Source organism: Pedobacter sp. GSP4 (assembly GCF_051857575.1).
GTDB lineage: Bacteria > Bacteroidota > Bacteroidia > Sphingobacteriales > Sphingobacteriaceae > Pedobacter.
Genome location: NZ_JBPZIR010000003.1, coordinates 461,372 through 518,891, shown reverse-complemented (window position 1 = coordinate 518,891; position 57,520 = coordinate 461,372). Strand labels below are relative to the sequence as shown.

The 57,520-nt window shown below is 41.0% G+C and carries 57 protein-coding genes (2 of these 57 cut by a window edge); 28 read left to right on the top strand and 29 right to left on the bottom strand.

Features of this window, described 5'->3' with window-relative positions:
- The 6 genes from ACS5PU_RS09455 to miaB form a co-directional block, all read right to left on the bottom strand.
- On the bottom strand, nt 1–933 hold the 5' portion of the coding sequence (locus tag ACS5PU_RS09455) for a sensor histidine kinase (protein WP_439459041.1). The gene continues 93 nt to the left of window position 1, outside the view; 933 of the gene's 1,026 nt are visible here — the first part of the coding sequence; its start codon is at nt 931–933; the stop codon falls past the left edge of the window.
- A 146-nt stretch (nt 934–1,079) separates the two neighbouring features.
- Complete coding sequence (gene secG / locus ACS5PU_RS09450) at nt 1,080–1,442, bottom strand: preprotein translocase subunit SecG (protein ID WP_439459040.1); 363 nt, start codon at nt 1,440–1,442, stop codon at nt 1,080–1,082.
- Nucleotides 1,443–1,456: 14 nt separating this feature from the next.
- Nucleotides 1,457–2,509 carry a hypothetical protein gene (locus ACS5PU_RS09445; protein WP_439459039.1) on the bottom strand — a complete coding sequence of 351 codons (1,053 nt, stop codon included), beginning with the start codon at nt 2,507–2,509 and terminating at the stop codon, nt 1,457–1,459.
- A gap of 70 nt (nt 2,510–2,579) precedes the next feature.
- On the bottom strand, nt 2,580–3,092 hold the full coding sequence (locus ACS5PU_RS09440; protein ID WP_439459038.1) for an LptE family protein: 513 nt from the start codon (nt 3,090–3,092) through the stop codon (nt 2,580–2,582).
- Nucleotides 3,093–3,138: 46 nt separating this feature from the next.
- On the bottom strand, nt 3,139–4,386 hold the full coding sequence (locus ACS5PU_RS09435; protein WP_439459037.1) for a sigma 54-interacting transcriptional regulator: 1,248 nt from the start codon (nt 4,384–4,386) through the stop codon (nt 3,139–3,141).
- 110 nt (nt 4,387–4,496) lie between these two features.
- Nucleotides 4,497–5,912, bottom strand: coding sequence for a tRNA (N6-isopentenyl adenosine(37)-C2)-methylthiotransferase MiaB (gene miaB / locus ACS5PU_RS09430; RefSeq protein ID WP_439459036.1), 1,416 nt, complete (start codon nt 5,910–5,912; stop codon nt 4,497–4,499).
- Between the two features lie 389 nt (nt 5,913–6,301).
- On the opposite strand from miaB, the gene ACS5PU_RS09425 reads away from it, so the two are divergent.
- The 4 genes from ACS5PU_RS09425 (at nt 6,302) to ACS5PU_RS09410 (ending at nt 11,534) form a co-directional block, all read left to right on the top strand.
- Nucleotides 6,302–8,089 (top strand): hypothetical protein, encoded by a 1,788-nt coding sequence (locus ACS5PU_RS09425; protein WP_439459035.1) that lies wholly within the window; start codon nt 6,302–6,304, stop codon nt 8,087–8,089.
- Nucleotides 8,090–8,199: 110 nt separating this feature from the next.
- The gene (locus ACS5PU_RS09420) at nt 8,200–9,972 is read left to right on the top strand and encodes a hypothetical protein (protein ID WP_439459034.1); all 1,773 of its coding nucleotides are present in this window, start codon (nt 8,200–8,202) and stop codon (nt 9,970–9,972) included.
- Between the two features lie 48 nt (nt 9,973–10,020).
- Nucleotides 10,021–10,578 (top strand): LemA family protein, encoded by a 558-nt coding sequence (locus ACS5PU_RS09415; protein WP_439459033.1) that lies wholly within the window; start codon nt 10,021–10,023, stop codon nt 10,576–10,578.
- Nucleotides 10,578–11,534 carry a DUF3137 domain-containing protein gene (locus ACS5PU_RS09410; protein WP_439459032.1) on the top strand — a complete coding sequence of 319 codons (957 nt, stop codon included), beginning with the start codon at nt 10,578–10,580 and terminating at the stop codon, nt 11,532–11,534. The genes ACS5PU_RS09415 and ACS5PU_RS09410 overlap by 1 nt, the downstream gene beginning before the upstream one ends.
- Nucleotides 11,535–11,748: 214 nt before the next feature.
- On the opposite strand, the gene ACS5PU_RS09405 is transcribed toward ACS5PU_RS09410, so the two are convergent.
- From ACS5PU_RS09405 to gltX, 8 genes are all read right to left on the bottom strand, one after another.
- A complete protein-coding gene (locus ACS5PU_RS09405; protein WP_439459031.1) occupies nt 11,749–12,111 on the bottom strand; it encodes a response regulator in 363 nt (120 codons plus the stop codon).
- 21 nt (nt 12,112–12,132) lie between these two features.
- A complete protein-coding gene (locus tag ACS5PU_RS09400) occupies nt 12,133–12,717 on the bottom strand; it encodes a chemotaxis protein CheB (protein WP_439459030.1) in 585 nt (194 codons plus the stop codon).
- The gene (locus ACS5PU_RS09395; RefSeq protein ID WP_439459029.1) at nt 12,702–13,520 is read right to left on the bottom strand and encodes a CheR family methyltransferase; all 819 of its coding nucleotides are present in this window, start codon (nt 13,518–13,520) and stop codon (nt 12,702–12,704) included. The genes ACS5PU_RS09400 and ACS5PU_RS09395 overlap by 16 nt, the downstream gene beginning before the upstream one ends.
- Nucleotides 13,521–13,523: 3 nt before the next feature.
- On the bottom strand, nt 13,524–13,895 hold the full coding sequence (locus ACS5PU_RS09390; RefSeq protein ID WP_439459028.1) for a response regulator: 372 nt from the start codon (nt 13,893–13,895) through the stop codon (nt 13,524–13,526).
- Nucleotides 13,896–13,909: 14 nt separating this feature from the next.
- Nucleotides 13,910–17,497, bottom strand: a complete 3,588-nt coding sequence (locus ACS5PU_RS09385) for a response regulator (protein WP_439459027.1) — start codon at nt 17,495–17,497, stop codon at nt 13,910–13,912.
- A gap of 19 nt (nt 17,498–17,516) precedes the next feature.
- Nucleotides 17,517–18,650: a sensor histidine kinase gene (locus tag ACS5PU_RS09380; protein ID WP_439459026.1), complete on the bottom strand. Its 1,134-nt coding sequence runs from the start codon at nt 18,648–18,650 to the stop codon at nt 17,517–17,519.
- A gap of 103 nt (nt 18,651–18,753) precedes the next feature.
- Nucleotides 18,754–19,596, bottom strand: a complete 843-nt coding sequence (ypfJ, locus tag ACS5PU_RS09375) for a KPN_02809 family neutral zinc metallopeptidase (protein ID WP_439459025.1) — start codon at nt 19,594–19,596, stop codon at nt 18,754–18,756.
- Between the two features lie 391 nt (nt 19,597–19,987).
- Nucleotides 19,988–21,496, bottom strand: a complete 1,509-nt coding sequence (gene gltX / locus ACS5PU_RS09370; RefSeq protein WP_439459024.1) for a glutamate--tRNA ligase — start codon at nt 21,494–21,496, stop codon at nt 19,988–19,990.
- A gap of 226 nt (nt 21,497–21,722) precedes the next feature.
- Between gltX and ACS5PU_RS09365 the strand changes: the two genes are divergently transcribed.
- The 3 genes from ACS5PU_RS09365 to ACS5PU_RS09355 are packed head-to-tail and all read left to right on the top strand — an operon-like array spanning nt 21,723 to nt 23,833.
- Nucleotides 21,723–22,931, top strand: coding sequence for a sensor histidine kinase (locus ACS5PU_RS09365; protein ID WP_439459023.1), 1,209 nt, complete (start codon nt 21,723–21,725; stop codon nt 22,929–22,931).
- Complete coding sequence (locus ACS5PU_RS09360; RefSeq protein WP_439459022.1) at nt 22,912–23,421, top strand: DinB family protein; 510 nt, start codon at nt 22,912–22,914, stop codon at nt 23,419–23,421. The genes ACS5PU_RS09365 and ACS5PU_RS09360 overlap by 20 nt, the downstream gene beginning before the upstream one ends.
- A complete protein-coding gene (locus ACS5PU_RS09355) occupies nt 23,411–23,833 on the top strand; it encodes a hotdog fold thioesterase (protein WP_439459021.1) in 423 nt (140 codons plus the stop codon). The genes ACS5PU_RS09360 and ACS5PU_RS09355 overlap by 11 nt, the downstream gene beginning before the upstream one ends.
- A gap of 57 nt (nt 23,834–23,890) precedes the next feature.
- Here the strand turns inward: ACS5PU_RS09355 and ACS5PU_RS09350 are convergent, their stop codons facing one another.
- Complete coding sequence (locus ACS5PU_RS09350) at nt 23,891–24,253, bottom strand: DUF6249 domain-containing protein (protein ID WP_439459020.1); 363 nt, start codon at nt 24,251–24,253, stop codon at nt 23,891–23,893.
- Nucleotides 24,254–24,388: 135 nt separating this feature from the next.
- Between ACS5PU_RS09350 and ACS5PU_RS09345 the strand changes: the two genes are divergently transcribed.
- The 5 genes from ACS5PU_RS09345 (at nt 24,389) to ACS5PU_RS09325 (ending at nt 27,303) form a co-directional block, all read left to right on the top strand.
- The gene (locus ACS5PU_RS09345; RefSeq protein ID WP_439459019.1) at nt 24,389–24,952 is read left to right on the top strand and encodes a Crp/Fnr family transcriptional regulator; all 564 of its coding nucleotides are present in this window, start codon (nt 24,389–24,391) and stop codon (nt 24,950–24,952) included.
- A gap of 64 nt (nt 24,953–25,016) precedes the next feature.
- The gene (locus ACS5PU_RS09340; RefSeq protein WP_439459018.1) at nt 25,017–25,337 is read left to right on the top strand and encodes a DMT family transporter; all 321 of its coding nucleotides are present in this window, start codon (nt 25,017–25,019) and stop codon (nt 25,335–25,337) included.
- Between the two features lie 36 nt (nt 25,338–25,373).
- Complete coding sequence (locus tag ACS5PU_RS09335; RefSeq protein ID WP_439459017.1) at nt 25,374–25,781, top strand: hypothetical protein; 408 nt, start codon at nt 25,374–25,376, stop codon at nt 25,779–25,781.
- Nucleotides 25,782–26,245: 464 nt separating this feature from the next.
- Nucleotides 26,246–26,827, top strand: a complete 582-nt coding sequence (locus ACS5PU_RS09330; RefSeq protein WP_439459016.1) for an RNA polymerase sigma factor — start codon at nt 26,246–26,248, stop codon at nt 26,825–26,827.
- Complete coding sequence (locus ACS5PU_RS09325) at nt 26,824–27,303, top strand: anti-sigma factor family protein (protein ID WP_439459015.1); 480 nt, start codon at nt 26,824–26,826, stop codon at nt 27,301–27,303. The genes ACS5PU_RS09330 and ACS5PU_RS09325 overlap by 4 nt, the downstream gene beginning before the upstream one ends.
- A gap of 114 nt (nt 27,304–27,417) precedes the next feature.
- On the opposite strand, the gene ACS5PU_RS09320 is transcribed toward ACS5PU_RS09325, so the two are convergent.
- The 6 genes from ACS5PU_RS09320 to ACS5PU_RS09295 form a co-directional block, all read right to left on the bottom strand.
- Nucleotides 27,418–27,945, bottom strand: a complete 528-nt coding sequence (locus ACS5PU_RS09320; protein WP_439459014.1) for an RBBP9/YdeN family alpha/beta hydrolase — start codon at nt 27,943–27,945, stop codon at nt 27,418–27,420.
- A 103-nt stretch (nt 27,946–28,048) separates the two neighbouring features.
- Complete coding sequence (locus ACS5PU_RS09315) at nt 28,049–28,240, bottom strand: cold-shock protein (protein WP_010599196.1); 192 nt, start codon at nt 28,238–28,240, stop codon at nt 28,049–28,051.
- 104 nt (nt 28,241–28,344) lie between these two features.
- Nucleotides 28,345–29,271, bottom strand: a complete 927-nt coding sequence (locus ACS5PU_RS09310; RefSeq protein WP_439459013.1) for a hypothetical protein — start codon at nt 29,269–29,271, stop codon at nt 28,345–28,347.
- Between the two features lie 71 nt (nt 29,272–29,342).
- The gene (locus tag ACS5PU_RS09305; RefSeq protein ID WP_439459012.1) at nt 29,343–30,209 is read right to left on the bottom strand and encodes a phosphodiester glycosidase family protein; all 867 of its coding nucleotides are present in this window, start codon (nt 30,207–30,209) and stop codon (nt 29,343–29,345) included.
- A 405-nt stretch (nt 30,210–30,614) separates the two neighbouring features.
- Nucleotides 30,615–33,131, bottom strand: coding sequence for a zinc-dependent metalloprotease (locus tag ACS5PU_RS09300; RefSeq protein WP_439459011.1), 2,517 nt, complete (start codon nt 33,129–33,131; stop codon nt 30,615–30,617).
- 92 nt (nt 33,132–33,223) lie between these two features.
- Entirely contained in the window at nt 33,224–34,471 is a 1,248-nt protein-coding gene (locus ACS5PU_RS09295) for an aspartyl protease family protein (RefSeq protein ID WP_439459010.1), read from the bottom strand.
- A gap of 51 nt (nt 34,472–34,522) precedes the next feature.
- Here ACS5PU_RS09295 and ACS5PU_RS09290 point away from each other — a divergent pair, with 51 nt between their 5' ends.
- The 4 genes from ACS5PU_RS09290 (at nt 34,523) to ACS5PU_RS09275 (ending at nt 38,554) form a co-directional block, all read left to right on the top strand.
- On the top strand, nt 34,523–35,851 hold the full coding sequence (locus ACS5PU_RS09290; RefSeq protein WP_439459009.1) for a D-alanyl-D-alanine carboxypeptidase: 1,329 nt from the start codon (nt 34,523–34,525) through the stop codon (nt 35,849–35,851).
- Nucleotides 35,852–35,943: 92 nt separating this feature from the next.
- Entirely contained in the window at nt 35,944–36,969 is a 1,026-nt protein-coding gene (locus tag ACS5PU_RS09285; protein ID WP_439459008.1) for a glycoside hydrolase family 18 protein, read from the top strand.
- A 3-nt stretch (nt 36,970–36,972) separates the two neighbouring features.
- Nucleotides 36,973–38,016 (top strand): aminotransferase class I/II-fold pyridoxal phosphate-dependent enzyme, encoded by a 1,044-nt coding sequence (locus ACS5PU_RS09280; RefSeq protein WP_439459007.1) that lies wholly within the window; start codon nt 36,973–36,975, stop codon nt 38,014–38,016.
- A 37-nt stretch (nt 38,017–38,053) separates the two neighbouring features.
- A complete protein-coding gene (locus ACS5PU_RS09275; RefSeq protein WP_439459006.1) occupies nt 38,054–38,554 on the top strand; it encodes a phosphoglycerate mutase family protein in 501 nt (166 codons plus the stop codon).
- A gap of 102 nt (nt 38,555–38,656) precedes the next feature.
- On the opposite strand, the gene ACS5PU_RS09270 is transcribed toward ACS5PU_RS09275, so the two are convergent.
- The 3 genes from ACS5PU_RS09270 to tsaE form a co-directional block, all read right to left on the bottom strand.
- The gene (locus ACS5PU_RS09270) at nt 38,657–39,340 is read right to left on the bottom strand and encodes a M15 family metallopeptidase (protein WP_439459005.1); all 684 of its coding nucleotides are present in this window, start codon (nt 39,338–39,340) and stop codon (nt 38,657–38,659) included.
- A gap of 136 nt (nt 39,341–39,476) precedes the next feature.
- On the bottom strand, nt 39,477–40,703 hold the full coding sequence (locus tag ACS5PU_RS09265) for an alanine dehydrogenase (RefSeq protein ID WP_439459004.1): 1,227 nt from the start codon (nt 40,701–40,703) through the stop codon (nt 39,477–39,479).
- A 75-nt stretch (nt 40,704–40,778) separates the two neighbouring features.
- Nucleotides 40,779–41,195, bottom strand: a complete 417-nt coding sequence (gene tsaE / locus ACS5PU_RS09260; RefSeq protein WP_439459003.1) for a tRNA (adenosine(37)-N6)-threonylcarbamoyltransferase complex ATPase subunit type 1 TsaE — start codon at nt 41,193–41,195, stop codon at nt 40,779–40,781.
- A 103-nt stretch (nt 41,196–41,298) separates the two neighbouring features.
- Between tsaE and ACS5PU_RS09255 the strand changes: the two genes are divergently transcribed.
- Nucleotides 41,299–42,351, top strand: coding sequence for a C39 family peptidase (locus ACS5PU_RS09255; RefSeq protein WP_439459002.1), 1,053 nt, complete (start codon nt 41,299–41,301; stop codon nt 42,349–42,351).
- A gap of 280 nt (nt 42,352–42,631) precedes the next feature.
- On the opposite strand, the gene ACS5PU_RS09250 is transcribed toward ACS5PU_RS09255, so the two are convergent.
- Nucleotides 42,632–44,185 carry a PglZ domain-containing protein gene (locus ACS5PU_RS09250; RefSeq protein ID WP_439459001.1) on the bottom strand — a complete coding sequence of 518 codons (1,554 nt, stop codon included), beginning with the start codon at nt 44,183–44,185 and terminating at the stop codon, nt 42,632–42,634.
- Nucleotides 44,186–44,296: 111 nt separating this feature from the next.
- On the opposite strand from ACS5PU_RS09250, the gene ACS5PU_RS09245 reads away from it, so the two are divergent.
- The 10 genes from ACS5PU_RS09245 (at nt 44,297) to ACS5PU_RS09200 (ending at nt 52,635) form a co-directional block, all read left to right on the top strand.
- Nucleotides 44,297–45,520, top strand: a complete 1,224-nt coding sequence (locus ACS5PU_RS09245) for an HD domain-containing protein (RefSeq protein WP_439459000.1) — start codon at nt 44,297–44,299, stop codon at nt 45,518–45,520.
- Nucleotides 45,521–45,642: 122 nt separating this feature from the next.
- Nucleotides 45,643–46,719, top strand: coding sequence for a UDP-3-O-(3-hydroxymyristoyl)glucosamine N-acyltransferase (lpxD, locus tag ACS5PU_RS09240; protein WP_439458999.1), 1,077 nt, complete (start codon nt 45,643–45,645; stop codon nt 46,717–46,719).
- On the top strand, nt 46,709–48,121 hold the full coding sequence (locus ACS5PU_RS09235) for a bifunctional UDP-3-O-[3-hydroxymyristoyl] N-acetylglucosamine deacetylase/3-hydroxyacyl-ACP dehydratase (RefSeq protein WP_439458998.1): 1,413 nt from the start codon (nt 46,709–46,711) through the stop codon (nt 48,119–48,121). The genes lpxD and ACS5PU_RS09235 overlap by 11 nt, the downstream gene beginning before the upstream one ends.
- On the top strand, nt 48,121–48,906 hold the full coding sequence (gene lpxA / locus ACS5PU_RS09230) for an acyl-ACP--UDP-N-acetylglucosamine O-acyltransferase (RefSeq protein WP_010599175.1): 786 nt from the start codon (nt 48,121–48,123) through the stop codon (nt 48,904–48,906). Before ACS5PU_RS09235 ends, lpxA begins: the two co-directional genes overlap by 1 nt.
- 70 nt (nt 48,907–48,976) lie before the next feature.
- Nucleotides 48,977–49,435, top strand: a complete 459-nt coding sequence (locus ACS5PU_RS09225; RefSeq protein WP_439458997.1) for a GNAT family N-acetyltransferase — start codon at nt 48,977–48,979, stop codon at nt 49,433–49,435.
- A gap of 26 nt (nt 49,436–49,461) precedes the next feature.
- Nucleotides 49,462–50,076 (top strand): ABC transporter ATP-binding protein, encoded by a 615-nt coding sequence (locus ACS5PU_RS09220; protein ID WP_439458996.1) that lies wholly within the window; start codon nt 49,462–49,464, stop codon nt 50,074–50,076.
- Between the two features lie 453 nt (nt 50,077–50,529).
- Nucleotides 50,530–51,090: an elongation factor P gene (gene efp, locus ACS5PU_RS09215; RefSeq protein WP_439458995.1), complete on the top strand. Its 561-nt coding sequence runs from the start codon at nt 50,530–50,532 to the stop codon at nt 51,088–51,090.
- 132 nt (nt 51,091–51,222) lie between these two features.
- Nucleotides 51,223–51,783: an elongation factor P gene (gene efp, locus ACS5PU_RS09210; protein ID WP_205057464.1), complete on the top strand. Its 561-nt coding sequence runs from the start codon at nt 51,223–51,225 to the stop codon at nt 51,781–51,783.
- Between the two features lie 122 nt (nt 51,784–51,905).
- Nucleotides 51,906–52,466 (top strand): 5-formyltetrahydrofolate cyclo-ligase, encoded by a 561-nt coding sequence (locus ACS5PU_RS09205; RefSeq protein WP_439458994.1) that lies wholly within the window; start codon nt 51,906–51,908, stop codon nt 52,464–52,466.
- 10 nt (nt 52,467–52,476) lie between these two features.
- Nucleotides 52,477–52,635, top strand: a complete 159-nt coding sequence (locus ACS5PU_RS09200) for a hypothetical protein (protein WP_157255332.1) — start codon at nt 52,477–52,479, stop codon at nt 52,633–52,635.
- Nucleotides 52,636–53,133: 498 nt separating this feature from the next.
- Here ACS5PU_RS09200 and ACS5PU_RS09195 read toward each other — a convergent pair whose 3' ends face one another.
- From ACS5PU_RS09195 to ACS5PU_RS09180, 4 genes are all read right to left on the bottom strand, one after another.
- Nucleotides 53,134–54,114 carry a formimidoylglutamase gene (locus tag ACS5PU_RS09195; RefSeq protein ID WP_439458993.1) on the bottom strand — a complete coding sequence of 327 codons (981 nt, stop codon included), beginning with the start codon at nt 54,112–54,114 and terminating at the stop codon, nt 53,134–53,136.
- Complete coding sequence (hutI, locus tag ACS5PU_RS09190) at nt 54,107–55,345, bottom strand: imidazolonepropionase (RefSeq protein ID WP_439458992.1); 1,239 nt, start codon at nt 55,343–55,345, stop codon at nt 54,107–54,109. The genes ACS5PU_RS09195 and hutI overlap by 8 nt, the downstream gene beginning before the upstream one ends.
- Before the next feature lie 78 nt (nt 55,346–55,423).
- Nucleotides 55,424–56,191 (bottom strand): exodeoxyribonuclease III, encoded by a 768-nt coding sequence (locus ACS5PU_RS09185; protein WP_439458991.1) that lies wholly within the window; start codon nt 56,189–56,191, stop codon nt 55,424–55,426.
- 328 nt (nt 56,192–56,519) lie between these two features.
- Entirely contained in the window at nt 56,520–57,218 is a 699-nt protein-coding gene (locus ACS5PU_RS09180) for a peptidylprolyl isomerase (protein WP_439458990.1), read from the bottom strand.
- Between the two features lie 94 nt (nt 57,219–57,312).
- Here ACS5PU_RS09180 and ACS5PU_RS09175 point away from each other — a divergent pair, with 94 nt between their 5' ends.
- A protein-coding gene (locus ACS5PU_RS09175) for an HYC_CC_PP family protein (protein ID WP_439458989.1) crosses the window boundary here: on the top strand, nt 57,313–57,520 show its 5' portion. The gene runs 194 nt beyond the window's last position; only the first 208 of its 402 coding nucleotides appear in the window; the start codon lies at nt 57,313–57,315; its stop codon lies beyond the right edge, outside the window.

The following is a 57,520-nucleotide window of genomic DNA, read 5'->3' as shown; positions in this document are numbered from 1 at the left end:
TTTAACAATGGCTAAACCCAATCCGGTACCACCTACTTCGCGGGCACGATGGGTATCAATGCGGTAAAAGCGCTCAAACAGCCTCAGTAAATGTTTTTCTTCAATACCGATTCCATTGTCGGTAACTTCAATCAAGAACTGATCGTGCAGTTCAAAGATCTTTATTGCTGTTTCTCCGCCGTCTATCCCGTATTTAATGCTGTTAACCATTAAATTAATCAACACCTGACGTACTTTTTCCCTATCTGCAGATACCATGGTAATGGCCGCATATTTATCTTTAAAGAAAAGTTTGATGTTTTTTGCCTTGGCCCTGTCTTCCAGGTTTTCCATTACTTCTTTTGCCAGCTGTACAAAATCGAATTTCTGGTAATTAATTGGCGATTCGCCCGTTTCCAGTTTCGATATCACATCTAAATCATTGATTAAATAACTTAGGCGCTCCACATTGTTCTCGGCTTTTTTCAAAAACAGAACGGCTTGATCCGGATCATCCACCAAGCAGTCCTGCAAGGTTTCGATATATCCCTGAATGGCAAAAAGCGGGGTTTTAAATTCGTGCGAAACATTGGAAAGAAACTCCCGTCTAAACTGCTCTTGCTTTTTTAACAGGTCTATTTCTTTTTTCTTGGCACCTGCCCATTCCTTTACCTCTTGTTCTACATCGTTTATCGGGTCGGAACTTACATACTCGCCAAGGGCATCTTTTAAATCTTTGCCCAGTTTTAGGTTATGAATGAGTTTATAAATGAGTTTGATCTTGGTATAAATGTATTTCTCGAGCAGGTAGTAAAAAACCAAAAAACTGCTCAAAAACGATACACCGAAAGAGATAGCCAGATAATACCAGCTATGCTGAAAGTAAAAATTAACCATCCCGATAGAAAGGCCTACAGCAAGGGCAGTAAATAGAACCAGCACACTTAATTTCATGCGGCAATTTAAGGTTTTTATGTTAAATGTGTGTTAAGCGCTTGCATTACCAATAAACACTTTACTAGGAAAGATTACGAAAAGCCACAAAAGCAAAAAGCTTTCCCTTTTGAGGAAAGCTTTTTAAACTTAAATTTTTATGATTACTATTTTTTAGTAGTATCTGTTTTAGCTGGAGCAGTTGCAGCAGGTTTAGTGCTGTTTAGGTTACCGCCCAGTGGAGATGGAGAAGGTGTTTTATTTAAACGTTCTTGAATAGATGAGTTACCAACAGCAACCGCACCACCGTTTGTTTTAGCAATTGTAGTAATTGATAAGGTTAAAATCACAATCGCAGCCAATAAAATCCACGATCCTTTTTCTAACACATCGCCGGTACGTTGCACACCGAACATGTTACTGGTGCCACCACCTGTAGCTAAACCACCACCTTTAGGGTTTTGTATCAATACAAATAAGCCTAAAGCTACACACACAATAATTAATAAAATGATTAAAAAGGTTACCATGGTAATATTATATTTTAAAATTTCTTTTCTATAGATTGGATAAGGTCGGCAAAGTAACCACTTTTTTCTGGATATTTCAAACTTAATTTTTTATAAGTATCTATGGCTTTGTGATAAAGCATTTGCTCGATATAAATTTTGGCCAAAGTTTCCGAAACCAGGTCGTAATGATCTTCTGCGCTCTTCTTGGCCTTGTTTTCATTATCGATCTGCTCTGGCTTAGGCGGCTTTATGGTTGGGTCTTCTTTTAAAAACTTTTCTATAATTTCAGCGCCCTTAACATCCTTTATCTCTGCCGAAGGGTATTCGGCCAGGTGATCGGCAACTTCGAAAGGTGTTTGAATATGAAAAATGTGTTCTACATACTGCTGTTGGAACTCTGCTTTTTCCTGCTGCTGGCTGGTAGGTGGCTGTTGCTTTTGCACGGGCGGTTTTGCCTGCACATAAGGCTGAAAAATCTGCTCGTGTTCGGCACGGGTTTTAGCCAGCCACCATAAAAAAGTATAAGGGAGTTTGTCGTCGTCGTATTTAGAAACAAAATTCCGTTCCGGCTCATCTGGCACTACCGTTTCAATTTCTGGTGCTTCGAAAACTATATCGGTGCTCATTTTCTGCTCGAATGCAAAAAAATCAATGGCTGCTGCGCTTTCTATAAACGAATCGTCTTCAACAGGCAAATCCATTAAATGGCTATCAACACCCGGTAAATGAGCTGGCGTTTCTATTTCCGCAACCTCATTTTCTATTACAACGGGTTCGGTAAGCTCGCCTATTTCGTCAAAAACTTCCTGCTCATCTGCGGTGTTTCCAACAATTTCGGCACCTGCCTGTACTTCAGCTTGGTTTATTTCCTCAGCCGAAACCATATTTAAAATATGGAAAAGCACATGCCCTTGGCCATATAGCGCTGCTTTAGGTACAAAAGCAGCATTAGCCCTGGCCAAAAGTAAATGTACAGGCTGCGAATAGGGAAACTGCTGTACCATTTCCTGTAACATGGATGCATGCTCTGGCCCAACCTTTTCAGGCTGTGCAATTAAATCTGCCAGTAGCTTTTTGTTATCCATTTATCGAGGTTTGCCGCTAAGTTAAAAAAATGTAGACGGGTTTTAAAAATTTGTCGTTAAGCTGCTATCCCTACCACTGTGCAAATGCACGGTTAAAGATATCTTCGGTTAATTGCTTATTGATATTTTCGATGGCCCCCGGCAACAACGATTGAATTGGTGCACCATTTATCGGAAAGTCGAAATAACGCGTAAAGCTTTCTTCGAAACTTTCTTTTTCGTGTTCCTTTACGTTGTTTTTATATTTTACAGAAACCGTAATGGTTAGCCTGTTTGCGCCAGAAGTAGGCGTAGCACTGTTTTGAAGGGCTACTGGCTTAATATCATAACCGGTTATCCTGCCTTCAAACGACGCATCGCTCTCGCCCGTAGTTGCAATAATCAGTTTGGTTTGCGTACGGATCCTGGTTTTTAAAGCCTCCGTCATCTGGTTGCTCAAGGTTGGTACAACCAGGGGAGCATTATTCTCAAATAAACGAACAACCACTGTTTTCAGTCCTGTTGTAGACGCTCCGCTAAACTTATAAGAGCACGAGCTTAATATAGATGCAACAAGCGCTAAAGCAAGTATTTTAAATTTCATTATGATCAGGTTATACCAGTAATTTTGACGACAGTTTGAGTTAAATTTATAAATTTAATTCCTTAATCTTCCTATAAAGCGTGCGTTCGGAAATACCCAGTTCCTGTGCCGCAAATTTACGCTTCCCTTTATGTTTTTTTAATGCTTTTTTAATCAAATCCGATTCTTTATCCACCAGCGATAAGGATTCTTCTACTTCTTCGGCCTCATGTGCAAAATAATCAGCATTATTGTTATTATTAATATTGTTGTTATTTGGCGCTGGCTGCTGGATGGTAAAAGCATGCTCCTGCCCCGCAGGCAGCTCTACATCCCTGTACAGCTGATTAATATACTGTGGGTTATCGGCCAGAACGGTAGCGGTGTTACCACCATGCTGAATGATTTCGGCAACAAGCTTTTTAAGCTCAACCATATCCTTTTTCATATCAAAAAGCACCTTGTACAAAATATCCCTTTCTGTAAAGTCTTCTTTCGATTGCGAATTGATGGCCATAGGCAGGTTGCTGCCCGCTTCATTTGGGATATAATTTAAAATGGCCTGTCCGGTAATATTACGGTCTTTCTCCAACACGCAGATCTGTTCGGCAATGTTTTTTAACTGCCTCACGTTGCCCGGCCAACTGTAGTTGGTTAAAATCTGAATGGCATCTGGCTCTAAATGCAGCGCCGGACTACGGTATTTATCGCTAAAATCGGCAGCAAATTTTCTAAACAATAAATAAATATCTTCTTTACGCTCTTGCAGGGCAGGAATACGCAAGGGTACAGTGTTCAACCTATAGTATAAATCTTCACGGAACTTTCCGTTTTTAACGCGGTTGTATACATCAACATTAGTGGCGGCAATAATACGCACATCCGTTTTCTGAACTTTGGATGATCCCACACGAAGGTATTCGCCACTTTCTAAAATCCTCAATAAACGGGCCTGGGTACCTAAAGGCAGCTCAGCAACTTCATCCAAAAAAATGGTTCCGCCATTGGCTACTTCAAAATAACCCTTACGGGCTTCATGTGCACCGGTAAAAGATCCTTTTTCGTGACCAAAAAGTTCCGAATCGATGGTTCCTTCGGGAATAGCGCCACAGTTTACCGCAATAAAAGCACCATGTTTGCGGGCACTCATTTGATGGATAATCTGCGAAAAAACCTCCTTACCACTCCCGCTTTCGCCAGTAATCAGTACCGACATATCGGTAGGTGCTACCTGGCTTGCAATATCTATGGCGCGGTTAAGCAATGGCGAGTTGCCAATAATACCGAACCGCTGTTTAATATTTTGTGTATCCATTTATTCAATTTTCAGTTGGCAGTTTTCAGTTGGCAGTTTGGCCTTCCAAAAATCTAAGTTAACAACGGATTTAAGACCTTTATGCCCTAAACCTTCTACCCCTCAAACTTTTAAACTATCCTACCAATCAGCGTTGCCGAAGTACATTTTTCGATAAACACATTGGCATATTCGCCTGGTTTAACGCCATCAATTGCTGGGAAAATAGCCATTGCACCACTGTCTCCCCTTCCGCAATAATCAAGGTCAGACTTTTTCGAAGTGCCCTCAATCAAAACACGGACCGTTTTACCTACCCACTCTTGCAAACGCATTAAAGAGTGCGCCTGTTGTTTGGCTAAAATTTCGGCCAAGCGTCGCTTTTTTACCTCTTCAGGAATATCATCTTCCAACTTACGGGCAGCTAAAGTACCCGGCCTTTCCGAATAGGTAAAGTTATAGGCAAAATCGTACTGCACATAATCCATCATGCTCAGGGTTTCTTGGTGCTCTTCTTCTGTTTCGGTACAGAAACCGGCAATAATATCGGTAGAAATTGCACAACCTGGGATAATGTTACGGATAGCATCAATACGGTTAATGTACCATTCGCGGGTGTAAGTCCTGTTCATCAGTTCTAAAACACGGGTATTGCCCGATTGAACCGGTAAATGGATATAATTACAAATGTTATCGTATTTGGCAATGGTATATAAAACCTCGTCGGTAATATCTTTTGGATGCGAGGTAGAGAAACGCACCCTCAAATTAGGACTAACCAAAGCGGTTTGTTCTAAAAGCTGTGCAAAATTTACCGTTTCGCTACCATCTTCAGATGTCCAGGTATACGAATCTACGTTCTGGCCCAAAAGGGTAACTTCACGGTATCCTGCTTCGAACAATCCTTTTGCCTCTTCAACAATTGAATGGGCATCGCGGCTACGTTCGCGGCCACGGGTAAAAGGAACCACGCAGAAAGAACACATGTTGTTACAACCACGGGTAATCGAAATAAATGCCGTAATTCCGTTGCTGTTTAAACGAACCGGGCTAATATCGGCATAGGTTTCCTCGCGCGATAAAAGCACATTAACAGCTTTATGCCCACTCTCTACCTGCTCAATTAAATTAGGTAGGTCTCGGTAAGCATCTGGTCCTACCACAACATCAACCAAACGTTCTTCTTCTAAAAATTTAGACTTTAAACGCTCGGCCATACAGCCTAAAACCCCAACAATTAACTTCGGGTTACGGCGTTTTTCTACACCAAACTGCGATAACCGGTTTCTAACCCTGGTTTCGGCGTTTTCGCGGATAGAACAGGTATTGATAAAAATCACATCTGCTTGGTGGTAATCCCCTGTGGTTTCAAATCCTGTTTCAGAAAGAATAGAAGCCACAATTTCACTATCGGCGAAATTCATTGCACAACCATAACTTTCGATATATAATTTACGTGCATCGGCCTTTACTGGTGTATCTAAAATTAAAGCTTCACCTTGTCTTGCCTCATCGTGCGTCTTATCTGGTACTTGTAAATCAATCATTATTTAAAAACATTTTGGGGATTGCAAAAATACACAAATTAAATTAAAAGTGACAAATTGACATATTTAGTTTAAATGTTTACAGTGCGATTATGATCTGACATTTTCAAAGGCATTAAGTTGGACTATTTTTTGAAATGAAAGCTTTGGTGCTTGTGGCGGGCGGCAGCCCCGCTATCCCTACAAGTCCCGATTAAAAAATCGGGAGCTTTCTGTCCTATCGGGTTTAAAAACAAAGGAGGTGCATTATCCAAACAATATCATCAACTAAGGATTTAACAATACCCACTCTTTAATCTTTCAGCTTTGGTCTATTAGCTTTAGCCTTTTAGCCTTCTCCAAAAAAACCTTTCTAGCCGCTATCTGTTACATAACGATAAGCCATAACAATGACAGCTCAACATAAAAATAAAATCTGGGTTTGGGTAGGAAGCATAATCGGCCTACTTATTCTGATTATAGCCTTTGGCGCCATGTTTTTAAGTGCCAGATGGAAACCCATACTTACCGACAAAATTAAAGCTGGTGTTTACAATGGCTCGCACCACTTGTACCGCATAGATTTTAAAAGCATCAACCTCAATATCATTACCGGAAGCCTTGCCTTGCGCGATGTTACCTTAACGCCCGATACTTCAGTTTTCGATAGCCTGAAAAAAATGCAACTGGCTCCGGCGCATACCTTCGAGCTTAAATTAAAGAAACTGCAGATTACCCGGGTTGGTATATTAACGGCTTATTTTAAAAAACGGGTAGATGTAAGCGAGATTATTTTACAGCAACCATCTATCAATATGATTTTTAACAAGGTAAGGCCAAAACCTGATACCTTAAAAGAAGAAAAAACGCTTTACGAACAGATTTCTAAGAATTTTAAATCGGTGCACGTAAAAAGCATAAAAATTGTGGATGCAGATTTTGATTACATCAATAAAACCGGGGCAAAAAAGGTTAAAAATTCCATTAAACACCTTGATGTAACGGTTAACGATTTCCTGCTCGATTCGCTTTCGGGACAAGATACCACCAGGTTTTACTATACCAAAGATGTGTCTTTCCAAATTGCCGGCTACAAATCGGTAAGCAAGGATAAAATGTACAGCATGAAAGTAGATACCGTTAAAGGTTCAACTGCCTCAAAAAAAATAACGGTTAAAGGCTTTAAACTCATGCCTTTGTACGATGAATTAACTTTTGCACGCAAATACAAGGTCCAGAAAGACCGCTACAATTTAACTTTCGATAAAATAGAATTTAATGGTGTCGATTTTATCGGTTTAAACACCGATCAAAAACTTCATGCAAAATCGATGAGGATTGGGCCGGCCAATGTTGAAGTATCTATGAGCCGCGAATCGCCACCGCCGCCAGGTTTGGATAAGGGAAAAAACTATCCGCACATGGCTTTAAAGCGCTTAAACATGCCCACCATTATTGATACGGTTAAGCTCAGGAATGTGAACGTGAAATATTCGGAGTTTAACCCTGCCAGTAAAAAAACAGGTTCGGTTAATTTTAAAAGTGTAAGCGGAAATATCTTAAACGTAACCAACGATAGCCTAAAACTGGCCAAAAACAACCATGCCCTCGCCGATCTAAATTCGCTTTTAATGGGCTCCGGAAAACTGAACCTAAAGATTGATTTTAACCTTACCGATAACAATGGGGCATTTACCTATAGCGGAAGCTTGGGGAAATTTGACCTCAAAAACCTAAACCCGCTATCAAAAGCGCTCGGATTGATTGAAATAGAAAGCGGAAATATACAGCACATTGATTTCAAGGCCAATGGAAATTTAAGGTCGGCAACAGGCACAATGAACATGCTGTACTCCAATTTGAAAGTAAAACTTTTATCGGATAACATCGATGGATCGGGCACAAAAGAAAAAGGCTTTTTGTCGTTTTTGGCCAATGCCCTTTTGGTTAAAGATGAAAACCCTAAAAAAGGAGAAGCTCCGCGTACAGCCAGCATGACCAATAACCGGATTAATTCGGCATCCTTTTTTAATTTAATGTGGAAAACGGTTTTTGTGGGCATTAAGGATATTGTTGGGGTTAGTGTGGTTCCAGAGAAAAATCCGGTAAAACAGCAAAAGGTAATTGCAAAAAAAATCCGTGAGCAAAAAAGGGCAGATAGACGGGCAGCCAGAAAGGCAAAAAGAGAAAATAACTAGCACCAAATGTGGTACAATTATGTTTATAACTGTATATTGCTAGTAAAACATTTTCCGCTCGTTTAATGCCAGGTACAAAAAGAAATCGTTATAAAGTTTTAAAATGGGTTTTGAGCATTTTGCTCGGTGTTTTTTTGCTACTTGCAGGTATTGCCTGGTTTTTGAATGTTAAATCGCGCCCTATGCTTACCGGCAGGATTAAAACCTTGCTTTATAAATCGACCGACAGTTTATACAACATCAGTTTTTCGAAAGTTTCGACCAATATTTTTACCGGCAATGCCACCTTACAAAATGTAAAAATTATTCCCGATACCAACCGGTACAAACAACTGGTGGCCCTAAAACGGGCACCCAATAACCTGTATCAGGTTTCGTTAAAAAAACTGGTGGTAAGGCATTTCCACCCCCTAACGCTATACCGGGAGCACAAATTACAGCTGGGCGAAATTATTTTTGATAAGCCGGAAGTGGTAATGGTTAACAAACAGCTTGCATTTAACGAAGGCCGAGCGCCCCGGCCCATCAAATCGCCCTACGATATCATTTCGAAAAACCTAAAAGAATTTAGCATACAAACCATCCGGTTTAAGGATGTTAGTTTTAAATACATCAATAAAAACATAGTTAACGCCGTTCCTTTTGCTATCGACGATCTGAACATTACCTTAACTGATCTGCTGGTCGATTCTACTTCGGCCGAAGATCCAAGCCGTTTTTACCTGTTAAAGGATATTGTAATTAACCTGAATAACTACGTTTACCGCACACCGGATAAGATGTACGACATAAAGTTGGATAAACTCGATTTTAGGGCCACAACCGGTAAACTGAGGGTAAACCATTTTGCCCTGGTTCCGCTTTACCCAGAAATGGAATTTGGCAAGGTGGCCGGTTATGCCCGCGAGCGCTTTAACATTGGCATGAGCGATATTATTTTAAACGGTATAGACCTGCCGCTTTACATCAGCAAGCAGGAACTCTGGGCAAAAGAAATGGCCATAGCCAATGGTTTTGTTTCTGTTTTTAACCACAATGGGCTGCCCCATAAACCACAGGAAAACAAAATCGGTAAATTTCCCCACCAATTGCTACAGCGGCTCAGCACACCTATTTTAGTACAGAAAATCCAGTTAAAGGATGTAAATATCAATTATGCCGTTTACAACAGCGAAAGCAACCAAAAGGGGCAGATCAGCTTTGAGCACACATCGGGCATTATTAAAAATGCCACCAACCTCGAAAAAATAAAGGCCATAAACCCCATTATGGATGTTAACCTCAGCACCTACCTGTTTGGACAGGGCAAGCTCGATGTTAACTTTATATTCGACCTGAAAGCAAAAGATGGAGCTTTTTCCTATAAGGGTACTCTGCACAATTTTAACGCCCGCGTATTGAACCAGATTACCAAGCCACTTGGCCTGGTACGCATTAACCGGGGCAGTGTAGATAAGCTTAAATTTAATTTTAAGGCCAATGATAAGGGTGCGAAGGGAATTGTAGATTTTTCGTACTACGATCTTTCGGTGGCACTGATGAAAAACGATCCTGAAAAAGACCATTTGGTTACCCGAGGCTTTCTTTCCTTTTTGGCCAATGCACTGATTATAAAATCGGAAAATCCCGGTGCCGACGGGAAACTTGTTCCGGTAAGTGTAAGTTACGATAGGCCGGCCAATACTTCATTTTTTAACCTGATATGGAAGAGCCTATTTACCGGCATAAAATACAGTATTGGCATTACTGAAGAGAAGCAGAGCGAAGTAAGGGCACACATTGCCCGGTTTAAGGCCATGCGGGCAAGTCATATGCAGCGGAAACAAAAGCGGTTGGAACGCCGCCAAAACCGCGAACGCTCAGAAAAAATGGAAAAGCGTTAATTTGTAACCTTTTGATATATTTATGCTCTAAACCAAAAAACTACAGTTATGATTATTGCCCTCATTATCATCGGCCTATTGTTCCTTTTCGGAATTTTCTTCTACAATTCACTTATCGGCAAGAAAAACCAGGTTACCAATGCCTTTTCTGCGATAGATGTAATGCTTAAAAAGCGTTTCGATTTAATTCCCAACCTTGTTGAAGTGGTAAAACAATATACCACCTACGAGCAGGGAACACTGACCAAAATAGTCGAACTAAGATCGAAAGCAACTTCGGGAAATATCAGCAATGCAGAAAAAGCCGATTTAGATGCCCAGTTGAGCAGCAGCGTTAAAGGCTTAATGGTAAACATCGAAAATTACCCTGATTTAAAAGCCAATACCAATTTTATTAACCTACAAACCACCTGGACCGAAAGCGAAGAGCAGATTGCCGCAGCAAGAAGAGCTTACAACGCTTCTGTTACCGACTACAATAACGCCATTATGATGTTCCCGGGCAGTTTATTTGCAGGCATGTTAAACTTTCAGCCAGTTGCTGTTTTAGAAACCGCGGCCGAAGAACGTAAGAATATCAGCGCCAAAGAACTTTTCAATAATTAATGGCATTCAATATTGAAAGCAATGCAGCTTTGCAGAATGTGCTGGCTACAATGGAAGTTGAGCGCAAAAACATTGCGGCCACGCAAACCAAAGGTTATATTTTTCTGGTTTTGGGCCTGGCCATTGCCATTGGAGGCTTTATGCTCAGTTTTCCAATACCGGCAGTGATAGCGGGCCTCATCCCCATTGTTTATGGCGGCGTGCTGCTCTATAAAATAAGCGATAACCTGACTGCCTATAAAAACGCCTACAAACAGGATGTAATTGGGGCTGCCCTTAAATTTTTAGATGAAAGCTTAACCCTACAGCCACACCTCGGCATTGCTGCTTCGGAATTTGTATATACCCAACTTTTTACGCGCGAGCCCGACCGTTACAGCACCGAAGATCTGGTAAGCGGAAATGCTGGTAGAACAGGGTTTTATTTTGCCGAAGTACATGCTGAGTATAAAACTGTAACGCAAACCAAAAACGGAACGAGAACAGAGTGGCACGACATTTTTAAGGGCATTATTTTTGCCGCCGATTTTAATAAAAATTTTAACGGTGTTACCATTGTTAGGCCAAAATATTTCGGCAATGCACTGGGTGCCTGGTTTTCGAAAAATGTTTTTTCTTTTGGCGACAGCGATGTAGTGCAATTGGAAAACCCCGATTTTGACAAGGCCTTTGTAACCTATAGCTCCGACCAGGTAGAGGCGCGTTACCTACTTACCCCGGCGATGATGGAGCGCATTTTGAGGCTTAACCATGAAACGAAATACGATATTACGCTATCATTCATCGAATCGCGAATGTACATTGCTTTCCCGTTAAACCGGAATTATTTTGAAGCGCCCGTTTTTAAATCGCTGCTTAACCCCGATTTATTGAATGATGATATCACCACCATTAAATTTATGTACGATATTGTTCAGGAACTGGACTTGAATACGAGGATCTGGGGGAAAGCTTAGAAAACCTATTTTGGGAACAACAGTTAAAGTTTATCTTTAGATACTTTAACACACAGTATTCACCCTGATCCGATAGCTATCGGATTTATTTCAGGGTCTATCCTAGCATGCAGGATGCTAAAACAGGTTCAGCATGACGATGGCGATTGGCTAACTTCCGAAGCCTGCAATGGCCTACGCCAAGGCCAAACTCCGGAGTTTAGCTAGGCCTGCACTAGCTCAAATGCTTTTTTACAATATCTTCGAGTGCAGCAATATCAAACGGCTTAGATAAATAACTATCCGCTCCGGCTTCATCAGCTAAGGAAGAAATATCGTTATTGGCCGAAAAATAGATTACCGGGATATGTTTTAAATCAGGATGGCTCTTTAACACCTTAGTGGCCTGTATACCGCCTAAATCGGGCAGCCAGTTATCCATAAAAATGATATCGGGCATATATTCCGAAACCTGTTTTTCTATATCATTTGCATTTTCTGATGTTTTAATCTCATAGCCTGCATCTTCTAAAATAAATGTACACAGATCCAGAATATCCCTATTATCATCAAACACAAATACCTTTTTTGCTACCATACTAACCTCCGGTAATGTAAATTAACTATTTAAACTGTTTATATAACTCGCCATGTCGTGGCCATCCAAAACAATATGCGGCTTAACATTAAGTACAGCCTGCTGTGGCATATACGGCATGATAGCTGTATTTGGATTCTGTATAACCGCTTTACCCCCGAAATTGTTTACACTTTTTAGTCCTTCTACCCCATCGGCATTAGATCCGGAAAGCAAAATACAGGTTAAACCGGCTTTAAACACCTCAGCAGCAGACTGAAAGGTTACATCGATAGATGGCCTTGAATAATTTACTTTTTCTGAATAATCAAGCGAAATCGTTTGGTTTTCTTCTACCAGCAAATGGTAATCGGCCGGCGCGATAAAAACTTTTCCGGGCGTTAAATACTCCTTTTCTTCTGCTTCATTTACGGTAAGTACCGTCCGGTTCCTGATCAGATCGGTAAGCAGCGATTCGTTGCTTGCCTTGCGGTGTACAACCAGTATAATCGGGAAATTTAAATCTTTGTTTAACTGCGGAAAAATTTCGAGCAGTACATCTAAACTGCCTGCAGAGCCACCAATAACCAGTGCGGTACAGGGAACTGAATTTATAGCTTTCTCCATATTTTTTCCAGTTTAACCCTTTTATATGCTTTGGCTTTAGGCCAAAACTCTAAACTTTCTTTACTGCCCAACGCCAGGAAACCCAAATTTTCCAAACTGTTATCAAACAGGCCAAAAACCTTATGCTGCAGTTCTTTATCAAAATAAATAAGCACATTGCGGCACAGGATGAGCTGAAACTCGTTAAAAGAGTGATCGGAAACCAAGTTGTGCGTAGAAAATATCATTTTGCTGCTTAAAGTCTCATCAAACTTGGCCAATGAGTAATTGGCGGTATAGTAAGTAGAAAACTCCTTTAGGCCTCCCGATTGCAAATAGTTTTCTGAGTACTGCTTTAAATAATTAAGCGGAAACATGCCCTTTTTGGCCTTATCCAAAACCGATGGATTAATATCGGTTGCGTATATCAGCGATTTACCGAGCAGGTTAAGTTCTTTCAACAAAATGGCGAGCGAATAGGCTTCTTCGCCGGTAGAGCAGCCTGCCACCCAGATCCTGATAAAAGGATAGGTGCCCAAAACCGGAAGTACATCATTGCGCAAAGCCCGGTAAAAAGAGGGATCGCGGAACATTTCGGTAACATTAACGGTAATCTCTTCTAAAAAACGCTTAAAATACTGCTTATCACTTTTTATGGTATAACGGAATTCGGCGAAGCTTACAAAATTATCCAGTGCATATAAACGGGTAATCCTTCTTTTGATCGAGGCGTGGGAATATTCCAAAAAATCGTAACCATGTGTTTCTAAAACATCATTGAGCAGAATTTCTACCTGATCGTTATCTATCACATCACCTATCACCTGCTATTTTGTAAAGTTTTCTATTTGCGTTAATAATTCGTCAACATTTATCGGTTTTGAAATATAGCCGGTTGCACCTGCGCTTAAACAACGTTCCCTATCGCCAACCATGGCCTGCGCCGTTACTGCGAGCACAGGTATATTTTGCATCACCGCCGATTTTTTCATCGCTGCAATGGCTTGGTATCCGTCCATATCGGGCATCATCATGTCCATTAAAACAATGGCCACATTTCCGTTCTGTTCTATAATGGAAAAACCTTCCTGGGCACTTAAAGCAGATAAGCAATCAAAACCTTTTGCTTTTAAAACAGCTTTAAGAGCAAAAATGTTTCTGTTGTCATCATCAATAATAAGAATTACTTTTTGAGGCATTTTAATAAAGTAGTTTAAGATTTATGGTGGTTTTCGTATAGCCAAACGCGCAAAAGCGATATGAGCTGATCCATATCTACAGGTTTACTGATATAATCGGAAGCGCCCGCAGCAATACATTTTTCTCTATCGCCCATCATGGCTTTGGCCGTAACGGCCAAAATAGGCAGGTTTCTATATTTAATATCCTGCCTTATGGCTGTTGTGGTTTCGTAACCATCTAACTCCGGCATCATCATATCCATCAGTACAACATCCACCGTATCGTTTTCATTTAATAACTTAAGCGCCTCTTTTCCATCGGTGGCGGCCAAAACCTTCATTTGGTGCTGCTCCAACACTTTGGTTAGCGAAAAAATATTGCGCACATCATCATCTGCCACCAAAACGGTTTTGCCCTTTAGCACATCCTGCAGTTCGGAGAATTTTTTAGAAGGTTTCGTTTTCTCCTTGCTCTTCTCTTCTACCAGATGAAGAAATAAACCGGCTTCATCCAATATGCGCTGGTAAGAGTGTGCGGTTTTCACCACAATAGAATCGGCATATTGTTTTATGCGGTTTTCTTCTCCTTTTGATAAATTTTTACCGGTAAAGATAATGATCGGCAGGTTTTCCAAACCTGGGGTCTTTTTCACCGTTTCCAGCGTTTCGTAAGCATGTTTATCCGGAATGCCCATATCTAAAATAACGCAGTTAACCTCTGGTTTGTGAAGCGCCGAAACACTTTCGGTTACCTGGTTTACAATCTCCGTTTGGATATTAAAATTGCTTAAAAAGTAGCTCAACGCTTTGGCATGCTGCTCGTTTTCTTCCACAATAAGCACCTTTTTGGGGTGGCGGCTCAGAGCATGCTCCAGCTTGGCAAAAATCTCCTGCATATGCTCGAAAGCAAAGGGCTTGTTGATAAAATCGACTGCACCTTTTAACAAACTTTCTTTTTTAACCTGTAAAGATGACATAATGTGCACCGGAATAGGCCGTGTTGATGGATCGGATTTAAGTTCTTCCATTACCTGCCAGCCATCTTTAACCGGAAGCTGTATATCGAGCAGAATAGCCAGCGGTTTGTAGGCCTTGGCCATTTCGATACCAGCATCGCCACGAACGGCAACCAGACCTTTATAATTCCGTTTACGGGTAAAATCCAACAGTGTTTTAGCAAAAGGGGTATCATCCTCTACAATTAAAATCACTTTATCGTCAGGCTGAATATTCTCGCGGTCGTCTTCTATATCCTGAGGAATATTATCGACCGTTAATGCGCTAGGCTTTTTAGCCACAGGTTCTATTGTAGCAATAGCTGGTTTAATTTCATTTGGTACAACGCCATCAAAACCTTTGTGCTTATCTAAGGGCAGAGTAAGCGTAAAAATACTGCCCTGGCCTTCGGTACTTTTTAAATCGATATAACCGCCCAACAGCTTAGCCAGCTCCCGGCTGATGGAAAGCCCCAAACCGGTACCGCCAAATTTGCGTCGGGTAGAGCCATCGGCTTGTTGGAAAGCCTCGAACACCATGCCCTGCTTTTCGGGCGCAATGCCCACTCCGGTATCGGCTACCCTAAACACTAACGCACCCAGCTTATCATTTTTGGTAATGTTAAGCGTTACCGAACCTGCACTGGTAAATTTAATGGCATTGGATAAAAGGTTTTTTATAATCTGCTCTAAACGCATTTTATCCGTGTGGAAAAACTCGGGTACATTGTCTGATTTTTGGATAACAAAGTTTAAGTTTTTCTCTTTGGCCAGCGGATTGAACAGCGAACGCATATTAAGCACAATCTCATCTACTTTGATATTGGTTCTGTCGAGCTCCATTTTACCGGCCTCAATTTTGGATAGATCGAGGATCTCGTCGATCAGGCTCAGCAAACCTTGCCCCGAACTTTGGATTACTTCGGCATACTCTTGGTGTTCGCGGTCCATGGCCTCATTTTCGGCCATTAACCTCGATAACAGTAAGATCGAATTAAGCGGTGTTCTTAACTCGTGAGACATATTTGCCAAAAACTCTGATTTATATCTGGTGCTCAGTTCCAAAGCTTCGGCTTTTTGCTGTATCTCGATATTCCGTTCTTCAATCAGTTCATTTTTTTCTTCGAGCAGGCTACTTCTTTCTTCAAGCTCTTGGTTGCTCTGCAACAGTTCTTCCTGCTGTACGCGCAGTTCTTCTTCGCTTGCCTGCAGTTTCTGTGCCTGCGCCTCCAGCTCGGCATTTAAGCCTTCCAGCTCGTTGTGCTGCACCTGTAACTCTTCCGATTGTGCCTGGGTTTCTTCTAACAGCTGCTGCAGTTTTTGGCGGTTTTGTGCACCAAGCAGTGCCGTACCCACATCAGATAGTACCAGGTTTAGAAAATGTAACTGTAAATCGGTGTATGTACCAATGGTACCCAATTCTATTCCGCCCACAGAAATTTCATTCCTGATTATTGGCAGAATGATTAACTGCGCAGGCTTAATATTGCCCATGGCGTGGGTAATGGTCAATTCGTTCTGCGGTACATCTTCTAAAAGGATAGATTTACCTGTTTTTACGGCCTGCCCAATCAGTCCCTGCCCAATTTCTAAAGTTTCAGTTAAATTTTGTCCCTGCAGGGCATATTGTCCTTTTAGGTGCAGGTAACCATCATCTTTGAAAAGGTATATGGCACCAATCTGGCTCCGGGTATAATTGGCCAAAAACTCGATAATATCTTCTGCCAAATGGAATACATCTTTTTCGCCTACCATTTTTACGTTAAGGTTGGCCACACCGGTTTGCAGCCATTCGTTTTCTTCGAGTGTATCGAACGATTTTTTTAACGAAGATGACATGGCATTGAGCGAATCAGAAAGCTCGCCAATATCATCCTGGGTCTGGCTATCGAGTTTTACGCCATAGTTGCCGTTCGAAATCTGATGTGCAATTTCTTTAATGGCCACAATGCGTTTCTCCATTTCATATTTTTTCTGTTCTATTTCGGTTTGCAGCTTAACGCGCTCATCAAAATCGACAGATACCTTTCTGTAAAAAAACAGGGTAATCAATATCGCCAGCAAAGCCGCTATCAAAATTAAGATAGGGGTATAGGAAGTAAGCTTGTTCAGTTCTGCGGTGCGGCTATCAAGCAATCTCCGTTCTTCCTTAACCATCCGGCTCACGGTAGCCCTGGCCTGGTCCATATAGGTTTTGCCCTCTACAAGCACCGTTGGATCGATCTGTCCGCCCAACGATTTGATTTCGATGGTTGAAGTGATGATATTGAGCCTACGGGCCATGATATTTCTAAGCTCAGCTACATTTTTCTGCTGAACAGGATTATCCTTGGTTTGTACTTCTATCCTGTTTAATGCCGCCATTGCCGTATCGGTAGAGCCATAATAAGGCTGCAGAAAGATTTTATTGCCCGTTAGCAGGTAGCCTCTTTGCCCTGTTTCGGCATCTTTCAAGGTAGAAATTACACCCTCGCTGTTTAATATCACCTCATCACTGTGTTTTACCAGCTCGGTACTTTTAATCAGGTTACTTATACTGGTATAGGAGGCCAGCGAACTGATAAATAGAATAATTAACGATAAGCCAAGGCCCAAACGTAAATTATTTTTAAGAGTTGTCTTCATTTATATGGATTGTGGATAGTTAACTTTGGTTTTTAACGATTTCTTCTTCGGTAATGGGAATGATAAAATAGAATTCTGAGCCTTCATTGGGCACGCTATTTACCCCAACCTTACCGCCATGCCTATTAATGATTTCTGAGCAGATGTATAAACCTATACCCAGTCCATTAAAGCGGTTACTGTTTTCTTCTACGCGGTAAAACTTATCGAATATTTTTTGCTGCTGTTCTTTTGAAATACCGATACCAAAATCTTTTACGGCCACGTACAACTTTTCATCTTTTATATTGATGGTTACGTTAACCTGATTGGTACCCGGTGCATATTTTATGGCATTGGTAATAAAATTGATAACCACCTGCTCCAGGCGCATTTCATCGCCATAAACCATTTGGCTGGTTTGCCCCAGTTTGGTAATCTTAAAATCGGGATTGGATTGCTGCAGCATTTCGATGGCGTTGTTTACCATGTTATCGGCACAAAAATGCTGCATGTTAAACTTCATTTTTCCGCTTTCGATTTTAGATATATCGAGCAGATCGACGATTAAATCGTTCAGCTTTTCGAGCTGGATGCTGGCTTTTTCCAGGTGGTTCTGGGCCATTGTTTTATCATCGCGGTTTAAGCTGCGCTGCAGGAGTTGGATATAGCCTTTTACACTGGTTAAAGGCGTTTTAAGCTCGTGGCTGGCAATGCTGATAAATTCGTCTTTTTTATGTTCGGCCTGTTTTCTGAATTCTATTTCCTCCAACAGTTTTTCCTGCACTTCGTTAAGCTTTCTGTTCTGCTCATAAATCCGGTAAAAGGTTTTTATTTTGAGCAGCAGTACATTAATATCAACAGGTTTGGTTATATAATCCAAGCCCCCGCTCAAATAACCTTTGGTAATAAACTTCAGCTCGGTATTTACGGCCGATAAAAATATGATTGCGGTATCTTTTGCCTTGCTAAAGCCCGAAATGGCCTCAGCCACTTCAAAACCATCCATATCCGGCATTTGCACATCAAGAATGATGAGCACGTAATTGTTCTTTAAAACTTTTTTAAGGGCTTCTTCTCCTGATGAGGCAGTATCCACCTCAAAATTGTGTGCTTGTAGTACTTTTTGTAACGAGATCAGGTTTTCAGGCCTGTCATCAACTATAAGGATCATCTTTATTAAAACAAATAAGAAGCTGAGATAATTATGTTTGGTTCTGAGAAAAAATCCCATTAACTGTAAACCAACAAAAGTGTTTTAAAAAAGTTTTAAATTTTTATAAATTATTTGAATTAAAGGTATCGCCCTGTTTAATGTCGCCGGTTTCGAAACCTTTTTTAAACCAGTACATGCGCTGTGCAGAGGTTCCGTGGGTAAAAGAGTCTGGCTGAACATCGCCTGTAGCCTGCTTTTGCAATTTATCATCACCAATGGCATTGGCCGCGGTTAAGGCCTCTTCTATATCGCCTTCTTCTAGCCTAAAATCTTTCAGGTTTTGTGCATGGTGCGCCCAAAGCCCGGCAAAAAAATCGGCCTGAAGCTCTAATTTTACCGATAGGCGGTTGTATTCTTTTTCGCTTACCTGCCCACGTGCCTGATCAAGTTTTTCGGAAATTCCAAGTAAATTCTGAACATGGTGACCAACTTCGTGTGCAATTACGTAAGCCTGGGCAAAATCGCCGGCAGCGCCAAATCGGTTTTTCAACTCATCATAAAAAGACAAATCAATGTATACCTTATGGTCGCCGGGGCAATAAAAAGGCCCAACATTCGCACTAGCGTTTCCACATGCGGTTTGAACACCATCTCTGAAAAGCCTCAGCTTAGGATACTCGTACTGTTTGCCCATGGCCTGAAATTCTTTGTCCCAAACCTGCTCTGTCGATTCGAGTACGCCCGATACAAACTGCGCCTGTGCATCGTTGGCTGGCACCCCCTGCTTAACCTCTTCGGTACCGGTTGTTGCCGGTAGCTGATTAACCACTCCTGTTAAATCTTTACCGAAAATTAGGCCCAACACCACAACAATAATCCCTATTCCACCACCTAAAATGGTTCTTCCACCGCCACCGCTTCTCCCGTCTTCTACATTATTACTTCCTTTACCAAACCACTGCATAGTTTAATTTTTTTAGTTTATTGAATAACCTTAATTAGTGCACAATTGTTATACTAATGTATAAATTATTTTTATTGGTTTATTCTTTTGGGTTGTACTGTATCAAAATAGCGGTCGCGATCCATTTGTGGCATTTATTTTTGTGACAGGTTTTGTTACTGTTTAAAATTTGGACACAAGTTTGTGTCCGTTTTTGTTGTGACAATTTTTTTGGTCACAGAAAATTTGGTCACAAAATTAAATTGGCGAGAACAAAAAATGGGTGCCTTTAATTTTGGAGGCACCCATTTCATATTTTAAAAAGACGCTGAACCAAGTTCAGCATGACGAACGCTTTAAGCAAAAGGACTAAAAATTGGTTACAATGACTAACCAATACGCTCACTCAACGTTAGCTATTAAAAACAGCGATAGCTTTTGCAATCCTTCTTTTGGTTTCGGCCAGGCCAAGCAGTACGGCAATATCAAAAACCCCGGGACCAAATTTGCCACCAACCAGCATAATGCGGAAAGGCAGCATGAGTTCGCCGGGTTTAAATCCTTTTTCTTCAGCCAGTGCTTTAAAAGCTGTTTCGGCAGTAATGGCATCAGCTAATGTTAAACTTTCGGCAAAGCTGTTAAAGAAATCGGCTTTTTCTGGTGTCCATTTTGGTTTTACCGAGTTTTCATCATAGCCTGCAGGCGAAGCAAAAAAGTAACTGCTCTGTGCTACAAAATCGGGCAGCAAAGTGCAGCGGTCTTTAATTAAATCGATAACTGTATGTAAGAAAGCATCATCGTTAAGCTCGATTCCCGCTTTTTCTAGTTCAAGTTTAACACTAGGCGCTAATTGCTCAGCACTTTGCGCTTTAATCCACTCGTGGTTGTACCATTTGGCTTTTTCGAAATCGAATTTCGCACCTGCTTTGCTAATCCGCTCAACCGAGAATTTTTCTTCGAGTGCTTTTAACGAAAACAGTTCTTGGTCGGTACCATCGTTCCAGCCTAAAAGAGCCAACATATTAACAAAAGCTTCGGGCATAAAACCCATTTCTTTAAAGCCTTTGGTTACATCGCCAGTTTTAGGGTCGGTCCAGTTCATGGCATATACCGGAAAGCCTAAGCGGTCGCCATCGCGTTTACTTAATTTCCCATGCCCATCTGGTTTTAAAATTAGCGGCAAATGCGCCCATGCAGGCATATCGGCTTCCCAGCCTAAATATTTCCACAGCAAAATATGAACCGGTGCCGAAGGAAGCCATTCTTCTCCCCTAAAGGCATGGCTAATTTCCATCGCTTTATCATCAACCACAACGGCCAAATGATAGGTAGGCATTCCATCTGCTTTTAAAAGCACTTTATCATCTACCAAAGAGGTTTCGAAACTTACATCACCGCGGATCAGGTCGTTAAAGTGCACAATTTCATTTTCTGGTACTTTAATGCGGATTACATGTGGGGTTTTGGCCGCCAATAAATCTTCTACTTCGCTAAGGGTAAGGGTTAACGAATTGCGCATCTGCATTCGGGTGGCCTGCCCATACTGAAAATTAGGGATATCCTTACGTTTGGCATCCAGCTCTTCGGGCGTATCGAATGCGTAGTAGGCATAACCATCGCTTATTAGCTGCTCGGCAAATTTACGGTAGCTCGGTTTGCGCTCGCTTTGGCGGTAAGGACCATAGGTCCCGGGCTTGCTTGGGCTCTCATCAGGTGTAATGCCGCACCAGTTTAAGCAATTGGCGATATATTCTTCAGCACCTTCAACAAAGCGGTTTTGATCGGTATCTTCTACACGGAGCACAAAAGTTCCGTTATTTTTTCTGGCGAACAGATAATTGAACAAAGCGGTACGCACACCGCCTAAATGCAAACCACCAGTTGGGCTTGGGGCAAATCTTACTCTAACTTTTTTATCCATAATCGGGGTGTTGGGCGCTTGGCGTATAGCGGTTGGCGCTCAACAAACGCTCATCGCACTGCGCAAAACGCAAGACGCTGCAAAGATATGTTTTTCATCCGTTTTATCCCGTTTTCATCTGTGATGAAGCGCTTGGGCTTTTAAAATGATTGCCATAGGGTTTTAGAAAAAGCATAATGGTTTGGTGTTTTTTTCGTTTTGTTATTGTAATTTGGCTAGCTCAAGCATGAACCCTTATCAAAAGAAACGCCGCTGGAAGTTTTTCCTTCTCATTTTCGCCATCTTAATTGGCATTGCATCAGTATTTTACACCGATTCTTTTGTAAAGAAAATGGAGCGCGAAGAGGCAGACCAATTTCACCTTTGGGTTAAAATCCAGGAGCGAGCCATGTTCCTTTATGATAATGACGATTACATCGTAATTGTAGAAACAGTAAGAAAAAACACGAAAACTCCTGTAATAATGGTCGATTCTGCAGGTACAATTACTTCTTTCTTTGGTTTAGACAGCACCAAAACAAATTACCCGATTTCTGATCCAAAGCTTACTTACGATAGTCTTTATTTTGTAAGGCAGTTGAGGCAAATGAAAGCCCAGCATCCACCTGATGAAATGAGTTTTTTGGGCAAAAAATTCAAGGCTTACTACCGCGATTCGTTCATTTTAACCCAGTTAAGGTATTTCCCTTACATCCAGATGGGCGTAATATTCCTTTTTCTTTTAACGGCTTATGCGGCATTCAGTTCGGCACGCCGGGATGAACAGGACCATGTTTGGGTGGGCTTGGCCAAAGAAACAGCGCACCAGTTGGGCACGCCAATTTCATCGCTCATGGCCTGGACAGAACTGATGAAATCGAAATTCGATGCAGAAGATGATCCGCTGATTGCCGAAATGGAAAACGATATTAAAAGGTTGGAAATTATTACCGACCGTTTTTCTAAAATCGGCTCGAAACCGATGCTCGAAGACCATACGGTTTATATTGTAATCAGCGATTTTATCCGTTATTTTAAAGTACGCACCTCCGATAAGGTTAAATTTAGCATTACCGGCGATGAGCAGGTACGGGCCATGCTAAACGTGCCCCTGTTTGATTGGGTGATAGAAAACCTGTTAAAAAATGCAGCCAATGCCATCGAAAACGAAGGTTCTATTTCGATCAACATTATCGAAAACTTGGCCAAGGAGCAGGTATTTATTGATGTTAGCGATACGGGCAAGGGTATTCCAAGATCCAAGTTCGATGCTGTTTTCCAGCCCGGCTATACTACACGTAAACGCGGCTGGGGGCTTGGCTTATCGCTTACCAAACGTATTGTAGAAAATTACCACAGCGGAGAAATCTTTGTAAAAGAATCGGAGCTTGGCAAAGGCACCACTTTCAGAATAATTTTAAAAAGCAGCTTAAAATATGAACCGACCACAGCCTAACGAGTACCCAATTTGGGGCGAAACATACATCAGCAAAGTTGATAGAGATATTTTCGAAATTTTAAACGATCAGATAGAAAGCCTGCCGGCCCTGTTTAGGCGCAATGCCGATAAGGCCGATTATGCTTATGCTGAAGGCAAGTGGACACTTAAAGAAATGCTTGGGCACATTATTGATACGGAGCGGGTTTTCGTTTTCCGCATTACCTGTTTTGCCCGCAAAGAACAGCAGCCGTTACCAGGCTTTGAAGAAGACGATTATGTGCTAAATGCCCGTTTTGACGAACGTGAACTGGAAGACCTGATTGAAGAATTTGTTGCCCTCCGCAAAGCAAACCTGTACCTGTTTAAATCTTTAAATGAAGATGAGCTCAATAGAAAGGGGATTGCCTCGGGAAGAGAAATTAATGTAAAATCGATCTTGTTTATTGTTGGTGGCCATATTATCCACCACCTTTCGGTATTAAAAGAGCGTTACCATGTGGTTTAAAAATTTTACGGTTGATGAACTGAACAACCGGCCAAAAAACCATTTGGGTGGGCTACTGGATATTAAGTTTACTGAAATTGGCGCAGACTTTATCAGCGGTACAATGCCTGTTGATGAACGTACCCACCAGCCTGCGGGCATATTGCATGGTGGAGCCTCGGTAGTTTTGGCCGAAACATTGGGCAGCATTGCTTCATACATGTGCATTGACCCTGAAAAATATGTGGCTGTTGGCCTTGAGGTAAATGCCAATCACCTGCGCCCCGTAAAAAGCGGTTTGGTAACGGGCATCTGCAAACCATTGCACGTTGGTGCAAAAACGCAGGTTTGGGAAATTAAAATTTATGATGCGTGGGGCAAAATGAACTGTATAAGCCGATTAACGGTTGCCATTATCAATAAACCCCAATAGCGAAGAGAAGTCAAGTTTAATTGGGCAGTCGGCTATGAAACTTGACTTCTCTGAGGATTAAAATTTGTTGTTATCGAGCCATTTCTTTTCTACCAGATAAGAAACAATTAAGCCCAAACCACCGAAAATACCCAGGCAGCCGAAATAAATGGCAACCGATTGTCCTTCTTCGCTATGGGTCATGTCGCTTCCGAATATTCCCCTAACGGTGAAAAGTGCCACCAATAAACCAATTCCTAAACCAACCAACAACAAACCGAACTTTAAGCTTAAAAACGGTTTTGGTGTGGCCTTGTGCACACCCGGATCGATTCCCCGCTCGATCATTGCCATTTTCTCTTTATTTGATAAATAGCGTATTCCGAATACCATTGCGAATGCACCTAAAAAAAGTGAGATTGGGACTAATATACCTTCCATGATTATAATTTTAATTTGTAAATATTTAATTGTGTATTGAACCGTGTTCTGTGTATTATGACAACACGCTTTTTAAACAGGTTACACCCCTGCTGAAAAAAAATTAATAGCTTTATCAAACATCCGTAGATCCAATTGTATAAGCAGTTAAAAGATATAGCCATTTGTAAAGCCCTCAGCAACGAGGCTTTGAGCCTAATGGCCAATGTATGCACGGTGGTTGAGCACGCCAAAGGAACTGTTTTAATCCATGCTGATAAGATTGAACCCTTTTTTTATATTCTTCAAAATGGTATTGCCAGAGCATATTCTGACGGTGAAAACCAGCAGATTACTTTTTGGTTTGGGCAAAAAGGAGATATTCTTTTCTCTTTTAACAGCTACATTACCAACAGCCCCGGTTACGAAAACATTGAGCTTTTAGCAAACAGCACTTTAATTAGGGTTAAACTGAACGATTTGTTTTTGCTGTACGAACAAAACCTCGAAATTGCCAACTGGGGCCGTAAAATAGCCGAACGCGAACTAATTGCCACAGAAAGGAGATTGATAGACCGGGCTTTTAAAGGTGCCGCGGAGCGTTACCGCGATTTTATAGCACAATCGCCAGAGCTGATTAAAAAAGTAGCTTTAAAACACATTGCTTCTTACCTGGGTGTTACCCAAGTTACCTTGAGCAGAATTAGGGCCGTACAGTAATTTTTTAACATTTGTAAAATGTTGCGCCATAAATGTGCTGTAATTTTGCAGAAACACATTTATCATGAACTGGATTATATTAATTATTGCCGGACTTTTTGAAGTTGGTTTTACCACCTGCTTAAAATTATCGAACAACTTTTCGAACCTAAAGTGGAGTGCGGCGTTTTTTGTTTGCATTAGCTTAAGCTTTATGCTGTTAAACAAGGCTGCCCAAACTTTACCCATGGGCACAGCTTACGCCGTTTGGACCGGTATTGGTGCAGTTGGAACCGTAATTATTGGGATTGTTTATTTTAACGAACCCGCAACCTTTTGGCGGATATTTTTTATCTGTACACTTATTGGATCAATTGCAGGTTTAAAATTTTTCGCGTCACACTAACTCGGCCTCCTTCCGAAGTTTACAGGGGCCAGCGCATTGGCAAAACTTCGGAAGTTTAGCCTGGGCGCACCAACGCTGTTCGTAAACCTGATGGCAGCGGCAGCCCCGAAGCATGAGGGCTACAGCGAACAGCAGGGCTATAATCCGCCAAGAAAAACAGGCCCTTCATTTCCTAAAAAAACGATAAAATTTAATCACTTTCATCTCCAGTTTGGTGGCGCAAAACCGATCTTCTCACAATATTCTTTTTTGGAGCGCAATGCCTGTGCAACCAACAAAGCCGGTTCCCGTGTTCCGTTTTACGCTTCAGGTTTCGTTCCTCAACCTTGCAGGGTAACACTCCACCCGGGGCTAAATGGCCAAAACATCATTTCATTTTTACGGTTTGCAGGGCGCACCAACGCTGTTCGTAAACCTGATGGCAGCGGCAGCCCCGAAGCATGAGGGCTACAGCGAACAGCAGGGCTATAGTCCGCCAAGAAAAACAGGCCCTTCATTTCCTAAAAAAACGATAAAATTTAATCACTTTCATCTCCAGTTTGGTGGCGCAAAACCGATCTTCTGACAATATTCTTTTTTTGAGCGCAATGCCTGTGCAACCAACAAAGCCGGTTCCCGTGTTCCGTTTTACGCTTCAGGTTTCGTTCCTCAACCTTGCAGGGCAACACTCCACCCGGGGCTAAATGGCCAAAACACCGTTTCACCGTTCAACAAATCGTCATTGCGAGAAGGCTTTTTCAGCCGACGAAGCAATCTTTCATGGAGAGATTTCAAGCATCAAAGATTGCTTCCCCGAAAATCGAGGCGGGCTGTCGTTCCTCCTCGCAATAACGGCCTTTCGTTTTAACAATTAAAAATCATGTTTCACGTGTAACCTGTTTATCTTTAATGTAGTCTTACAGCTAAACATGGAGCAAAAACTTACAGATTTGGAGATGATACAAAGTGTATTGACCGGTGAAACCGCTCAATATGCTGTGTTGGTAAAACGCCATCAGCGGTTTGTATTTACACTGGCTTTAAGGTTTGCAAAAAACAGGGAAGATGCCGAAGAAATTGCCCAAGACTGTTTTGTTAAGGCATATAAAGCACTGGGCACGTTTAAGCAAACGGCAAAATTTAGTACGTGGCTATACACCATTACCTATACCACTGCCATGACTTTTTTAAGAAAAAACCGTTTGGATACTTCATCCATACACGATGAAAGTACCATTTTACAGCTCGAAAACCATACCTCGGGCTTTAACGCAAATGGTTACGAAAGGCAGGATAGCCACACCTTTTTAAATCTGGCCATTACCCAGCTTATGCCTGATGATGCCGCGATTATTACTTTATTTTATAAAGGCGAACAAAGTTTGGAAGAAATTGGCGAGGCTTTGCACATGGAACCCAATACGGTAAAAGTAAAATTGCACAGGGCGAGGCTAAGGCTTAAAGAAAAATTACAATATTTGTTAAAAGATGAAGTAAAGGAGTTACTATGAACACAATAGAAGAACAGCTTTGGGATTACATAGATGGAACCCTGAACGAAACGGAGCAAAAAGCCATCGAAGAGAAAATCGGATCTGACCCGAAGGTTAAAGCCCAATATGATGAGCTGCTAAAACTAAACCTGGCATTCGGTGAGCTTGATCTTGATGACCCTTCTATGTCATTCAGCAGAAATGTGATGGAGCATGTGATGGCGGCCCCTGCCCCTGTAGCCATGAAAACAAAGGTTGACAAGAAAATTATTTACAGTATTGGCGGCTTCTTTGTGCTTTCGCTGTTAAGCTTATTGACCTATGTATTTTATAAAGCTGATCTTACGGTGCCGAAATTCGATCTTAATGTTAATTTCGACTTCAAGCTGGATAAATATATTACGCCAACTGTGCTGTATAGCTTTTTATTTATCGATCTGGTAATTGGTTTGGTATTTCTAGATCAGTTTTTGAGGAAGAAGGCACATAAATAGCGTGCACTCGGCGCCCGATCGTCATTTCGACTGGCGTGCTGTCCCGAACATTCAGAGAAATCTTTGTGAAAATTACAATAGATTTCTCCACTACGGTCGAAATGACGGCTCATTCTAACCCAATTTTTTAAGTATCTCCAACCCTTCTGGCCATTGGCCAAATCCGGCATCGGCATTAATGTGGCCCGCATTGCCGATATTGATAAATTCGCTGCCCCAGCAACCGGCAAAATATTTAGCCCTTTCCAAGCTCACCCATTCATCGTCCGAACTGGCAACAACAATGGTTTTAAAGTTTATCCTATCAAGCGGTACATGATCAAAACCAACCGTTGGAAAGGTATACCGGGGTGCTTCTAAATCACTCGGCGCAACAAGCAAAGCCCCTTTTATTATTAGCTGATACTGTTTTGCCCAATTGGCAATGGCCGTACAGCCCAAGCTATGCCCAATTAAAACCACCGATGATAAATCATAGCCCACTAAAGCCTGGTTAATATTTTCGGTCCAATCTAAGCTATTGGGTGCGTCCCATTCCTGTTGGTCAATGCGCTGAAAATGATTTCCGGATTTTTCGAAATGGGTTTGCCAATGGTTTGCGCCAGAGTTGCCCAAACCGGGAATAATAAAATAGTTCGTCATAAAATGGATCAAAAATACAGCACCTTTGAAATGCGCTACAAGCCGATAAAAAACAAAAAAGCCCCGACTGTTATCGAGGCCATTTGTAAATATGATAAATAAATTAAATTACTTTCACATTAACGGCATTTAAGCCTTTTTTACCGTTAGCAACTTCGTACTGAACTTTGTCGTTTTCACGGATTTCGTCGATAAGACCTGTTGAATGAACAAAAATTTCGCTATCGCCATTCGCAGGGATGATAAAGCCAAAACCTTTAGTTACATTGAAGAATTTTACTGTGCCTTCTTGCATTGTATTAAATATTAAAATTAAGTATGCAAGGTAAGTTTTAATTTTTAAAATCAAAATAAATTTTAACATTTTTTTAACGTTAAAATTTTGTAAATATCAGATTACTAAGGCTTTTTAATTGCCTTCCCAATAATTGTTAAGGTAATTTCGCTATTGTGCGGAATTCCAAGCGTTGTTCCGGGAGCCACATTAAAAAGATTTCTAACGTAAATATCTGCTATGCCCTGAGCCACCTTTTTTTTGGCTTCGGCATTTTCGGGAAGCACGTTATAAACGGTTTTTACATGTATACCTCCCTGGAAATCTACAACGGCTGCAACCTGGTATGCAAAATCCTTGTAAGCACGGTCTATTCTGATGATATATTGCGGAAACATATAGTCGTAAGCCTCGGTGCGGTTATTCGCCCTGTCTACCGTACTTATTTTTTCGACCCTGGCAATTTTACTTTTGGGTATAAACTGAACGGGATCGGTAGCGGCAAAAGCACTATCACTGTTCAGGTTTACCTTGGCGGCGCGTTTCTCAATAAAAACAGTATCTGTTTTGGTTGGTTTCTGTAATTCTTTAGCAGTGGTTTTAAGCTTATTCTTAATGTAACTCTGCGCATAAAAAGTCATGTTCACATCCGAGCGGACATCGGCAGCAATTACCTTTCCATCTACCTGGATGCGCTGAAAAACCAAACTATCTTTACTGATGTGCTTTACCTTAAAAAATTCGGCGGCGAAATTATATACGTTTCCATGATCATATTGCATGTAAAATTTCTGCATAATTTTTTTCTGGGGGCTCCAGGCCATCATGGTATCTTCTTTGGCCACCTCTATAATCCACGAAGGTTTTTGCATAAAACCCTCCTCGTTAAAAGAAAGTCCATTTTTAAACCTGCGTTTTACTTCCTCATAACGGATACCCTTAACAGGTTCGAAGGTAAAATCCCTTAAGGTAGGATCGCTGGTTTTAGAGCCAAACTTACAGGCAGAAAGCAACAGCGCAGTAAAGAAAAAGTATAGGGTGTTTTTAATCATTTCAATAAAAAATCTGCGACTAAAATAAGTATTTATCTTAGAATAGACCGGTTTAACTAACAGTAGAACATTTACTTCTTTTTAACCAGAATTACATTGGCCACTTTTCTTTGGCCTTCGTGGTCCCACTTTTTATTATCTGTTGGATAATTAATTACCCCATTATCAGGCATTCCACTTACCCAAAGCGTTGTTGAGCCTCCTCCATCAAAGTTGATGGCGCTTGTACAGCCCAGCCACCGCATCAGCTTAGTGAGTTCGAACAAACTCATCCCGGCCGAATTTTCATTCCGTCCATCAACCGTTAATAAAATTACCCTTCCATTGGGTTTAATGCCCAGGCAGGTACGCGGATGGCGCAAGCGGTTAAAACCTGCGGTATCCAATTGTTCGTCGGTACCGTTTAAGGTAAGTAAGGGGCCGTTCAGCAAAACATCGGGCGCGGTTAATTTGGTTTCCCAATCGGCACTACCATCCCATTTAACAATGCTAAGCTTGCCGTTTTCGATGATTACGCCCGCTTCCTGATGCCTCGCCCGCTGGCCATCTTTAGCCAGGCGGTTGGTATTAATCGTTTTTCCGTTAACGCGTACAAAATCTACCGACCCACCGTTTTTTACATCAAAAAAATTTCCGTTTATGGCGGCTATGGCAGTATCGCGGATACCAAAATTGCTTGTGGTAATGAGTTCTTTTTCTTCTGCACCTATAGCGAATAAAGCCTTGCGACCGGTATTCTTAATTTCTAAAAAAGAAATGTTTTCGTTAGCCAGGAAAAGGTTTTTCTGGTTAAAATGATGCTGGAACAACATTACCTGTTTGGCAATCCTGTTTTTCTGCCATCGGGTTTTTACAAGGGTTAAGGAATCGGCATTCTGGCCAAAAACAGATAGGGCACTTACAAGAAAGGAGGCAACAAATAGTAGTTTTTTAAACATGGCTTCAGTTTTGTCCTAAAATTAAAAAACGGTTTAGTGTTTAACTTAAAGCATCAAGAATTATACAAAGGCTTCAGCGAAGGTGTGTTCAGGCAAAACATTCAATCTAGTTGAAGATTTTAAGTTGGTTATCTCTTGTAAATGAACGGTTCGGTGCTAATGGCTGCCGATTGTCCTGCTATCCCTCCAAGTCCTCACTCATACTTCGCTCCGGGCTTTCCGTCCTATCAGGTTTATATTAGCACGGCCTGCAAAATAAATTCCCTCTGGCCTAAACAAAAAAAAACGGAGCGATCAATTTAATGATCTGCTCCGTTTTTTGAATGAATGAATGATTGAGTTTTGAATGATTGAATGGGCATAATGCAATTCAATCATTCTCTCAATTAATCATTCAATAATTAACTATTTCTTCGGATCTAAAATATCTTTAATGCGGATACTTAAATCTTCGTAATGTGCTTTTGTAATGGCATCGCCCGCAGCAGATCTTGCTTTCGTAGTGGCCAATAATGTTTTTAACTCGGCTCTAACCAATGGTCTGATATCTGATAAACCTACATTAATTGGTGTTAAACCAAAGCTTGCAGCATAATCAACAGGGAAACCAACCGGAAGTTCGTTTTCTTTGGTCATTAAATCCTGTAAACGGTCTACATAAGCACGTTGTAAGTTGCGTTTAAAGGCATCTGCCCTACCTGCAACAAAAACCGATGATCTTAAATCAGTAAATAACTCAGGTAAAGTATAGGCTTTTGCCGCTCCGTTTTTAGTTTCGTTATCCAATAAACGTGCAATACGCGATGGCGATAAAAGGTTGCCCAATGTATTGGCCTGAACACTTTTGATGCGGTTTAACAAAACGCCATTATCAAATTTGCTCAATTGATCGTTGCTGATTAACCAGAGTGGTGTAGTAAACAATTGCTGATTGAAGAAAGTAACGGCTTCTTTTTGTTTTGCTTTTGGCAGGTAAGCGTAAACCGGCCCTTTTTGCTCGTAAGTTTTAAAGTTTTCGCTTAAACCACCAACGTTTGTGGCTACGTGGCCCATGTAACGGTTAAACTGTCCAACAATTTCTGTATAAATTTCTTTTAAGTCGCTGTAATCTCTACCTTTTTGGTAAGTCCACTTTTCTACGTTAGGTAAAATGCGTTTTAGGTTGGCAATACCATAAGTACTGGCTTTCATGGCATTATCACCTAAATCTTCGCTCTGTAAGCGCGGATCTAACGAAGTTCCCTGACGGCCGTAGAAATACAATGGGTTACCTGCATTTTTTAAGGTCCATTGATCTAAAATTTCTTTTTCCTGCTCAGCGGTTTTATTTCCCGGGATCCACGAATATCCCCATTTCACAACCCATTTATCGTATTCGCCAATTTGAGGGTGTAATTTGGTTACGCCATCGCCTGGTTGAGCGATATAGTTAAAACGGGCATAATCCATAATTGATGGTGCGGTACCATGTTTATCTGTAAATGATTTCGAACGTAACGAATCAACAGGATAAGCATAGCTAGAACCAAAATTGTGCGGCAAACCTAAAGTATGGCCAATTTCGTGCGAAGAAACAAAACGGATGAGTTCGCCCATTTGCTCATCGCTGAACTGAGCTTTACGCACTGCAGGGTTAATGGCAGCGGTTTGTACAAAATACCAGTTACGCAACAGGTTCATTACATTGTGGTACCAGCCAATGTGTGTTTCTAAAATCTGTCCGGTACGTGGATCGCTGATGTGCGGTCCGTAAGCATTAGCAATATCAGAAGCGAAATAACGCACTACGGAATATCTCGAATCTTCTACACTGAACTGAGGATCTTGCTGCGCTGTTGGTGCTTCTTTACCGATAATGGCATTTTTAAAACCTGCAGCTTCGAAAGCTACCTGCCAATCGTTAATGCCCTGGATTAAAAATGGCACCCATTTTTTTGGTGTAGCCGGATCGATATAAATTACAATCGGTTTTACAGGCTCTACCAGTTCACCGCGTTTGTAAGCATTGGTATCTTTTGGAACCAGGTTCCAGCGGTGAATATAGGCGGTACGCTCTGCTTTTTGCGCGCTGCTTCCGTAATCAATTTGCGATTGACCAAAGAAACCTACCCTGCTATCCATAATCCTGGCTTTTACCGGAATTTTTGGCAATAACAACATCGATGTATTAAACTCTAATGTAACCGCACCATTGCTATTATCGGTTGGTGATTCGGCGGCGCGGTAGGTTTTGGCTGTTTTCACTTCAATATTGATCGGGAAAGTTTTAACCGTATCAATGTAAGAGCGTGTAGCATCGTACATGGTAACTTTGTATGCTTTACGGATCTGATCGGTAGCGCCAATGGCCATAATATCACCGTTGTAAAAATCGGTAACATCAATTACAACGCCTGTAGTATCTTTATTGTAAGCTTTAATTTCAAAACTGGCTAAAATCTGCGAAAGGTTCGAGTTTTGTACCGATTCGTACATATCGCTGTTGGGATCTGCCTTGGTTGAATAGCTTGGCACACGGATAAAAACCTGTTTGCCCCTGCGCTCCCATTTCCAAACCTGCTCGTTCAGCTCTTCGCCACCATATTGCTGGTTACCAACTTTTACGCCTGCAGGCACCTTAGCCAAACGCGTAACCACAAGCATTTCGCGGTTAATTACTGAATCTGGTATTTCGAAATACCATTTATCGTCTACTTTATGGGTTTTAAATAAACCATTGGTGCTTCTGGCCTTTGCGGTAATTACTTCAGAAAACGGTTTTATTCCTTCTTTTTTTGGGGCTGCTGCCGGTGTGGCTGCAGCGGTTGCAGGCGGTGTGCCTTTGCTGGTTTTAGATTTCTTCTGGGCGTATACGGAATTTGATCCGCTTACACCAAGTGCTACAATACCTGCTAAAGCAAGTATTTTAAAGTTTTTCTTCATGCGTATTTAAAAGTTAGTTTGCTTGACAATAAGAGGTTAAAGTTAAAAGCTTGTTACAGCCCAATCTTATTGTAACTGGAAAATTACACCATTTAAATTCTTTTTTCCAGATGCACTACTTTAAAAAACACCTGCTTATCCCTATAAATTTCAAAAATTATACTCCTATCAGCTTTTGATTTAAACATTTCAGTCAGGTCATTTAAGGTGTAGCTATCAACACCTTTAAAATTGATTCCGATAATTTCATCGTCGGTGCACAATCCGGCTTTTTCGGCCGGGCTTTTTTCATCTATTTCGCCAATCAGTAAACGTTTATATTCATTTTGATCCAGATAAATTACCATGCCAACCATATCATGCTCGAATGGCGCCTTGCTTAAGCTGTTTGGCTTAACACAAATAAAGCCATCATCATAGTTAATCTGTAAATTAAATTTCCGGAGTAAATCGGCTCCGAGATTTCCATTTCGTTTCGACAGGTCAATTTTATCCGAAATCGTTTTAAAATCGGGAAAACCTGCAATAACACTATTAAACGCATAATTTCCCAAAGTAAACTTACTCACCCTGCCAACATAGCCCTTTATCTGACCACTAATGCTCATGCCCAGATTTGCACTTATTCTTTTTTCTGGCAATGGAAATTCAGTTCCCCCCAAGGTTTCGAGTGATAGTGCATGGCTGGCACCTGTATCTATTAAAAACCTAGCCTTAACGGTACCGCTATCAGGAATTTCGACACTTGCCATTACATATGGTTTTTGGTTTTCAACCTGTATAGGTATTTTTTCTCCACGGTATTTTATTTTGGCATCTTTATCATAAATGATTATCCTATTTTCATTATACCGAATCTCTACAACAAAACTATTAAAGAAATTAAAGCCAAGTAAGCCATAAATTTTTAAGCCCAAATGCCCTGATAGGTTAAACAGATCATCTTTTAAAATGGCTGTGGGAATGTGTTCAATAGATGCATTTCCAACACTTACATTAATCTCCTGCGAAACATAAGCCTCAACCGTTTCAATTCCCAGGCCCGAAACTTTGATTTTACGCATCTGGCTAAAATTTAGCGAATCGATAACCGAAGGATCTGTAATGATCAAGGGCCCCACCCCCGTATCCAGAACAAAATCGTAAGGCCCTTTTCCATTCACATATAACGGAATAACAACCAGGTTTTTTATGCATTTAAAAGTAATAGACTGCTTCTTTTGGTTTCTTTTAAAATAAAACTCCTGTGCAAAGCCAGCAAAACAGATCAAAAACAACCCAGCGCAAAAAATCAGTTTGCGTAAACAGATGATTACAACAGGGCTACATTTGGTTAACATTAAACTAAATTTAATAAATTAGTTGATAATTGTATCCCTTAAATTTAGAAGATGTTTCCGTTAAAAAACCAAAACTTTATTTTTCTGGCAATGATAGGCTGTATTGGCTTATTATCAGCCTGTTCAACCAATAAAGTGATATCAAAAAAGGTAGCCAAAGAATTTAAAAATTCGCAGGTAATTAAGCAATACCATGTTGGCTTTGCGCTTTACAACCCGGGCGATAAAAAAATGATCTTTCAGAAAGATGCCGATAAATATTTTACACCCGCATCCAATACCAAGCTCTATACTTTTTTTGCCAGTTTGAAAATGCTGCCCAATTTAATGCCTGCATTAAAATACGTTGAAAGAAATGATTCGTTGATTTTTTGGGGAACAGGCGACCCATCTTTTCTGCAGTTTGCCGTAAAGGACAAATCGGCTTATAATTTTCTTTTGGCTACCGATAAAAAGCTGTTTTTCGCGCCTGGCCGGTATAGCGGTAATTTTTTTGGCGATGGCTGGTCGTGGGATGATTACGATTATTACTATCAGCCCGAGATAACCGAAATGCCCATCATGGATAATATGGTAACATCTACCTATGCCGGGGCAAACAAAATCAACATTGAACCCAAGGTTTTTGCATCCTGCTTTGCAATCGATTCGACAAAAACCACCGGGAGTTTTCAGGTTAGCCGCGATTTCCTGACCAACCGTTTTCATTATCCCGCAGTTGCTGTAAAACCGGGCTACAATCAGCAAAACCCCTACAAAAGCAGCCCACAGCTTACTGTTGAGGTACTTTCGGACACTTTGCATAAATCGGTTGGCCTTATCAACTTTAAAATGCCTTCGTATGCCAAAACCTTACCTGGAGCACAGCGCGATTCGGTGTTAAAGCACATGATGCTGCCAAGCGATAACTTTATTGCCGAACATTTATTACTGGTTTGTGCCAACCAGATTGGCGATACCTTAAGCACAACCAAAGCCATTGAATACATTACCAAAAATTACCTTTCGTTTTTGCCCGATAAGGTGAAATGGGTAGATGGATCGGGCTTATCGCGCCAGAATTTATTTACCCCAAGGGATAACGTTCTACTGCTTGATTCTATTTATAAACTAGTAAATAACCCGGCAAAATTATTTGATATGCTCCCTGCCGGAGGGAAAAGCGGCACCTTAAAAACGGCCTACCCTAAAACCAACCAGCCTTTTGTATTTGGCAAAACAGGCTCGCTTGGTGGCGTACACAATCAAAGCGGTTATGTTTTAACCAAAAAGGGGAAAACCTATATCTATTCTTTCATGAATAATGGTTTTGTAAAACCAACTGCCGAGGTTAGGGCCGAAATGGTCAGGATAGTAACTTATATACACGATAATTTTTAAAAAAATAACCCCGTAATATCCAGCAAGTAATGATTTAAATTTGATCACCGCTAAAACGCCACCATATGTAATCCATACCAAAAACCTATCCTATGAAAAAAATCTATCTTTTGATCTGTGCAACAGCACTGCTGGCCATATCATCCTGTAAAAAAAGCGACAGCCTACCTGAGCCACCCACCCCGGTAAGTCCGCTTGTGCCTTATGTAGCTGATAACAGTTTTAAAATTATTGCTTACTTTCCAAGCTACCGCGATCCCAGCGCTGTGGCAGATGCAAAATATAAGATGATTACCCATTTATTTTATGCCTTTTTAAACCCCAATCCCGATGGCTCTCTGGCAACGCTCGAACAGCCCGGCAGGTTTAACGCTGTAATGCAAAAAGCAAGGGCCAATGGCGTAAAAACCGGCATCTCTATTTCTGGGGCCAAAAGCATTTTTGTAACCATGGCTGCTTCACAAACAGCCAGAAACCTATTTGTTGCTCAAGTGCTAAACTTTGCAAAAACGAACAATTTAGATGGTGTAGATATGGATTGGGAATACCCCAGCACTAGCGATGGCTCGGCCGATAATTATGTCCTGCTCATGAAAACACTTTCTGATTCGCTACATAAATACAACAAGTTTTTAAGTGCGGCCATTACCCCGGGTGTTTACGCTGGCAGCATCCGCGATGGATTGAAATCGGACGTTTTTCCGGCGGTAGATTTTTTCAATATCATGGTTTATGATGGCATTGGCTGGGATAAAGACGAGCCGATACAGCATGCCTCTTACAACATGGCCCTTTCGAGTTTAAATTACTGGTTAAAGACACGGGGCATGCCTAAAGAAAAAGCAGTTTTAGGGATTCCGGCCTATGGAAAAAATGCAAGCAATGCGGCCAGGGCCTACCGCGATTTCGTAGCTGCAAATGCGGATATAAGTTTAGATTCGGCATCTGTTGATGGCGTAAAATATTATTTCAACGGCACTACAACCACCAAGAAAAAAGCTAAACTTGCCAAAGAGCTTGCAAATGGCCTGATGTTCTGGGAATTTTACCACGATGATAATTCGGCAAATTCCATCATAAAAGCAGCCAACGATGAGCTGGGAAGAAGTTACAATTAATGTATGAGCGAAACCTTTAACTCCATAAACCATCCATTTTCCAACGAAATTACCATCGGTGGCCAAAGCTATTTATATTTTGGCGGAACAGCTTATCTGGGTATTCCCCAAAATCAGGATTTTATTGATTTATATGTGAATGGCATTAAAAAATTTGGGTTAAACAACGGAACAAGCCGTACCAATAACATTCAGCTCGGTATTTATGATGAAGCCGAGCAGGTAGCCGCAGCGCGTTATCAGGCCGAAGCGGCATTAATTACTTCGAGCGGATATTTGGTGGCCCAGCTTACAGTTAATGCTCTTTCCGGCTTGGGAAAGGTATGCTACGCACCGGCCACGCATCCATCACTCTGGTTGGAAGCGCAACCAGCCAGTTCAAAATCGTTCAGCGATTGGAAAATTGAAACCACCCAGCTGATCAACACTTCTGCCGAAAAAAACTGGGTACTGATCAGCAACTCCATGAACAACCTAGTTCCCGAAATTTATGATTTCGGCTTTTTGAAGGAAATTGATCTGGATAAAAACCTGGTGGTGATTATAGATGATTCGCATGGAATTGGCGTAAACAATTCCGGCCTGAGTGCCTATTCCAATCTGCCGAAAAGGGAAAACATCACATATGTAGTTGTGGCCTCAATGGCTAAGGCCTTAGGGGTAGATGCCGGTATCGTATTGGGTACAAAAAGTATAATCAGCAAACTTAAAGGCAGCAATATGTTTGTGGGTGCTTCGCCACCTGCCGCCGCTGGACTTTTCGCTTTTATCCATGCTGAAAAAATTTATCCTTCGGCCTGGACAAAGCTTCAGGAAAATATTGATTTTTTAAGCAAAACCCTAGGTTCCACGTGGAAATCGACGCCTGGTTTCCCCGCTTTTTTAACTGATAAGCTTAAAATCGACGAACATTTTTTAAAGCACAACATCCTTATTTCCTCTTTCCCCTATCCCTCTCAAAACAGCGATCCGATAAACCGGATTGTGCTTAGCAGCTGGCATCAAAAAGAAGACCTGGCGAAACTGGTTGCGGTGCTTAACTTTTAAGCTTTCGTTATCCGATTAATTTTTCAATATTTATAGCATGAAAAAACTGTTTGTATTCCTCTCGTTTACGCTGCTCTTTGTCCATGTATTATCTGCACAAACTACCAACGTTTGGGTTGTTAGACATGCCGAAAAAGATAAATCAAATCCGCAGGATACAAACCCCAATCTATCTGATGAAGGCAGGATAAGGGCTGGCGATCTGGCTACTTATTTAAAAAAAGTAAAGTTCGATGCCGCCTTTGCTACACCGACCAAACGCACCCATCAAACTTTAGACTCGCTGGTCATCCAAAAGGTAATCGATTATAAGGACATTAAATCGTTGGTTGATAGCATTAAAACGAACTATGTGGGCAAAACAGTTATTGTAGCAGGACACTCCAACACGGTACTCGAAATTATCGAAGCACTTGGTGGTAAACGCCCCAAAGAGGAATTAACCGATGATGATTACGATTATATTTTCGAACTATCGGTTAAAGAGGATAAAGCGAGGGTTAAAATGGATCAATTTGGCCGTCCACACCATTTGTAGCCTTATTGGTGTTAGGTTTGGTGTAAGATGGTAAAATCTTCCACTACTAATAAGAATCGGCACCCAGACCAATGAACTAATGACAAATGAACCAATAACCGTCTAAAGTTTCTCAAAGGGGATATCCATCAAATCGTAGCGCTGCCAGTTCACAAAATCGTAATGCCACCATTCGTTTTCCAAAACATGGAGGCCATGTTTGGCCATAGTTGCAATTAAAAAATCGCGGTTTTTCTTTAACGCCGGCGAAACGTTTTCGTACTTTGCTGCCGCAGCGGCCGAAAAACTATCGTAAGGGGTTGGCATTGGTATTTCCTTGCCTGTTTTCAAATTAATCAAAGTTAAATCTACAGCGCAGCCCCTGTTGTGTTTGGAACCTTTTGCCGGATTGGCAACAAAATTTTTATCGCTCGCTTTCTTGTAAAATTCAACAGTAATGGCATAAGGCCGGTAGCCATCAAAAATTTTTAATCCGTAGCCCTTTTTATTGAGCTCGCTTTGGATTTTCTTTAACGATTCAACCACTGGCTTGCGCGCAAAGGCCCTCGCCTGCTTGTACATCACCTGTTGCATAAAGTTGTTCTTCGTAGCATAGCGGATATCCAGCGTAATATTGGGAATTGCTTTCTTTATCTCCACTAGCTCATTGCGTGGATCTGTTTTGATAGCCGCCAGATATTGGTTATATGAACTTACAACTACCAGTTTTTTTTCGGCTACAGGTTTAAGCTGTGCACCGGCCAGTAATGAAGAAAAAACAAATGCGACGAGGAGGTTTAATTTCATATGGATTTACAGCAGCTTGATAAAAGGTAAGTAAAAAAGACTGTCAGTCTGAGCCTGTCGAAGACATTTCCATTTATTAACTATCAAAAAATATCCTTCGACAAGCTCAGGATGACATTTCCCTAATTATGCATAATTATTGATTAGAAACTACCAACAGCTCCAAATCTTTAAAAGGAAGGTTAAACATATCAGCCAGATCTTTATTGGTGCAGTTTCCCTGGTAAATATAAAGGGCCTCGCGGATGCCTGGATTATTCCAAACCATATTCATAAGTCCGCCATACTCGCCAATATCCAATAAAATTGGGGCAAAAATGTTGGTTAATGCATACGATGCCGTTCTAGGAACCCTCGAAGCAATATTTGGTACACAATAATGGATAACATCATACTTCCTAAAAACAGGATTGGCATGGTTGGTCACTTCAGATGTTTCAAAGCAGCCGCCCTGGTCTATACTTACATCAATTACCACCGAGTGGGGTTTCATGCGGGCCACGGTTTCTTCCATTACAATACAGGGGCTACGGCCATGGCTGGCGCGTATGGCGCCAATTACCACATCGCAGGTTACAATAGCTTTGTTCAGCACAATAGGCTGCATTACCGAAGTAAATACCCTGCTGCCCAAATTGTTCTGTAAGCGGCGTAAACGGTAAATAGAACTATCAAAAACCTTTACTTCGGCACCTAAGGCCAGGGCCGTTCTCGCCGCATATTCGCCAACTGTGCCAGCACCTAAAATTACAATTTCGGTAGGCGGAACACCCGTAAAACCGCCAAGCATTAAACCTTTACCCCCAGTTACGTTACTCAAATATTCTGCAGCAATTAAAATAGAGGTAGAACCCACAATTTCGCTCATTGCCCTTACCACACTGAGTACATTCCCTTCATCGCGCAGGTTTTCAAAGCATAGCGCATTTATTTTTTTATGCATCAGTGCTTTAAGGTAATCCTGTTTTAAGGTACCCGTTTGCAACGAAGAAATAAGGGTCTGCCCCTTATGCATCAGCTCAATTTCTTCTAAGGTTGGTGGTGCAATTTTCATCAGGATATCAGCATCAAAAACCTCTTTTTTATCGTAGGCAATCTTTGCACCCTGCTCGGCGTACTCTGTATCAGAAAAATTCGCCGCGGTACCGGCACCGCTTTCTAAAACCACCCTATGCCCATTGTTTACCAATAAGGCAACAGATAATGGGGTTAAGGCAATTCTATTTTCCTGGAATGAAATTTCTTTGGGTATCCCTATATAAAGACTGTTCTTTTTGTTCTTGGTTTCTAGCTTGGCTTCTTGTGTTTGCAGTAAACCTTGACGAGCTATATCGGCCATTCCTTCGCGTAATCCTGTAGCCATGTTAAATTTTAATATTTTGGTAGTTTTAGGTTGTTCAAGGTAAGCAAAATCTGTTAATTAATTGATAACTAATTGTTATACCTTACCGAAGCTAAACAATCTCCGGTTTTCGTCTACTACGCTTATTCCGACTTTTATGTAGCTTTCGGGCAACAATGCCTCTACCCTTTCAGGCCATTCGATAAGGCAAATGCCACCGCCGTAAAAATATTCTTCATAACCCAGGTCGTAAGCCTCGTGAATGTCTTTTATACGGTAAAAATCAAAATGGTAAACCGCCCCATTGGCACCAACGTACTCGTTTACGATAGAATAGGTAGGACTGGAAACAACATCTTTAACGCCTAAATAAGAACAGAAATTTTTAATGAATGTTGTTTTACCCGCACCCATTTCGCCTTCAAAAATGAAAACTTTCTCATTGCCGGCAAAATCTAAAAGCTGCCGGGCTACATTGGGTAAATCTGAAAGATTATTTACTTCGATATCCATATTGAAACTATAATGGCAAAAATAATATTTAAAAGTTTTGTTTTTGCAAGGCCTTTGTTTTTAACCTGCTTTTGTTCAAATAAATAATTATACCGATTATTACATGATGAAAAAAATTCACCTCTCCTGCACTATACTTATTTTACTGTTTTTCTTCTCTTGTAAGAAAGAAGCAGCCATACCTAGTGGCGAAAACAAATTATTATCTTTCTCTATCACGGGTCAGTTATCAGCTCCTGTGATTGATGAAGCTACGCACAAAATTACGGTAACGGTTATGCCTATTGCCAATGTAAGTGCATTAAGCTGCAGTTTCTCTGTTTCAGCTGGGGCGCTGGTAACTTTTAATAACGTTAGGCCTGCTGCAAATACAGCTACTATAGATTTTTCCAATCCCGTTACGCTGAATATTTTGGCTGCAGATGGAAATACGAGCGTTTGGACCATTACGGTAAATACTGTTTGGGAAGATTACGGCCTGGGCCGATCGGTAACGGCTTCAAAAAGCATAGAGAAAACATTTAAATGGTATTTCGATCAGGCCGGAACTGGGCAATTTTCCTCTATTAACTGTGGGCCAACCGTGGCTACAATGGCTGTTAAATGGAGCGATTCTACTTTCACCAAAACCCCTCAGGATGCCCGTAACACCTACCGCTCAACCGGAGGCTGGTGGTATACCGATGATATTGTAAACTACCTGGGTAAATATGGGATAAGCTCTTCGTACACGGCATTGCCCGATAATTATCAAACGATTAAGAAATATATCGACAAAAACTACATTGTAATTTTATGCCTGGACAACTATTACCTGCGCTACAATGCAAGCGCTACCCAGCATGTAGATAAATATTATAAAGTTAATGCTGCAGCATCGGGCCACTTTATTATTGTAAAAGGCTATAGGCAGGTAGATAATCAATTTTATTTTGAGGTGTACGATCCTTGGTCTTACGGCGCCACCTATCCCACTGGCAGTCAGTTAAAAGGAGAAGACCGTTATTACAGAAGTGATGACCTGGAAACAGCTACCAATGTATGGTGGGATTATGCCATTATTGTTGCTCCAAAAGGAAAAACGGTAGAAAAGTTAAGTCAGCTAAGCCCTAAGGCACAATTGCTATCTGTAGCGCCCGCACAGCATGGCGGATAGCTTAAAAATGAGGACGTATCGTCTATTGAAGTTCCATCAAGATTTATCGCGTTTAGCTTCCCGACTTATCGGGAAGCTATCATTGAAAGGCCCATTAGGAGAATCGTCATTTCGACTGTAGCCGCCAATTTTTCATTGGCAGCGAAACGGAGAAATCTATAGAGACAGATTTCTCGACTACGTTGCACCCGATAGCTATCGGGTCCGCTCGAAATGACGATCTGTAAGTGGATGACAATTCTTCTTACGATACAGCCTCGTTTTTTATATGTTTAACAAATTATCTTGGCGAATAAGTTACCACAGGGATAATCATTTCCTCTAGCGAAATGCCCCCATGCTGAAAGGTTTCGTTATAATAGTTTACAAACTGGTTGTAATTGTTCGGATAAACAAAATAGCTATCTTCCCTTGCAAAAATATAGCTACTGCTAATATTGATTTTTGGAAGCAGTGCATCATGCGGGTTTTTAATCAAGAACACATCTTTGGCGTTGAAATTAAGGTTACGCCCCTGTTTATACCTCAAATTGGTATTGGTGCTTCTATCTCCAATTACCTTAACCGGCTTTTTAACGCGGATGGTTCCATGATCTGTTGTAATAACCACTTTTACCTTTTTCTGAGATATTTTCTTCAACAGGTCCCAAAGCGGTGAGTGTTCAAACCACGATAGCGTTAACGAGCGGTAGGCAGCATCATCATTCGCCAGTTCGCGTATCATCTGCATATCGGTGCGGGCGTGGCTCAGCATATCAACAAAGTTGAAAACAATCGCATTAAAATCATTCTGCAACAGGTTGTTCGTCTGTTCAACTAGATCCTTTCCCTGCTCAAAGGTTAAAATTTTATTATAACTGAATTTACAGTCTTTACGTAGGGTGCGCTTAATGTTATCGGCCAGAAAGGCTTCTTCATGCATGTTTTTACCCCCCTCATCATCGTCATTTTGCCACAGCTGAGGGAAACGTTTTTCCATATCCAAAGGCATCAGTCCAGAGAAAATGGCATTACGGGCATACTGCGTTGCCGTTGGCAGAATACTGGTGTACATATCCTCTTCATCTACGCGGAAATATTCAGAAATCAACGGGTTAATAATCTTCCACTGGTCGTAACGTAAATTATCGATCAGAATAAAAAATACCGGCGTGGTTTCATTAATATGCGGAAAAGCCTTCTTTTTTAACAGCTCGTTAGATAATAACGGTGCTTTATCTTTTTCTTTGATCCAGCCTAAGTAGTGCTCTTCAATAAATTTAGAGAACTGTGTATTGGCTTCCTGTTTTTGCATGGTTAAAATTTCATGCATCTGTGGGTCGTCCAGTTTTTCCAGTTCAAGCTCCCAAAAAACAATTTTTTTATAAACATCAACCCATTCTTCGTAGTTCAGCCTGTCGCCCAATGTCATACCCAAACGGCGAAAATCCTGTTGGTAGGCCATCGAGGTTTTTTCGCTTACCAGGCGTTTATTGTCTATCAGTTTTTTAATGGTTAACAGTACCTGCTTAGGGTTTACAGGTTTAATCAGGTAATCGTCTATCTTACTCCCAATGGCGTCTTCCATCAGGTTCTCCTCTTCACTTTTGGTAATGAGCACCACGGGCACATCCGGGTTGAGGTTTTTAATGGCCGAAAGTGTTTCAATGCCGCTCATTCCAGGCATGTTCTCGTCTAAAAAAACGAGGTCGAAATGTGCCTTTCCAAAGGCCTCCAAAGCATCGTTTCCATTGGTAAATGTGGTTACATCATAACCCTTATCATTCAACAATAATATATGTGGTTTTAATAAGTCGATTTCATCATCGGCCCATAATATCTTAGTTTCTTGCATGTTTTTGTAAAAATAGGTGAGTATTGCCCTTTAATTTTTGCGGGTAAATCAAACTATGAATAAAAATAGCAATTTTTGTACCGTATCTGTCTATTTAACTATTTTTAACGATTGAATAAGAAGAAAATAATAAATGATCCCGTTTACGGTTTCATCAGCATTCCATCGGCGCTGGTTTACGATGTAATTTCGCATCCGTATTTTCAGCGCTTGCGTTATATCAAACAACTGGGAATGACCCATTTGGTGTATCCAGGGGCTTTGCATACGCGTTTCCACCACGCATTGGGTGCCATGCATTTAATGAGTTTGGCCATTAATCTTTTAAGAAGTAAAGGGCATACCATCACCGATGGCGAAGAAGAAGCCGCCATTTTGGCTATTTTACTGCACGATATCGGCCACGGACCATTTTCGCACGCGCTAGAGCATTCTTTGGTTACCGGCATCAGGCACGAAGATATTTCGGTAAAGCTGATGAACGACCTGAACATCCACTTCGAAGGGCGTTTAACCCATGCCATTGAAATCTTTAACGGCACTTATCCAAAAAAGTTTCTTCATCAACTAATTTCAGGTCAGTTAGACCTGGATAGAATGGATTATTTAAACCGCGATAGTTTTTTTACCGGTGTAAGTGAGGGTGTAATCAGTTTCGACCGGATTATCAAAATGTTCAACGTTTTCGACGAAGATCTGGTAATTGAAGAAAAAGGGATTTACTCGATTGAAAAGTTTTTAATTGCACGCAGGCTGATGTATTGGCAGGTTTATCTGCATAAAACTGTTATTGCGGGCGAAATGATCTTGGTAAAATTATTGGAACGGGCAAAAGAGCTATCGGCAAACGGAACCGATTTATTTGCCTCACCATCGTTAAAGTATTTTCTGCAGAACAATATAAACGAGGCAAATTTCTTTGCCAACCACGAAAACCTGGAGCACTTTACCAATCTGGACGACCAGGATATTTATGCCGCAGTTAAAGTTTGGGCAGGCCATCCGGATAAAATCTTATCTACGCTTTGCAAAATGCTAACCGCCCGGAACCTGTACAAGGTAGAAATGGGCAATGAAATGGCCAATGGCGATAGGTTGGCTTTCTTGAAAGAAGCTGTTGTTAATTTACTCGAAATAAGCCCCGAAGAAGCGAGGTATTTCGTTTTTACTGATTCGATTCAGAACCGTGCTTACAACGCAGGTGTTGGCAACATTAAAATTTTGATGAAAAACAATGACATTGTAGACATTGCAAAGGCTTCCGATTTATCCAACCTGGAGTCGCTGCAGAAAACAGTAGAAAAATATATCCTCTGTTACCCCAGGGGTATTTAAGCTTATTTAACAAAATATTTAACTTTTACTGCCGTTTTAAGTCTTATTATTGTGTAAAATATACACAGCTCAACCCTTACAGGTTTTTTTGTTCATATCAATTTAACATTTACCTTTGTACGATGCAATTTACTGCCAAGCAGATAAGTCAGTTTCTGAACGGTTCCATAGATGGTAACCCTGATGTAGCCGTTACCGAACTTTCTAAGATAGAAGACGGAAAGGAAGGCTCTTTGTCTTTTCTTTCCAACCCTAAGTACGAAAACTATTTGTACTCTACTCAAGCATCGGTTGTTATCGTATCAAAAGATTTTACGCCCAACCAAGCCTATACCAGTACATTAATCCGTGTCGAAAATCCATACAGTGCCTTTACAGTACTTTTGGATAAGTATAATGAAGCCGTAAATGCACAGGCCGTTCAATCGGGTATCGATAAAATGGCTTATGTACACCCAACAGCAAAAATTGGCAAAAATGTTTTTATTGATGCCTTTGCCTACGTGGCTGAAAATGTAGAAATAGCCGATGGCTGCAAAATAAACAGCCAGACTTTTATTGGTGCAAACTCTAAAATTGGCGAAAACACTACTTTTTTCCCGGGGGTAAAAGTTTACCACAACTCTGTAATCGGTAGCCGGGTAACCATCCATTCCAACACGGTTATCGGAAGCGATGGCTTTGGTTTTGCCCCACAAAAAGACGGCACTTACAATAAAATTCCGCAGATTGGGAATGTGATTATTGAAGATGATGTAGAAATCGGCGCCAATACCACAGTAGACCGTGCAACAATGGGATCAACTATTGTAAAAAAAGGTGCAAAAATTGATAACCTGATCCAGATTGCGCACAATGTTGAAATTGGCGAGAACACCGTTTTAGCTGCACAATCAGGTATTTCGGGCAGCACCAAAATTGGTCCCAACAGTGTTGTTGGCGGTCAGGTAGGTATAGCCGGCCATTTAACCCTGGCCAAAGGCACCCAAATTGGCGCACAGGCTGGCATTAACTTTAATATTACCGAAGAAAATAAACAATGGCATGGCAGCCCTGCGCAGCCGCTACGAAACTGGATGCGGGCATCCGTAATTTTTAAGCATCTGCCAGATGTAGAAAAAAGAATAAACGCACTCGAAGAGGAATTGAAAAAGCTTACAGCTGAACTGGAAAAGAATACATTACACAATGAACGTTAGACAAAAAACGATTAAACATGAAATATCAGCATCTGGTGTTGGTTTACACACAGGCGCTAATGTTACTTTAACATTTTGCCCTGCCCCCGAAAATCATGGCTTTAAATTTCAGCGCATTGATTTAGACGGCCATCCAATTATCGAAGCTGATGCTGATAATGTAACTGATACTTCCCGCGGTACCACAATTACCCAAAATGGTGCTAGCGTAAGCACTGTTGAGCACGTAATGGCCTCATTGGTGGGCATGGACCTGGACAATGTACTGATCAAATTAGATGGACCTGAAACTCCGATTATGGATGGCAGCTCAATCCAGTTTGTTGATTTACTGGAAGAAGTTGGCACTGTAGAGCAAAATGCAGACCGCGAGTACTTTACCATTCCCCATAACATTACCTATACAGAAGAAGATAGAAAGGTAGAAATTGTGGCCATGCCATTAGACGACTATCGCTTTACCTGTATGATCGATTACAACTCTCCTGTTCTGGGCAGTCAGCATGCTGGCATAAACACCATTGCAGAGTTTAAGAAAGAAATTGCATCCTGCCGTACCTTCTGTTTCCTCCACGAGCTGGAATATCAATTATCGCATAATTTAATTAAGGGGGGCGATTTAAACAACGCCATCGTAATTGTTGATAAAGAAGTTACCAAAGACGAGTTGAGCCACTTGGCCAAACTTTTTAACCGTAAGGATATTGATGTTGCCCCACAGGGAATTTTAAACAATATGGAGCTGCGCTACCAAAACGAACCTGCCCGTCATAAATTATTAGATATGATTGGCGATTTAGCTTTGGTTGGTATGCACTTAAAGGGCCATATTATGGCAGCCCGTCCGGGCCATGCAGCTAACGTTGCTTTTGCCAAAAAGATTAAAGCAGCCATTAAGAAAGAAAAAAACAAAAAAATACAGAAGGTGTACGATCCAGGCGCAAAACCATTATACGACGTTGTTCAGATTATGGACATTTTGCCCCACCGTCAGCCATTTTTATTTGTAGATAAAATATTAGAACTTTCGAAAAACCACGTAGTGGGCGTTAAAAACGTAACCATGAACGAAGAGTTTTTTAAGGGTCACTTTCCCGGCGCTCCGGTTTTTCCGGGTGTAATCCAAATTGAGGCTATGGCCCAGGTTGGCGGAATTTTGGTTTTAAGCACCGTTCCAGATCCAAGAAACTATTTAACCTATTTCTTAAAAATAGATAACGTACGCTTTAGGGCGCAGGTTCTACCTGGCGATACCATTGTTTTCCGTTGCGACTTACTAGAACCGATCAGAAGGGGAATTGCCCAAATGAAAGGTGTAGGTATGGTTGGCGAAAAAATCGTTGTCGAAGCCGAAATGATGGCCCAAATCTCAAAAGTTAAACAAGCAGAACCCGCTCAATAATGATACAACCTTTAGCATATATACATCCTCAGGCAAAAATTGCCGAAAACGTGGTAATTGAACCTTTTGTGGTAATACATAAAGACGTTGTAATTGGAGAGGGTACCTGGATCGGATCGAACGTTACCATAATGGACGGCGCGCGAATTGGTAAAAACTGCCGCATATTTCCTGGAGCCGTTATTTCTGGCGAGCCACAGGATTTAAAATTTGCCGGCGAAGTGACCACAGCAGAAATTGGCGATAACACCACTATCCGCGAGTGTGTAACCATTAACCGTGGAACCAAAGATAAATGGAAAACGGTTATTGGCAGCAACTGCCTTATCCAGGCTTATTCGCACATTGCGCACGACTGTGAAGTTGGCAACAACTGTATTTTCTCTAACAGCACCACTTTAGCAGGCCACATTACCATTGGCAACAATGTGGTTCTGGCAGGTTTGGTGGCCATTCACCAGTTTGTTAAAGTAGGCTCTTACGCTTTCGTTACCGGTGGTTCATTGGTACGTAAAGATGTTCCCCCTTATGTTAAAGCCGCCCGCGAACCGCTTTCGTATGCCGGCATTAACTCTGTTGGTTTAAGAAGAAGAGGTTTTACCAATGAGCAGATTGACGAGATCCAGGAGATTTACCGGGTGCTTTTCGTTAAACACAATAACGTAACCAAAGCTTTGGATATGATCGAAGCCGAGTTCAAACCTACCGAAATCCGTGATGAGATTGTAGATTTTATCCGCAACTCTAACCGTGGGGTGATGAAGGGTTTCGGCATGGGAAGCTAGGCCTAAAAGTATAAAGGTTTAAGGCCAAAGGTAAATTCCCCCAGCCTTAAACCATTTCAAATTAGTATGCATGAGTACTTTAACGCTAATCAGGACAAATTCAGATCATACCGATTTCAGAAAGTTGGTTAAACTGTTGGATCATGATTTAGCCGTTAGAGATGGCGAAGACCACGCTTTTTATGCGCAATTTAATAAAGTTGATGCCATTAAAGAAGTAGTTGTGGCCTATCAGGATGAAATTCCTGTGGCTTGTGGAGCCATAAAGCCCTTCTCAGAAAAAGAAGCTGAAGTTAAGCGGATGTTCGTGCATCCCGATTATAGGAAGCAGGGTATTGCCGCTAAGGTTTTGAACGAACTCGAAAACTGGGCTGCTGAGCTTGGTTTTTTTGCCTGCGTATTGGAAACCGGTAAAAAGCAGCCAGAAGCCATTTCGCTTTATCAAAAGGTAGGCTACCGCATTACCCCCAACTACGGCCAGTACATAGGCGTTGATAACAGCGTTTGCATGCTAAAATCGTTAAAATAGCTTTACCTCAATACCTGAACTTAAAAATGAAAATAAGCTTAAGCAACGTTGGCAGAAGATTTAACAAGGAATGGATTTTCAGAAATCTAAGCACCGAGTTTTCCTCAGGCAACAGTTATGCTATACTGGGGCCAAATGGTTCAGGTAAATCAACATTACTGAGTGTTTTAACAGGGGGCCTCTCTCCCTCCGAAGGAGAAATTTCCTTCTCGGCTGATAAAGAAATACCCGTTGAAAGCATTTACAAATATATCAGCTTGGCTGCACCATACCTCGAACTGGTAGAAACATTTACCTTAAAAGAAATCATTGATTTCCATTTCAAGTTCAAAAACTTCTCCCCGGGCCTCGATGCCAAAAAACTTATTGCCGTATTGGGCTTAGAAAAAGCAGCCAATAAACAAATTAAGTACTTTTCGTCGGGAATGAAGCAAAGAACCAAACTAGCTTTGGCCTGTTGTACCGATACACCAATTTTATTTTTAGATGAGCCAACCAGTAATTTAGACGTTCAGGGAATAAATTGGTACCTCGAACTGATTGAAAATTTTGGAAAAGACCGTCTGACCATAATTGGCTCCAATCAAATACAAGAATACGAATTCTGTACAAACCAATTACAAATAGCTGATTACAAGTAACTTTCAGCTCAAAAATGGACAGCACAACCCGTCTGTTTTGTCATACATTTGTATTATAAATAAATTTTTAAAAAAATATTTTGTAATTCATAAATTGTTCTTACCTTTGCACCACCAAAAAGAGAAACAAATATTTAAATTTATCTCTTTCAGGAAATGATCAGATTGTCCGCACAGCGCGGATTTTAATATACGCCGAAAGGCAAAAGAGTTTTTCATAGTTTAGTTTGAGGTTTAGGTTGATTATGCCTTTGGAGTGGTTCCCAAAGGCATTTCTTTTATATCCTGTTTTTTTACGAAAACCCTCACAGATTTTAAATCGCTAAACAGCTGATCAAACCTGCCAGATCTTGGTTATGCGCCCAGCCCAATGAGTTAATGACTATTGAACCAATGAACCATTTTTTTTAACTTTGGCATTCAAAAATTAACAAAACAATATTTCAATATAAAATGGCAAAGGCATCAGAAGTAAAAAGCGGAAATGTTCTTCGTTTTAACGGAGAGTTGGTTAGTGTAGATGAATATATCCACCGTACCCCCGGAAATTTAAGGGCTTTCTATCAGGCCCGCATGAGGAACGTAAAGACTGGAAAAATTGTGGAGTACCGTTTCCGTACCGATGAAGAGGTAACCATTTGCCGTGTAGAAACCAACGATTACCAGTACCTGTACGAAGATGGCGACTACTTGGTGGTGATGGATAACAACACTTTTGATCAGCACAATATCCCAAAACTGCTTTTTGGCAGCTCCATTAAATTTTTAAAAGAGGGCATGAACGTAACCATTGCCTTTGAAAGTGACGAGCCTATTGTTGCCCAGTTACCAAACAGTGTTGAGTTGGAGATTACCTATACCGAGCCAGCTGTTAAAGGAGATACTTCTACCAGTGCCCAAAAGTATGCAACCGTTGAAACGGGAGCCGAAATAAGGGTTCCGCTGTTTATCAACCAAGGCGATAAGGTAAAGGTTGATACCAAAACCGGCGAATACATGGAAAGGGTAAAATAACATAAACAGAGGCCTAACCAGTGCTAAACCCTAGGCCTTATGCCTTAAACCTTTATAGGTTTTTATTAAAATAATTTTACCTTTGCCGTCACTAAAAAACCGAAAAATAAAATCCACATAGGATAACACAATATGGCAAAAGCATCAGAAATTAAAACAGGTAACATTCTCCGTGTAAACAATGAGCTGGTTACTGTTGACGAATGGAATCACCGCACCCCGGGTAAAGGCGGTGCTTTTTACACCGGAAAATTCCGTAACATTAAAACTGGAAGAATTGTTGAAGCGCGTATGAATACAGATGAAGCTGTAGAAATCTGCCGCGTAGAAACCAACGATTACCAATATTTATACGAAGATGGTAACTATTTGGTAGTAATGGACAACAATACTTACGAGCAGTTTAATGTTGAGAAAACGTTATTTGGTTCGGCAATCAAATTTTTGAAAGAAGGCATGAACATTATCGTTTCTATGGAAAGCGATGAAGCAATTATGGCACAATTACCAAACTTTGCTGAATTTGAAATTACGTATTCGGAGCCTGCAGTTAAAGGCGATACTTCTACAAATGCCTTAAAAGCAGCTACGCTTGAAAACGGTGTGGAAGTTAAAGTTCCGATGTTCGTAAACCAGGGCGATAAAATTAAAATCGATACCCGTACCGGTGACTACGTGGAACGTGTAAAATAATTTACCCAATAGTATTTGAAAGCCTCTGAAGTTAAACCTTTAGAGGCTTTTTTATTTCCGTTCTTTAGACCTGCAAGGCTTTAAAAACCTTACAGATCTGTAAAATATTTACCTTTGTGACTATGCTAAAAGCCGAAATCAGAAAACAAGCGTTAAAGGACAGATTACGACTAGATGACGCCACTTATCAAGAGCTCAACAAAGCGCTCTTAAATCAATTCAAAACACTCGATTTTAGCCAAATTAAAACCCTGCATATCTTTCTTCCCATTATAGAAAAAAGGGAACCAGATACTTTTTTGTTTATAGCGTGGCTAAGCGAAACCCATCCTGAAATTAAGATTATTGTACCTAAAGCTGATTTTGAAACCGCGTTAATGACCCACCATGAATATATTGGCAAAGAAGACCTGAAAAAAAACCTTTACAACATTCTTGAACCGCAAAAAGGAGGGCTTCACCATACCGAAATAGACCTCGTAATTATACCGTTGTTAGCTTTTGATAAACAAGGGTTCCGTGTTGGATATGGCAAAGGCTTTTACGACCGTTTTTTACAAAATACAAATGCTCAAAAAATAGGCTTATCTTTGTACCCTGCTGTTGAAAAAATCGACGATGTAAATGAATACGACATCAGGTTGGATTTTTGTATTACCCCAACAGAAATTATAAAATTTTAAGCTTACCAGCATGCCACAGGAAATTGTTATTAAAACCGAAAAACAATACGAAGACAATATGATTGCCGTTTTTGAGCTGCAGGAAAAGGAAGAATTAACCGCCGAAGACCTGAAGCAGATAGAATTGATGCTAAAGGCTGGCGAAAAATACGAAGCAGAGCATTTGTAGTTCACTAGTCTCTTGTTCATTGGTTCATTAGGCTGGACACCCAACAAAATGTCGTCCTCTCGACGGCGATGCGCGCCAACCTATGATAGAGTTCAATAAAAACATCTTCATCACGACCAAAACGCAGTGAAGTGGAGATAGATTTCTCGACTACCTTACACTTCTCTACCATTGATGTCATTTAGTATTCCATTAATAATAAGCGACTTACTGGGCACCCGCATTTCCATCCAGCTAGGCCAAAGCACTATATCCCCGTTCTACTTAAACCCGGCCTAACAAATTTTTAGGGCTCCACTGACCCGGCCATCCTACTAACTTTCAAAGAAAAATTTTCAGCCGGCATTTTTTGTTTCTTTTTGATGCCAAAAAGAAAGAGCCATTCGGCGGCGGCGAGCCGAGGCAAGACTGCGCAGCAGGGCAAAAAAAATCAATTATATATGTCACTCATATTGACTTTTATGAATAAATTATTCCTCGAAATGAAGGTACGGGAGGCTAAACTTTATCAGCATGTGCTTTCACGAAATCGCTCACCAAATAAGCAATCAATTTAGCCGTTAACCTATTTACCCTCCCATCTAGCATCCGCGTAGCGCCTTCGCTGATATGCAAGTAAGAAAATTTCTTTGCGCTGGTTAAAATCAGTTTTCTGATATCGTTCACCGTAAAGCCCGATGGGGTTTCGGCACTCGATAGTACATTTTGAATGCAATCTAAATCAATCTCTAAACCTGCGGTCGATTTTATTCCGTCTACAAGATCTTCAAAATCGGCCCCAGTTAAAATATCATCAAAAAAAATAGCCTTAAGCTTTGGGTTTTGTTCAATCTGGCTTAAAATGGCTTCATTATTATAGTTTTGATGCAAACCGTACATGTTATAAGCATCCAGGTAATTTTCTTTCAAAGCATAAGAAAAGCCATTGCCACTGTGCCGGCCTTCCAGTTCCCTTAAATCAGCGTGTGCATCTACATTTAATACTTCAATAGGTTTTTGATATGCCAGAGAAGTGCCCTTAATCATTGGATAAGCATTATTATGCCCACCACCTATCACAACCGGGATTTTGCCCGCAGCTACAATTTTTTCAATAACCGGATAAACAAGATCATCAATCTCTGCCACCTTTGCGCGTAAACCTTTTAGGGTTGATTCTTCCGGTTCATTGATTTCAAAATGCCCCAGCACCAAAATTTCTTCGCCTGTCAAAAAGCGGTTGCTCTGCGTGTTCAGAAAGGTCACTAAACTTGTGCGCCAAGCCGAAGCCGCACCCGCAATGCCCGCGTTTGCCCGCACACCAATATCTTCAGGGATACCTAAAAACACAAACTTAGAACGGCTTGCAGCTAATCCCTTTACCGAAACCGGCTCGGTTGATTCGTATACATTAACCCTTTCACCAAGTTTGGTTTCTCCATCACGGGGAATGATCAAACGGTTAATATCGTGCTGCGAATATATTTTAAGGCTATCCATTATAAATTTCTCCGTTTAAAATTACCGTATCCACCAGCGTTTCGCCAAAACTGTAGGGCAGATAAGCAATGGAAGGCATCGGTTTCGTAATAAACAGGTTGGCCTTTTTGCCCATCGCAATACTTCCATAGCTTTCACTTATCTCCATTGCTGCAGCTCCGTTTAAAGTGGCTGCATTTATGGCCTGCTCAGGAAACATCTTCAGCTTAATGCAGCCCAGTGAAACCACAAAATTCATATTTCCCGATGGTGTAGATCCCGGATTATAATCTGTTGCCAAAGCCACAGGCAAATCGGCCTTAATGAAACTTTTGGCATCAGCAAACGGAATACCAAGATAAAACGAACAGGAAGGCAATAACGTTACAATGGTATCGGCAGTTTTTAATGTTTCAATGGTTGCTGCATTGTTTTCTTCTAAATGATCGACCGAAACTGCATTGTTTTTTACCGCTACTTCTACCGCCCCCGAAACAGAAAGCTGATTGGCATGTACTTTAGGTTTAAGTCCGTAAGCGGCTCCTGCTTTTAATATCTGATCGGTTTGTTCTACAGAGAAAAAGCCCTTTTCGCAAAAAACATCTATGTAATCGGCCAGTTTTTCTGCGGCAATCAGCGGCAGCATTTCGTTGATAATTAAATCGATATAGCCTTGATGATTATTCTTAAATGCCGTAGGAAAAGCATGTGCCGCTAAAAAAGTAGCTTTAACCGGAATGGAGAACTCACTTTTTAACCTACGGATTACCCTCAACATTTTAATTTCGCTCTCCACCGTTAGGCCATACCCGCTTTTAATTTCAACCGCTCCCGTTCCCGAATAAATCATTTGCTTTAACCGGGCTGCTGCGCTTTCATACAGTTCATCTTCCGAAGCTTTTTGAAGCTTTTCTGCCGAATTTAAAATTCCCCCACCTGCGGCGGCAATCTCTTCGTAGCTTTTGCCCTGAATTTTCATGGCAAACTCTTCCTCCCTCGATGCCGCAAAAACAATGTGGGTATGGCTATCGCACCAAGAAGGGAAAACATAGCGGCCTTCGGCGCTGTAAGATGGAAGATGTGCAATGGATGATGGAAAACTATCCATGTCACCAAAATCTTTGATCAAACCATCTTCTATCAAAAGCCAGGCATTTTCGAACACAGGTAGATTACCAAGTTCGCTTCCGCTGAGCACTAATTTATTTTTGGGATGCAGGCCAACAAGGCCCTTTATATTTTTGATTAACATTTGGCTAGGTAATGGTTATTTATTTAAACGGGATAAATTGGTTAACTGTACCTTCTTTTTAACCAGTTTACCCAAAAACTAATCTATTTCCAAAAGTACCGGGCAGTGATCGGAATGGATGGCATCAGGCAAAATCCTCACGTTTTTCAAACGGCTTTCCATTGGTTTGGTAGCCAAGTGGTAATCAATGCGCCAACCCAGGTTTTTGCCCCTCGAGCCGGCCCTGTAGCTCCACCAGGTATAATGATGCGGATCCTTGTTAAAATGCCTGAAAGTATCAATAAAGCCATTATCCAAAAATAACTGCATCCATTCGCGCTCTTCGGGCAAAAAACCTGAAGAATTTGCATTCGATTTTGGGTTATGGATATCTATTGCAGTATGGCAGATGTTATAATCGCCACTCACAATTAAATTAGGAATTTCTTTACGGAGCGCTCCGATGTAAACATCAAAAAACCGCATAAATTCGTATTTCTTAATCTGCCTTTCATCTCCGCTCGAGCCAGAGGGCATGTAAAGGCTCATTAAAGAGAAATGATCATAATCAGCCCTCAAAATCCGCCCTTCTTTATCTATCCACTCTTCCCCGCAGCCAAATTCGACATGATTGGGCTTAATCTTCGATAAGATTGCAACGCCGCTATACCCCTTTTTTTCTGCCGGAAACCAATAATGGTGGTAACCCAACTGCTCAACCAAAGCTATAATTTCTGGAATCTGCGAAGGCATGGCTTTTACTTCCTGCAAACAGACCATATCGGCATCTGTAGCCTGCAACCAACCAAAAAAATTTTTAGTGCTGGCCGCCCTGATCCCGTTTACATTATAGGAAATTATTTTCATCAGTTAATGTGTTTTGAACAGCGATGAAGCGGTCATGATTTTATACCCGGTTAATGGATATACCATGAGGGTTTCATTCAGTAAGTTTCAATTGTTGTGGGCGGTAAATTTAGAAATTAATTCAATTAATCCTTAGTAATCGGGAATTGCTTTCGTTAAAAAGAGGGTAATTGATCCCTCATAACGAAGTGATGAAAAGACTTTCGGAAAGCTTATTTTAAAAATTTACGATGAGTATCCGTCACCTTGAATTTATTTCAGGGTCTGTGTTGCAAAGATGTTGAAATAAATCCGATAGCTATCGGATCAGCATGACGATCTCTGATTATTAACCTGCCAGCAACTGTTTCTCCAGTTTTTTTGCTTCTCTTCTTTTCAGTACAGAAACTTCCATTTTCACATCCTGTTTCGGGCGGTTATTTTTATCCGTTGTCAGAACAGCAATTTTATCAACCATATCCAGTCCTACCACAATCTCACCATAAACAGTGTAGTTTCTATCCAAATGCGGTGTTCCGCCAATCGTTTTATATACCTCGCGCTGCCATTCAGGGATTTTAAACTTTAACCGCTTCTCTTCTACACTATTTAATTGCTGATCGGTAAAAACTTTTCCCTGAACCAGATAAAACTGGCTTCCACTTGAGGCTTTTGCTGGATTTACATCATCGCCTTCTCTTGCTGCCGCCAAAACACCCTTTTTATGAAACAAACTATCTCTAAATTCGGCGGCAATGGTATATTTTGGTCCTCCCTCTCCCAATAACGAATCGGGCTTTGCATTTTTTGAGTCCGGATCGCCTCCCTGGATCATAAAATCTTTAATTACCCGATGAAAAAGCACGCCATTATAGTAACCGGCTTTGGTCAGTTTCAAAAAATTATCGCGGTGTAGCGGAGTTTCATTATAGAGTTTAACAATGCACTCGCCAAACTCCGTTTTAATGCGGACATATTGGTTTTTAGGCTTTGCAGCAAAGGCAGAAAGCATCGAAAAAGTGCAGAGGAATAATAATAATTTCTTCATTATAGTACTGTTTAAGGCTAAAGTAAGCTAAAAAATGAAATTCAATAAATAAAAACTGGCATAATTCGATTTTTTTTGCTTTACCTTTGTATACATGAAGTTAAAACAAAAAATAGCACTTTCTTTGGCTGTATTCTATGCAGTTAGTGTTATGGGTTTGGCTTTAAGTCTCCATTTCTGTGGCGGAAAACTAGAAAACGTTAAACTTTTTAGCAACGAGGTTTCCTGCAAATTCTGCAAAGATATTCCTTCAGAAAAAAAAGACGATGGTTGCTGCAAAAACACGCAGGTAACGGTTAAGG

Bases quoted from the DNA above. Each gene is read 5' to 3' on its own strand.
- ACS5PU_RS09265 (WP_439459004.1), bottom strand. From the start codon at position 40,703: ATGGCTACAGGATTACGCGAAGGAATGGCCGATATAGCTCGTCAAGGT.
- hutI (WP_439458992.1), bottom strand. From the start codon at position 55,345: ATGTTAATCAAAAATATAAAGGGCCTTGTTGGCCTGCATCCCAAAAAT.
- ACS5PU_RS09220 (WP_439458996.1), top strand. From the start codon at position 49,462: ATGAAAATAAGCTTAAGCAACGTTGGCAGAAGATTTAACAAGGAATGG.
- miaB (WP_439459036.1), bottom strand. From the start codon at position 5,912: ATGATTGATTTACAAGTACCAGATAAGACGCACGATGAGGCAAGACAA.
- ACS5PU_RS09445 (WP_439459039.1), bottom strand. From the start codon at position 2,509: ATGGATAACAAAAAGCTACTGGCAGATTTAATTGCACAGCCTGAAAAG.
- gltX (WP_439459024.1), bottom strand. From the start codon at position 21,496: ATGGATAAAAAAGTTAGAGTAAGATTTGCCCCAAGCCCAACTGGTGGT.
- ACS5PU_RS09295 (WP_439459010.1), bottom strand. From the start codon at position 34,471: ATGTTAACCAAATGTAGCCCTGTTGTAATCATCTGTTTACGCAAACTG.
- ACS5PU_RS09325 (WP_439459015.1), top strand. From the start codon at position 26,824: ATGAACACAATAGAAGAACAGCTTTGGGATTACATAGATGGAACCCTG.
- ACS5PU_RS09195 (WP_439458993.1), bottom strand. From the start codon at position 54,114: ATGGATAGCCTTAAAATATATTCGCAGCACGATATTAACCGTTTGATC.
- ACS5PU_RS09330 (WP_439459016.1), top strand. From the start codon at position 26,246: ATGGAGCAAAAACTTACAGATTTGGAGATGATACAAAGTGTATTGACC.
- ACS5PU_RS09435 (WP_439459037.1), bottom strand. From the start codon at position 4,386: ATGGATACACAAAATATTAAACAGCGGTTCGGTATTATTGGCAACTCG.
- ACS5PU_RS09235 (WP_439458998.1), top strand. From the start codon at position 46,709: ATGAACGTTAGACAAAAAACGATTAAACATGAAATATCAGCATCTGGT.
- efp (WP_205057464.1), top strand. From the start codon at position 51,223: ATGGCAAAAGCATCAGAAATTAAAACAGGTAACATTCTCCGTGTAAAC.
- ACS5PU_RS09400 (WP_439459030.1), bottom strand. From the start codon at position 12,717: ATGGAGAAAGCTATAAATTCAGTTCCCTGTACCGCACTGGTTATTGGT.
- ypfJ (WP_439459025.1), bottom strand. From the start codon at position 19,596: ATGCAGTGGTTTGGTAAAGGAAGTAATAATGTAGAAGACGGGAGAAGC.
- ACS5PU_RS09415 (WP_439459033.1), top strand. From the start codon at position 10,021: ATGATTATTGCCCTCATTATCATCGGCCTATTGTTCCTTTTCGGAATT.
- ACS5PU_RS09270 (WP_439459005.1), bottom strand. From the start codon at position 39,340: ATGAAATTAAACCTCCTCGTCGCATTTGTTTTTTCTTCATTACTGGCC.
- ACS5PU_RS09360 (WP_439459022.1), top strand. From the start codon at position 22,912: ATGAACCGACCACAGCCTAACGAGTACCCAATTTGGGGCGAAACATAC.
- ACS5PU_RS09350 (WP_439459020.1), bottom strand. From the start codon at position 24,253: ATGGAAGGTATATTAGTCCCAATCTCACTTTTTTTAGGTGCATTCGCA.
- ACS5PU_RS09340 (WP_439459018.1), top strand. From the start codon at position 25,017: ATGAACTGGATTATATTAATTATTGCCGGACTTTTTGAAGTTGGTTTT.
- ACS5PU_RS09305 (WP_439459012.1), bottom strand. From the start codon at position 30,209: ATGTTTAAAAAACTACTATTTGTTGCCTCCTTTCTTGTAAGTGCCCTA.
- ACS5PU_RS09365 (WP_439459023.1), top strand. From the start codon at position 21,723: ATGAACCCTTATCAAAAGAAACGCCGCTGGAAGTTTTTCCTTCTCATT.
- ACS5PU_RS09405 (WP_439459031.1), bottom strand. From the start codon at position 12,111: ATGGTAGCAAAAAAGGTATTTGTGTTTGATGATAATAGGGATATTCTG.
- ACS5PU_RS09255 (WP_439459002.1), top strand. From the start codon at position 41,299: ATGATGAAAAAAATTCACCTCTCCTGCACTATACTTATTTTACTGTTT.
- ACS5PU_RS09440 (WP_439459038.1), bottom strand. From the start codon at position 3,092: ATGAAATTTAAAATACTTGCTTTAGCGCTTGTTGCATCTATATTAAGC.
- lpxA (WP_010599175.1), top strand. From the start codon at position 48,121: ATGATACAACCTTTAGCATATATACATCCTCAGGCAAAAATTGCCGAA.
- ACS5PU_RS09275 (WP_439459006.1), top strand. From the start codon at position 38,054: ATGAAAAAACTGTTTGTATTCCTCTCGTTTACGCTGCTCTTTGTCCAT.
- ACS5PU_RS09185 (WP_439458991.1), bottom strand. From the start codon at position 56,191: ATGAAAATAATTTCCTATAATGTAAACGGGATCAGGGCGGCCAGCACT.
- ACS5PU_RS09410 (WP_439459032.1), top strand. From the start codon at position 10,578: ATGGCATTCAATATTGAAAGCAATGCAGCTTTGCAGAATGTGCTGGCT.
- ACS5PU_RS09390 (WP_439459028.1), bottom strand. From the start codon at position 13,895: ATGCCTCAAAAAGTAATTCTTATTATTGATGATGACAACAGAAACATT.
- ACS5PU_RS09355 (WP_439459021.1), top strand. From the start codon at position 23,411: ATGTGGTTTAAAAATTTTACGGTTGATGAACTGAACAACCGGCCAAAA.
- ACS5PU_RS09300 (WP_439459011.1), bottom strand. From the start codon at position 33,131: ATGAAGAAAAACTTTAAAATACTTGCTTTAGCAGGTATTGTAGCACTT.
- ACS5PU_RS09380 (WP_439459026.1), bottom strand. From the start codon at position 18,650: ATGATCCTTATAGTTGATGACAGGCCTGAAAACCTGATCTCGTTACAA.
- ACS5PU_RS09290 (WP_439459009.1), top strand. From the start codon at position 34,523: ATGTTTCCGTTAAAAAACCAAAACTTTATTTTTCTGGCAATGATAGGC.
- ACS5PU_RS09385 (WP_439459027.1), bottom strand. From the start codon at position 17,497: ATGAAGACAACTCTTAAAAATAATTTACGTTTGGGCCTTGGCTTATCG.
- ACS5PU_RS09205 (WP_439458994.1), top strand. From the start codon at position 51,906: ATGCTAAAAGCCGAAATCAGAAAACAAGCGTTAAAGGACAGATTACGA.
- ACS5PU_RS09250 (WP_439459001.1), bottom strand. From the start codon at position 44,185: ATGCAAGAAACTAAGATATTATGGGCCGATGATGAAATCGACTTATTA.
- ACS5PU_RS09280 (WP_439459007.1), top strand. From the start codon at position 36,973: ATGAGCGAAACCTTTAACTCCATAAACCATCCATTTTCCAACGAAATT.
- ACS5PU_RS09320 (WP_439459014.1), bottom strand. From the start codon at position 27,945: ATGACGAACTATTTTATTATTCCCGGTTTGGGCAACTCTGGCGCAAAC.
- ACS5PU_RS09310 (WP_439459013.1), bottom strand. From the start codon at position 29,271: ATGATTAAAAACACCCTATACTTTTTCTTTACTGCGCTGTTGCTTTCT.
- efp (WP_439458995.1), top strand. From the start codon at position 50,530: ATGGCAAAGGCATCAGAAGTAAAAAGCGGAAATGTTCTTCGTTTTAAC.
- ACS5PU_RS09180 (WP_439458990.1), bottom strand. From the start codon at position 57,218: ATGAAGAAATTATTATTATTCCTCTGCACTTTTTCGATGCTTTCTGCC.
- lpxD (WP_439458999.1), top strand. From the start codon at position 45,643: ATGCAATTTACTGCCAAGCAGATAAGTCAGTTTCTGAACGGTTCCATA.
- ACS5PU_RS09425 (WP_439459035.1), top strand. From the start codon at position 6,302: ATGACAGCTCAACATAAAAATAAAATCTGGGTTTGGGTAGGAAGCATA.
- ACS5PU_RS09285 (WP_439459008.1), top strand. From the start codon at position 35,944: ATGAAAAAAATCTATCTTTTGATCTGTGCAACAGCACTGCTGGCCATA.
- ACS5PU_RS09315 (WP_010599196.1), bottom strand. From the start codon at position 28,240: ATGCAAGAAGGCACAGTAAAATTCTTCAATGTAACTAAAGGTTTTGGC.
- ACS5PU_RS09200 (WP_157255332.1), top strand. From the start codon at position 52,477: ATGCCACAGGAAATTGTTATTAAAACCGAAAAACAATACGAAGACAAT.
- tsaE (WP_439459003.1), bottom strand. From the start codon at position 41,195: ATGGATATCGAAGTAAATAATCTTTCAGATTTACCCAATGTAGCCCGG.
- ACS5PU_RS09225 (WP_439458997.1), top strand. From the start codon at position 48,977: ATGAGTACTTTAACGCTAATCAGGACAAATTCAGATCATACCGATTTC.
- secG (WP_439459040.1), bottom strand. From the start codon at position 1,442: ATGGTAACCTTTTTAATCATTTTATTAATTATTGTGTGTGTAGCTTTA.